General features: G+C 57.7%; 42 protein-coding genes, 5 tRNA genes and 3 riboswitches (1 of these 50 running past the window's edge). Of the genes, 32 read left to right on the forward strand and 15 right to left on the reverse strand.

Translation table 11 applies throughout. From position 1 onward, the window contains the following. The first annotated feature begins 197 nt into the window (after positions 1-197). The 7 genes from tssI to AB5Y83_RS17270 all read left to right on the forward strand — a co-directional run bounded on the left by tssI (position 198) and on the right by AB5Y83_RS17270 (position 9,769). Positions 198-2,243, forward strand: a complete 2,046-nt coding sequence (tssI, locus tag AB5Y83_RS17240; RefSeq protein ID WP_368175622.1) for a type VI secretion system tip protein TssI/VgrG — start codon at positions 198-200, stop codon at positions 2,241-2,243. Between the two features lie 9 nt (positions 2,244-2,252). Beyond that, complete coding sequence (locus tag AB5Y83_RS17245) at positions 2,253-4,829, forward strand: N-acetylglucosaminidase (protein WP_368175623.1); 2,577 nt, start codon at positions 2,253-2,255, stop codon at positions 4,827-4,829. Next, entirely contained in the window at positions 4,826-5,611 is a 786-nt protein-coding gene (locus AB5Y83_RS17250; protein WP_368175624.1) for a hypothetical protein, read from the forward strand. Before AB5Y83_RS17245 ends, AB5Y83_RS17250 begins: the two co-directional genes overlap by 4 nt. Positions 5,612-5,983: 372 nt before the next feature. Beyond that, positions 5,984-6,427 (forward strand): hypothetical protein, encoded by a 444-nt coding sequence (locus tag AB5Y83_RS17255; protein ID WP_368175625.1) that lies wholly within the window; start codon positions 5,984-5,986, stop codon positions 6,425-6,427. A 231-nt stretch (positions 6,428-6,658) separates the two neighbouring features. After that, complete coding sequence (locus tag AB5Y83_RS17260; protein WP_368175626.1) at positions 6,659-7,021, forward strand: hypothetical protein; 363 nt, start codon at positions 6,659-6,661, stop codon at positions 7,019-7,021. Between the two features lie 375 nt (positions 7,022-7,396). Beyond that, entirely contained in the window at positions 7,397-8,197 is an 801-nt protein-coding gene (locus AB5Y83_RS17265; protein WP_368175627.1) for a lysozyme inhibitor LprI family protein, read from the forward strand. A gap of 414 nt (positions 8,198-8,611) precedes the next feature. Further along, entirely contained in the window at positions 8,612-9,769 is a 1,158-nt protein-coding gene (locus AB5Y83_RS17270; protein ID WP_368175628.1) for a 3-phenylpropionate MFS transporter, read from the forward strand. A 61-nt stretch (positions 9,770-9,830) separates the two neighbouring features. Here AB5Y83_RS17270 and AB5Y83_RS17275 read toward each other — a convergent pair whose 3' ends face one another. The 3 genes from AB5Y83_RS17275 to AB5Y83_RS17285 are packed head-to-tail and all read right to left on the reverse strand — an operon-like array spanning position 9,831 to position 11,821. Next, entirely contained in the window at positions 9,831-11,048 is a 1,218-nt protein-coding gene (locus tag AB5Y83_RS17275; RefSeq protein WP_368175629.1) for a hypothetical protein, read from the reverse strand. A 7-nt stretch (positions 11,049-11,055) separates the two neighbouring features. Then, a complete protein-coding gene (locus AB5Y83_RS17280; protein WP_005335250.1) occupies positions 11,056-11,265 on the reverse strand; it encodes a helix-turn-helix transcriptional regulator in 210 nt (69 codons plus the stop codon). 7 nt (positions 11,266-11,272) lie between these two features. Beyond that, positions 11,273-11,821, reverse strand: a complete 549-nt coding sequence (locus AB5Y83_RS17285; protein ID WP_368175630.1) for a DUF2975 domain-containing protein — start codon at positions 11,819-11,821, stop codon at positions 11,273-11,275. 215 nt (positions 11,822-12,036) lie between these two features. Here AB5Y83_RS17285 and AB5Y83_RS17290 point away from each other — a divergent pair, with 215 nt between their 5' ends. Then, entirely contained in the window at positions 12,037-15,492 is a 3,456-nt protein-coding gene (locus AB5Y83_RS17290; RefSeq protein ID WP_368175631.1) for a NahK/ErcS family hybrid sensor histidine kinase/response regulator, read from the forward strand. A gap of 234 nt (positions 15,493-15,726) precedes the next feature. Continuing rightward, a riboswitch (cyclic di-GMP riboswitch) is annotated at positions 15,727-15,814 on the forward strand. A 103-nt stretch (positions 15,815-15,917) separates the two neighbouring features. Then, the gene (locus AB5Y83_RS17295; protein WP_368175632.1) at positions 15,918-18,512 is read left to right on the forward strand and encodes a glycosyl hydrolase family 18 protein; all 2,595 of its coding nucleotides are present in this window, start codon (positions 15,918-15,920) and stop codon (positions 18,510-18,512) included. A 127-nt stretch (positions 18,513-18,639) separates the two neighbouring features. Here AB5Y83_RS17295 and AB5Y83_RS17300 read toward each other — a convergent pair whose 3' ends face one another. Then, positions 18,640-18,873 carry a hypothetical protein gene (locus AB5Y83_RS17300; RefSeq protein WP_368175633.1) on the reverse strand — a complete coding sequence of 78 codons (234 nt, stop codon included), beginning with the start codon at positions 18,871-18,873 and terminating at the stop codon, positions 18,640-18,642. Positions 18,874-18,877: 4 nt separating this feature from the next. Then, entirely contained in the window at positions 18,878-19,876 is a 999-nt protein-coding gene (locus AB5Y83_RS17305) for a diguanylate cyclase (protein WP_368175634.1), read from the reverse strand. A gap of 315 nt (positions 19,877-20,191) precedes the next feature. Continuing rightward, a riboswitch (cyclic di-GMP riboswitch) is annotated at positions 20,192-20,279 on the forward strand. Positions 20,280-20,383: 104 nt separating this feature from the next. Here AB5Y83_RS17305 and AB5Y83_RS17310 point away from each other — a divergent pair. From AB5Y83_RS17310 to AB5Y83_RS17320, 3 genes are all read left to right on the forward strand, one after another. Then, complete coding sequence (locus tag AB5Y83_RS17310) at positions 20,384-22,999, forward strand: glycosyl hydrolase family 18 protein (protein ID WP_368175635.1); 2,616 nt, start codon at positions 20,384-20,386, stop codon at positions 22,997-22,999. Positions 23,000-23,072: 73 nt separating this feature from the next. Further along, on the forward strand, positions 23,073-26,054 hold the full coding sequence (locus tag AB5Y83_RS17315; protein ID WP_368175636.1) for a M66 family metalloprotease: 2,982 nt from the start codon (positions 23,073-23,075) through the stop codon (positions 26,052-26,054). A gap of 79 nt (positions 26,055-26,133) precedes the next feature. After that, positions 26,134-28,047 (forward strand): glycoside hydrolase family 19 protein, encoded by a 1,914-nt coding sequence (locus tag AB5Y83_RS17320; protein ID WP_368175637.1) that lies wholly within the window; start codon positions 26,134-26,136, stop codon positions 28,045-28,047. 468 nt (positions 28,048-28,515) lie between these two features. Here the strand turns inward: AB5Y83_RS17320 and AB5Y83_RS17325 are convergent, their stop codons facing one another. Further along, entirely contained in the window at positions 28,516-28,776 is a 261-nt protein-coding gene (locus AB5Y83_RS17325; RefSeq protein ID WP_323915895.1) for a hypothetical protein, read from the reverse strand. A gap of 45 nt (positions 28,777-28,821) precedes the next feature. Here AB5Y83_RS17325 and AB5Y83_RS17330 point away from each other — a divergent pair. From AB5Y83_RS17330 to AB5Y83_RS17350, 5 genes are all read left to right on the forward strand, one after another. Then, positions 28,822-28,897 (forward strand) — tRNA-Ala (locus AB5Y83_RS17330). A 28-nt stretch (positions 28,898-28,925) separates the two neighbouring features. Beyond that, positions 28,926-29,001: transfer RNA gene (locus tag AB5Y83_RS17335), tRNA-Ala, on the forward strand. Positions 29,002-29,064: 63 nt separating this feature from the next. Continuing rightward, a tRNA-Ala gene (locus AB5Y83_RS17340) sits at positions 29,065-29,140 on the forward strand. A 48-nt stretch (positions 29,141-29,188) separates the two neighbouring features. Then, positions 29,189-29,264, forward strand: a tRNA-Ala gene (locus AB5Y83_RS17345). Between the two features lie 34 nt (positions 29,265-29,298). Beyond that, positions 29,299-29,374: transfer RNA gene (locus AB5Y83_RS17350), tRNA-Ala, on the forward strand. A gap of 169 nt (positions 29,375-29,543) precedes the next feature. On the opposite strand, the gene AB5Y83_RS17355 is transcribed toward AB5Y83_RS17350, so the two are convergent. After that, on the reverse strand, positions 29,544-31,733 hold the full coding sequence (locus AB5Y83_RS17355; protein ID WP_368175638.1) for an ExeM/NucH family extracellular endonuclease: 2,190 nt from the start codon (positions 31,731-31,733) through the stop codon (positions 29,544-29,546). A 293-nt stretch (positions 31,734-32,026) separates the two neighbouring features. Then, positions 32,027-32,109: riboswitch (cyclic di-GMP riboswitch) on the forward strand. A 148-nt stretch (positions 32,110-32,257) separates the two neighbouring features. Between AB5Y83_RS17355 and AB5Y83_RS17360 the strand changes: the two genes are divergently transcribed. Together AB5Y83_RS17360 and AB5Y83_RS17365 are read left to right on the forward strand one after the other, a co-directional pair. After that, positions 32,258-35,254, forward strand: a complete 2,997-nt coding sequence (locus tag AB5Y83_RS17360) for a glycosyl hydrolase family 18 protein (RefSeq protein WP_368175726.1) — start codon at positions 32,258-32,260, stop codon at positions 35,252-35,254. A gap of 139 nt (positions 35,255-35,393) precedes the next feature. Continuing rightward, the gene (locus tag AB5Y83_RS17365) at positions 35,394-36,338 is read left to right on the forward strand and encodes a chemotaxis protein CheV (RefSeq protein ID WP_005335238.1); all 945 of its coding nucleotides are present in this window, start codon (positions 35,394-35,396) and stop codon (positions 36,336-36,338) included. A gap of 182 nt (positions 36,339-36,520) precedes the next feature. Here AB5Y83_RS17365 and AB5Y83_RS17370 read toward each other — a convergent pair whose 3' ends face one another. Then, positions 36,521-37,132 carry an arylesterase gene (locus AB5Y83_RS17370; RefSeq protein WP_368175639.1) on the reverse strand — a complete coding sequence of 204 codons (612 nt, stop codon included), beginning with the start codon at positions 37,130-37,132 and terminating at the stop codon, positions 36,521-36,523. Positions 37,133-37,188: 56 nt separating this feature from the next. Between AB5Y83_RS17370 and AB5Y83_RS17375 the strand changes: the two genes are divergently transcribed. Beyond that, the gene (locus tag AB5Y83_RS17375) at positions 37,189-37,884 is read left to right on the forward strand and encodes an ABC transporter ATP-binding protein (RefSeq protein ID WP_368175640.1); all 696 of its coding nucleotides are present in this window, start codon (positions 37,189-37,191) and stop codon (positions 37,882-37,884) included. Between the two features lie 36 nt (positions 37,885-37,920). Beyond that, positions 37,921-40,368, forward strand: coding sequence for an ABC transporter permease (locus AB5Y83_RS17380; RefSeq protein WP_368175641.1), 2,448 nt, complete (start codon positions 37,921-37,923; stop codon positions 40,366-40,368). Between the two features lie 119 nt (positions 40,369-40,487). On the opposite strand, the gene AB5Y83_RS17385 is transcribed toward AB5Y83_RS17380, so the two are convergent. Then, positions 40,488-41,393: a TIGR01777 family oxidoreductase gene (locus AB5Y83_RS17385; protein ID WP_368175642.1), complete on the reverse strand. Its 906-nt coding sequence runs from the start codon at positions 41,391-41,393 to the stop codon at positions 40,488-40,490. A 253-nt stretch (positions 41,394-41,646) separates the two neighbouring features. Here AB5Y83_RS17385 and AB5Y83_RS17390 point away from each other — a divergent pair, with 253 nt between their 5' ends. Then, a complete protein-coding gene (locus tag AB5Y83_RS17390; protein WP_368175643.1) occupies positions 41,647-43,176 on the forward strand; it encodes an EAL domain-containing protein in 1,530 nt (509 codons plus the stop codon). Positions 43,177-43,250: 74 nt separating this feature from the next. Here AB5Y83_RS17390 and AB5Y83_RS17395 read toward each other — a convergent pair whose 3' ends face one another. Next, entirely contained in the window at positions 43,251-44,432 is a 1,182-nt protein-coding gene (locus AB5Y83_RS17395) for a PLP-dependent aminotransferase family protein (RefSeq protein ID WP_368175644.1), read from the reverse strand. Between the two features lie 349 nt (positions 44,433-44,781). Here AB5Y83_RS17395 and trmB point away from each other — a divergent pair, with 349 nt between their 5' ends. From trmB to AB5Y83_RS17425, 6 genes are all read left to right on the forward strand, one after another. After that, complete coding sequence (gene trmB / locus AB5Y83_RS17400; protein WP_124928700.1) at positions 44,782-45,495, forward strand: tRNA (guanosine(46)-N7)-methyltransferase TrmB; 714 nt, start codon at positions 44,782-44,784, stop codon at positions 45,493-45,495. Positions 45,496-45,543: 48 nt separating this feature from the next. Next, complete coding sequence (locus AB5Y83_RS17405) at positions 45,544-45,876, forward strand: YggL family protein (RefSeq protein WP_005348158.1); 333 nt, start codon at positions 45,544-45,546, stop codon at positions 45,874-45,876. Positions 45,877-45,998: 122 nt separating this feature from the next. Then, the gene (glsB, locus tag AB5Y83_RS17410) at positions 45,999-46,919 is read left to right on the forward strand and encodes a glutaminase B (RefSeq protein ID WP_005348151.1); all 921 of its coding nucleotides are present in this window, start codon (positions 45,999-46,001) and stop codon (positions 46,917-46,919) included. Positions 46,920-46,948: 29 nt separating this feature from the next. After that, positions 46,949-48,244 carry a sulfurtransferase gene (locus AB5Y83_RS17415; RefSeq protein WP_368175645.1) on the forward strand — a complete coding sequence of 432 codons (1,296 nt, stop codon included), beginning with the start codon at positions 46,949-46,951 and terminating at the stop codon, positions 48,242-48,244. Positions 48,245-48,447: 203 nt separating this feature from the next. Then, a complete protein-coding gene (locus AB5Y83_RS17420) occupies positions 48,448-48,657 on the forward strand; it encodes a YgdI/YgdR family lipoprotein (protein WP_005335219.1) in 210 nt (69 codons plus the stop codon). A 166-nt stretch (positions 48,658-48,823) separates the two neighbouring features. After that, positions 48,824-49,225 (forward strand): DUF2541 family protein, encoded by a 402-nt coding sequence (locus AB5Y83_RS17425; RefSeq protein WP_040066783.1) that lies wholly within the window; start codon positions 48,824-48,826, stop codon positions 49,223-49,225. An 83-nt stretch (positions 49,226-49,308) separates the two neighbouring features. On the opposite strand, the gene mog is transcribed toward AB5Y83_RS17425, so the two are convergent. Next, complete coding sequence (mog, locus tag AB5Y83_RS17430) at positions 49,309-49,839, reverse strand: molybdopterin adenylyltransferase (RefSeq protein WP_021229718.1); 531 nt, start codon at positions 49,837-49,839, stop codon at positions 49,309-49,311. 393 nt (positions 49,840-50,232) lie between these two features. Here mog and AB5Y83_RS17435 point away from each other — a divergent pair, with 393 nt between their 5' ends. From AB5Y83_RS17435 to folA, 4 genes are all read left to right on the forward strand, one after another. Next, the gene (locus tag AB5Y83_RS17435; RefSeq protein ID WP_110302626.1) at positions 50,233-50,568 is read left to right on the forward strand and encodes a DUF3135 domain-containing protein; all 336 of its coding nucleotides are present in this window, start codon (positions 50,233-50,235) and stop codon (positions 50,566-50,568) included. A gap of 235 nt (positions 50,569-50,803) precedes the next feature. Beyond that, positions 50,804-51,601 carry a threonine/serine exporter family protein gene (locus AB5Y83_RS17440; RefSeq protein ID WP_005348133.1) on the forward strand — a complete coding sequence of 266 codons (798 nt, stop codon included), beginning with the start codon at positions 50,804-50,806 and terminating at the stop codon, positions 51,599-51,601. Then, positions 51,598-52,065, forward strand: coding sequence for a threonine/serine exporter family protein (locus tag AB5Y83_RS17445; protein WP_026035076.1), 468 nt, complete (start codon positions 51,598-51,600; stop codon positions 52,063-52,065). The genes AB5Y83_RS17440 and AB5Y83_RS17445 overlap by 4 nt, the downstream gene beginning before the upstream one ends. An 18-nt stretch (positions 52,066-52,083) precedes the next feature. Next, positions 52,084-52,575 carry a type 3 dihydrofolate reductase gene (folA, locus tag AB5Y83_RS17450; protein WP_368175646.1) on the forward strand — a complete coding sequence of 164 codons (492 nt, stop codon included), beginning with the start codon at positions 52,084-52,086 and terminating at the stop codon, positions 52,573-52,575. A 79-nt stretch (positions 52,576-52,654) separates the two neighbouring features. Here folA and AB5Y83_RS17455 read toward each other — a convergent pair whose 3' ends face one another. The 4 genes from AB5Y83_RS17455 to lysS form a co-directional block, all read right to left on the reverse strand. Next, positions 52,655-53,449, reverse strand: a complete 795-nt coding sequence (locus AB5Y83_RS17455; RefSeq protein WP_368175647.1) for a phosphoadenylyl-sulfate reductase — start codon at positions 53,447-53,449, stop codon at positions 52,655-52,657. Next, a complete protein-coding gene (gene cysI, locus AB5Y83_RS17460) occupies positions 53,439-55,151 on the reverse strand; it encodes an assimilatory sulfite reductase (NADPH) hemoprotein subunit (protein ID WP_368175648.1) in 1,713 nt (570 codons plus the stop codon). Before cysI ends, AB5Y83_RS17455 begins: the two co-directional genes overlap by 11 nt. Continuing rightward, a complete protein-coding gene (locus AB5Y83_RS17465) occupies positions 55,151-56,941 on the reverse strand; it encodes an assimilatory sulfite reductase (NADPH) flavoprotein subunit (protein ID WP_368175649.1) in 1,791 nt (596 codons plus the stop codon). The genes cysI and AB5Y83_RS17465 overlap by 1 nt, the downstream gene beginning before the upstream one ends. 197 nt (positions 56,942-57,138) lie before the next feature. Then, on the reverse strand, positions 57,139-57,671 hold the 3' end of the coding sequence (lysS, locus tag AB5Y83_RS17470; RefSeq protein WP_005335201.1) for a lysine--tRNA ligase. Its footprint extends 1,003 nt past the window's final position; only the last 533 of its 1,536 coding nucleotides appear in the window; its start codon lies beyond the right edge, outside the window — the gene reads right to left on this strand; the stop codon is at positions 57,139-57,141.

Genomic DNA, 57,671 nt, shown 5'->3' on the forward strand with positions numbered 1-57,671 from the left:
TGCGGAGGGATGGCAAAGCACTAAAGGGTGTCCTGTGATGCAGACCCGAACCGCTCGTAACCTGTTAACCCCTTTATCTTTGGTGGCCCTTGCGGTACCGGAGAGGGCGGTAGCGTGGCTGCGCGGCGAGGGCGTGTATGGGCGCGAGAGTTGGCAAGGGCTCAGGCATTGCTTGGCCGTGACAAGAGGGGAAAGCCATGGCTAATCAAACCGGATTGCAATTTACCGTCAAGGTGGGGGCGTTGCCCGAGAGCACCTTTGTGGTGGCCAGTTTTCAGCTGGATGAGGGGTTGAACCGGCCGTTCAATCTGCAGCTGGAGGTGGCCAGTAGCCAGCCTGATGTCGACTTTGGCGCCGTGCTGGACCAGCCATGCGAGCTGATGGTGTGGTACAACGGCGAGCTGCAACGCCGGGTCTGCGGGGTAGTGAGCGAGTTTGCCCAAGGGGACAGCGGCTTTCGCCGTACCCGTTACAGCCTTGAGGTGAAACCCGCCCTGTGGCGGCTGGGGCTGCGCCAGAATTCGCGCATCTTCCAGGCGCAAAAGCCCGACGAAATCCTCAGTATCCTGCTGCAAGAGCATGGCATCACCGACTACGCCTTTGCGCTCAAGAACGAGCACGCCCAGCGGGAATACTGCGTGCAGTATCGGGAGACCGACCTCGATTTCCTCAATCGTCTCGCTGCCGAAGAGGGCTTGTTCTACTTCCACGAATTTGAAGCAGGCAAGCACCGCATCGTCTTTGCTGACGATGCCGCCGCACTGACCGCTGGCCCCGAGCTCTTCTTCAACCTTGGCAACCGCAGCCTTGAGCAGGGCGCCTATGTGCGCCAGTTCCACTACCGCGAGGCGGTACGACCAAGCGATGTAGAGCTCAAGGACTACAGCTTCAAGACCCCGGCTTATGGTCTCTCCCACAAAAAGCAGGGCGCAGAGCTCGAGCACCAACGGGATACCTACCAGCACTTTGACTACCCGGGCCGCTACAAGCAGGACTCGAGCGGCAAGGCATTTGCCCAACACCGGCTCGATGCCCTGCGCAATGACGCGGTGGCGGGCAGTGGCAAATCCAACAGCGCAGCTCTGCTGCCCGGCCAAAGCTTCTCGCTGACCGAACACCCCAACGGCAGTCTCAACACCGACTGGCAAATCGTCCATATTCGCCACACCGGCGAGCAGCCACAAGCGTTGGAAGAAGAGGGCGGCAGCGGTCCGACCGTCTACCACAACGAATTTGGCGTGGTGAAGGCAAGCACCACCTGGCGGGCCCGCATCGGCAGCCCCGAGGCGCCCTACAAGCCGATGGTGGATGGCCCGCAAATCGCCATCGTGGTGGGTCCCGACGGGGAGGAGATTTACTGCGACGAACATGGCCGGGTGAAGCTGCAGTTCCCGTGGGACCGCTATGGCAGCTCCAACGACCAGAGCTCCTGCTGGGTGCGGGTCAGCCAGGGCTGGGCCGGTGGCCAATACGGCATGATGGCCATCCCGCGCATCGGCCACGAGGTTATCGTCTCATTCCTCGAAGGTGACCCCGACCAGCCCATCGTCACCGGCCGTACCTTCCATGCCACCAACCGGCCGCCGTATGAGCTGCCAGCCAACAAGACCCGCACCGTGCTGCGCACCGAAACCCACCAGGGCGAGGGCTTCAACGAGTTGCGTTTTGAAGACCAGGCTGGGCAGGAAGAGATTTATATCCACGGTCAGAAAGACCTGAACGTGCTGATTGAAAACGATGCTGCGTGGCACATCAAGCATGACCAGCACACCGACATCGACAACGAGCGGGTGACCCGCATCAAGGCCAATGACCACCTGACGGTAGAAGGCGAGAAGCGCGACCAGATCAAGGCTGACTATTCGCTGACGGTGGATACCTCCCTGCACCAGAAACTGGGCCAATCCCTGTTGGTGGATGCGGGTGAAGAGGTGCATATCAAGGTGGGTGACAAGTTGGTGCTGGAGGCTGGCTCCGAGATCACCCTCAAGGGGGGAGGCAGCTTTGTCAAAGTTGACCCGAGTGGCATCAAGCTGGTCGGCCCCGCCATCAAACTCAATGCCGGCGGCAGCCCGGGAGCAGGCTCTGGTTGGGCTGGTCAGGCTCCCATTACTCCCAAAGGGGTTGAGGTGGTCAAAGCCCCAGAACTGGTTGAACTGGTCCAGGCCATTCCTACCGAGAAGGCGATGGAGGCGCTCTTGAAAGAAGAGAAGCCCGCTGCGTTCTACCTCTTTTCTGAGTAAGGAGAAAGCATGAAGTTTGCATTTCCCATCCTCACTGCCAAAGGTGAAGAATTCAAGGATGTCAAAGCGCTGACTGCACTTATTAATGGCGAAAAATCCGGTCATTATCTCCTTGGCAATCACAACAAATGGCATGGTGGTATTCATATCAGCGACCAGAGCGCCCCCTGGTGCAAGGATAAATATCCTGTCCGAGCCATTGCTGACGGCAAAGTCGTGGCTTTTCGGATGATGAAGGATTATCTGACCTCTGAATTTCAGGGAGAGTCACTGCGTTATTCCAACTGCTTCTGCCTAGTCCAACACGAATATTGTGAAATCAATGCAGAAACAAAAGCTAAAAACGAGTTCACCTTTTATTCGCTCTATATGCACCTGTTGCCTTGGGATAAGTACCAAAGTACCGAGAAGCTGGTGTTGAAAAAGGGTTGGAATGCTCGCAATTCTGTCCCCCATAGGAATCCCAATGCAGAGCAGCAGCGTGCCGATGCTGCCTTGCCCCGTTTCACGTTGCCTAAGGATACCGAACTGGAGATGGATAGCAGCATTCCCCCCAAAAAGGGGAGTGTTGGGGGCAAGGAGTATGATTTCATCAAGGTAAAGATCAAGAGCAAGCTATCCAATGCCCAGATAAAAGAGGCTGAAAAGGCTGGCGTATTAGTCAGTGAAGGGAGTTCAGTCTGGATCGCCAATAGCCCGGATGCCGTGACCTTTATCAAGCCCAATGTGCCAACCTGGCTATTTGACCAAATAGAAGCTGAGCTGCTGACTAATATGATTGGCCGTTCGGATCCTGTTCTCAATGGGCCTACAGGTCGTCTAATGGCGGGAGACAAAAGTGTTTCTCTGCCTGCCGGCACCAAGTTGCAGTATGATGCCCACCAACTCGAATTTCATTGGATTGGTGACAAGGCTCGCAAGATGGCCAGATGTGAATATGTGACACCAAGTGCAGGTGGTGCTGCTGGTAGTTGTGGCATGGCTTGGGTGTGCGTCGAAGATGAATTTATCAAGGTCAATACCCGTACACCCTCCCATCTTGGCGAATTATATGTGTTGCCATCTCCCGTGCCGATCGCGGCGGGTGAGACCATTGGCTACCTCGGTCTGGTTGAAACGCCAAACTCCCTGATTGGGGGCAAGCAAAGCAAGCATCAGGTACATCTTGAGGTGTTCACCCAGGATCCCCGTCTGGACGATGTTCTAGCCAACAAGGCGGGAACGAAAGGTGGCGCTACCTATGCCAAAGTGCCTGCCGATTTGATCCTTCATGAGAAGAAGAGTGAGGGGGGTAAATCCAAGTGGGTAGCAACCAAGGACAAAAGTCAGGAAGTGCTGGTTGAATCACCCAAACAGGAAAAGGATGAAGCCAAGCAGGAGTGGGTCTGCGTGTCAGCAGATAAATATGTCAAGAAAGAGCAAGTTGAGTTATTGAGTCAACATGACTGGTTGAAGATCGGTTTTAAAAAGGTCGATGGTTCAGGCTCTGATGGCTATCTGGATCCCGATGCGCCACCCACCTTCTTTACCGAATTAGTAACGAGTTTTGATACCGACAAAAATGGTGAACTAAGTAGTAAAGAGATACAGGCCGCTCTACAAAATAGTGATAATGCCAGACAAATTCAAAAGTTAATTGTCAAGCATCCCAGTGAGTGGTATGAAAAATCATCAGCCAGTAGTTATCTATGGCTAGATAAACTTATGACCAAGATTGGTCTGCCTGACTTTGACTTATTGGTTGATCATGAGAAACAACGTATAGATAAGTTGGAGTGGATGCAGAGTGCAGCACAACTAAAGTTAGGGCCATCGTTGTGGCATATTCATCCATTAGAATTTCCTGGATATATAAAGTTAATTAATCGTATCACTTATATTTATACTCATTATGAGTGTACATTAGATGAAGCACTAAGTAAGCAAATGGCGTTAACTGGTGGTAATCGTCCGGTTTACGGTAATACTGGTGCGGTTACAAGATCCAAAGTTCGTAATTATATGAATCCGGAGCAGCATATGGAGGGTACTGATATATATCAATTCGTTGATCTTTCAGCTCCTTCAGGTTTAACAGAAAAAGATCTTGCGAAAATTCTAGAAGGCAAAGGCGTTCTATCAGGAAAAGCTTCTATATATTTGGCTGCAGCAGAGAAATATCACGTAAGTGAAGTATATCTCGTATCTCATTCTTTACTTGAAACAAATAATGGTAGAGCATCGTTTGCGAATGGTAGCAAACAACATAATGGACGCACTGTATATAACATGTATGGTATTGGTGTTTTCAATAGTAACCCTCAAAATGGTGTAACATTAGCATATAATAAAGGTTGGTTTTCTGTTGATGAGGCCATTGAGGGAGGGGCAAAATGGATATCTGAAAATTTCATTAACAAACGAGGAACTCCCAAAAATACTCTGTATAAAATGAGATGGAATCCAGCTGCCCCAGCGACAGGTCAATATGCTACGGATATCAACTGGGCATTGGCCCAAAAAAATGATATGAAAAAAATGTTTGATTTATTCCCTGATGCAAAAATTACCTTTGACATACCAGTATATAAGGACTCTTCATTGTGAGATTCATATCTTTAATGTTTATTGTTTTTTTTTCAGGTCTTGCAATTGCTAATTGCAACGAAAACTGGGAATATGCACCTCATATACAATTTGTTAACAAGAACATCGTTCAGAATAAATCTTTTTTTTATTCGTCGCCATTCGAAAAATATAAATCCTCAGACCTGTTTTTGATTAAAGGTGATAACTTTTACTCCTATATTAAAAGCAACGACTATATTTTTGGTAATTACATCAGGAAAAATGGCTCTGTTGTAAGTGGTTGGCTAAAAGCTGAAACATTAGTTGGGTCATTATCCAAATCGCATTACTCTCCTCCAGAAGTATCGAAATCTGATTTTGTTATTATTTCACCCTATAAAAACATCGAGTTAGGAAGTTCATATGAGCAGTTTTATAAAACATGGGGTAAATGTGAGATAAATAAGCAGCCTGATATTGGTATTTCAGGTAATTTTATTACTAAGGGTGATGAAACATATAAATACTTCGATAACTTTTGGAAAGGTTTTACAATTAGATCATCAAACATAAATTATCAATTAATAGGGATGGATTATAACTATTATAGAATAACAACCATAACAATTAACAGTAATAAATATATGACCAGCAGGGGTATTACAATAGGAGATACTACGGATAATATATTCGCTTCCTATGGTAAGCCATTAAATTCAGACAAAGTACAAGTAATATATAAATTTAAAAACAATACGCTGTCATTCGATATTAATAATGGTGTGGTCGAAAGTATTGTTATGGATGAACAAGCAGAGTGAAAGTTTAAAACCCACACCTATTCTCTACTATCTGTATAGATCCAGTTATCACCTGACACCGACCTCAAGCAGGTGACTTGTTTGCGCTTCTTTAGTGCGCACTACCTCCAGTATGAATATTTGGATGTTTTTGAACAGGCGGTAGGGAGCTTGACTACTCTAGCTTGCAAAGAGACGAGATATCTATCTTTAATGAATAATAAAAGAAGTTGTTGAATATGATTCTAGTTATGAATTGGCAACTATCCCTCCTAGTTGACATGGAAAATTGATTGAGAAATATATGGATTTTTGAGGTGCGTACAAAATATGAAGAGTGTTTTTTCCAAAAAATGCCATTTATAAATCATGGTCTTTTGGAGTTATTAAATAATGATAAGTAGAGTTTTATTTATATTGTTAGTTATTATTTCTTGTGTGGCCAATGCTAAATTTAGTTCGTATGTTGGTTATTGGTCTGTCAATTGTGGTGGGTTTGGTGGCAATCTAGTTGTATCTGATTGGGGGGCGGTGAGAGTAAATGTTAATGACAATAATTTATTAATTTCTGCGAAGTTGAGGGAGTTAACGACAAATTCTTCTGATCTGCTTTTTGTCGACATATTGGAGTCACGAAATGATAAGATAAATTGGTCATCTATTTCTTTAAATAAACCAGTTGCTAAATTGACTGTGAATGGTGGAATTCTTGTCGTTAAGTGGTATGGTTTTTTTGATATGAAAAAGAAAGAGTATGTGTGGAATACACAGCCTGATTTTATAGTAGGAACAAAGAGTAATGAAGCCATGATTATGAAGAAGTGTATTTTTGATTGAGTTCTGGAGCTTTATAATTTTACATATCTAGTTATCGCTTGGCTCCAGATTACACATTTTTCAATGTGCTTTGCTTTTTGTTGTACTATCTAAATATTTAAGAGGTATACAGGTTAATAATTCGGCTTTAAGTTTCATGTGTGTTGGTGTTGACTGTGGTGTTTATAATATAGAGTTAGAAATATTTTCATCCAAGACTAGATGTGACTGTGTGATATTCGGGTTGTGAAAATGAGGCATATTTTATTTGTTCTTTTCTTTGCGCATAATGCAATCGCTGGCAATAACTTGCAATGTTATGACTATTTGGCGGATGCGGTCCGCAATAGTAATTATGATTTTATATATGTTGCGGCTAAGGATGTAAATGTTATTGTAGATTCTGATGATGGCCAAGAAGTTAGTATGAAATTGACTTATGACACTGATGGCAATGGTAGTATTGGATGGGCATCATACATTTATTCTGATGCATCATTATGGAATACATCTGCTTACCTTGAAGATAAAATAAAACTGCAATACGGTGAATCAATAAAGAGTAAGTTGAAAAATTGTTTTGATTCCCAATATTCTTTGTCAAAGAAAAACTGACTATTAAAATATTATGATTAATATAGTAAGCTTTACATTCAGTTTGCATGAGTATGTTGGGTTATAGGATGAATACAAGTGTCTTGTTTACACTACTTTAGTGTGTGCACTTCTGTTGATGTTAATTCAAGGTCGTTTTGCAGCTAAGTGAACTCCCTCGGTGTCTTTCCCTGCTGAAAAACTGGGAGATATTTAGGTGCCAATCAGTTTTCTTTAGTGCCCAATTAACATTGAAAATATTTTAATTGTTGGGTCTTTTGTTTTCAGTGTTTTTTATAATTATAATGCTTTATATGTGAAAGGAGATATCCATTACTAATTGATGAGGCTTGATACTATTGTAATTGTTTTTTAATGTTAAGGATTGAATTGGATATGAATTTTAAATCTCTTGTTTTAATCTCAATGTTGAGTTTGTCGAGTGCTGTCAATGCTGGTATTTTTGACTCAAAAGAGGAAAAACAGCCTTTCAAATGTGGTCGTGAGGATGCGGTAAACGCATTAACAGAGGCTCTGCGTGATAATGCCTTGTCGAGGATGTCAGTATCACCAGAAAAACTCGATTTCTTTCAAAGTCAAGTCGAAAAGATTCCCGTTAGCATCTCTGATGTTTCGACTACAAGTGATTCATCACAAGAGTTACGATGTGTAGCGACTGTATCAATGACTGTTCCTGTTGAAGTCAGGGAGTTAGCACAGAAAGCCCCGGACGTGTTCTCTGAGTTTATTAGAGAAAGTCATGGGTTGTATAAAAATGGCAATGTTACGTGGAATGGTGTTTCTTATAAAGCAAGGCTGGCAGATAATGAAAAAGACATTTCGGTCGCTTTAGGGGAGACTTATTATGCCCCAATGTCATTAGCCAAGGCATCATACCTTGCGATCACTAAAGATGATATTGTTAAACGAAATGACCCATCTCGAGTTGCCATCGCCAAGCAAGCTTATGAAGCTGAGGATGCCCGCTTGAATAAAATTTGGAAAACTATTCCAGCATCTTTCAGAGCATCGATGAAAAATGAACAGGTTTCTTGGGTATGGCAGAAGGAGAATAATTGCGGCAATATTGAATCTGTAAATAATGCGAACTTGTCAATATCTGGTAAAGTGGAACTGTATGAGTGCCAAACCGAGATGACCAAGGCTAGAATAAAATATTTGAGTGGCCAGAAATAAGAGCCTCTATTTATACATCACTAAATTCTTGGCACTATATAGTGAGTTGATATTACATGACACCGGCTTAACGCCGGTGTTTTTTTATCGCTACAAATAGTTTTGGTGCAGGATAGCTCGAAGATTTGTTGTATCCAGATGATTTTTCGTTGTGAGGATGGATTTAAATTTGAATCCGAGATGCAGATCCTGGTGATGAGAAAAAGTGATTAGGGGACAAAAAAGAAACCCGCCGTGGGCGGGTGGAAGGATTGCAACACTAACCAGGAGGAGGTGTTACCAGGTAGACCCCACCTCTTCGGTAATAGTTCAATTTTATTGAAGTTTTTTCGTTTTCTGCGCAGGGTTTCCATCGGGATCTGCGGGGGCGGATGGGTTATCATTCTGCTCCCGTCATCCGGTTGCAGAGGATCTATGCCCGCGTTTTCCTGGTTAGCGCTCTTTTTCGGCGCCTTCTATTTTGTCTACGGTGCTTACTTGCCGTTCTGGTCGCTCTGGCTGGAAGGGGTGGGCGTCAGCGCCGAGATGATTGGTCTGCTGCTGGGGGGGGGGATGGCGATCCGCTTTGCCGGCAACCTGATGGTGATGGGGCAGATCAAGGGGGCGGGCCATCTGCTGCCGGTTACCCGGTTGCTCTCCCTGCTCAGTCTGCTGGCGTTTCTCGGCTTCTATCTCAGTCATAACCTCTGGTGGCTGGTGGGCTTGACCCTGCTGGCGAACTTTATCTATCCGACTCTGATGCCGGTGGGGGAGGCGCTGGCGACCCGCATGGTGGTGCAGGCGCACCTCGATTACGGCAAGGTGCGGCTGTGCGGCTCCTTTGCCTTTATCGTTGCCTCTACCCTGGTGGGGGCGCTGGTGGGCAACTTCGGTAGTGACTGGATTTTGCACACCATGGTGGCGGGGCTGGCGCTGATGCTGCTGCTAAGCTGGCTGCCGCTCTATCCGGCGCCACAGGATAGTCAGGGCGAGCGGGCCAAGGCGTCCTTGCTGGCAACCCTGCGCAGCGCGTCGGTGCGCCGCTTCCTGCTGCTGACCGCTCTGCTGCAGGGAAGCCACGCCGCCTATTACGGTTTCAGTGCCATCTACTGGAAGGCGCAAGGGTATAGCGGCACCATCATCGGTTACCTATGGGCGATCGGGGTGGTGGCCGAGATCTGCATGTTCGCCGCCGACAAGCGCTTCCTGCAACGCTTCGGGGCGCAGAGCCTCTTTATCGCCGGAGCCATCGGTTGCGTGGTGCGCTGGGTATTGCTGGGGGCTTCGACCGAGCTGTGGGTACTGGTGCTGGGGCAGCTGCTCCACTCGGTGACGTTCGGTATGAGCCATCTCGGGGCGGTGCGCTTCATGACCCGCCAGCTACCGGCCGAACAGTTGATCCCGACCCAGGCGCTCTATGCGGCCCTTGGCCTCGGCATGACGGTGGCGGCCCTGATGGCACTTTGTGGCGTGCTGTTCGAGCCTCTCGGCGGCGGCATCTTCTTCCTGATGGTGCTGGTGGTCTTGCCGGTCTTCTTCCTGCGGCTGCGCCCCTTTGCGCGTCTGCGCAGGAGAGGGCTCCGGCCTGATTGAATCATCACCTAACAAAAGGGAGAGCCACTGATCTCCCTTTTTCGTTGTCGCGGTTGCGCTGTTACTGCTGCTCGCCCAGATAGAGGCGGCTGAGGCGGCGCCAGGTATCCGAGCCGATGGTGCCGGCAAGCAGCTCATTGGATGCAGCATCAAAGCGGCCATCCGGCAGCCAGCCCAGTTGGGGCAGCAGTTGCGCCAGCGTCACGTCATTGTGTTGCAACTCCCGCTCCAGCGCTTCCCAGAAGGCGCTCCCCTTGACGTAAAAGAGCGGGTAGTAGGAGCGATCGCCCGCCAGCACCTCGCGAGCTGCCCGATAGAGGCCGCTCTCGCTATGGGGCAGCTGTTTGCCCCGCTCGGCCAGCTCGTTGACCGCCGTGACTTGATGCAGCCGAAAGCGGCGCAGCGCTTTGATGGCAAGGTACTCGGCGAGGCTCTCGTTGACCCAGGTGGGTTGTGGAGCAGAGTGGCGAGCGCTGAGGATATGCACCGCCTCGTGGGCCGAGGTGCGCAGCAGGCGCAAGGGGGCCTGTGGCGTCGGTTTGCCAGCCTGGGTGGGGTAGTTGGCGACAAACACCTGATCTCCGGCGGCACCGCCGAGGGAGCGGGTTGCCACATCCCGCCCCAGCCACACCAGTTGCCATGGATGAGTGGGCGGATCTACATCGAGCTGGAAGGCCAGATAGTCGATGATCTCATTCAGTTGCTGCTGCAAGGCCGGCAGATCGAGCTGGTTAGCGGTCTCGTCATGGCTCAGCACCAGCCGCGGATCCGGCTTGGTGACGGGCACAGTGTCCAGACCAAATGGCAGGATCAGCGGCGGCCGGTTGACATCCGGCAGCCGTTGGCAGCTGCCATCCGGCAGACATACCTTTCCTTGGCGGCTCCCCATCTGGCGCACAAAGTTACCCCACTCGGTCAATAGCCACTGGTTGGGAGCAAACAGCAGCGACTGTTGGGCCGAGGCATCCGTACCCTCTGTCGGAGCCGGTGTGAGTGTGATCTGCCAGCCGATCTCCTTGCAAGAGAAGGGCTGGTTGAGGGCAACCGGCTGGTTGTCTGCAAGGCAGACCAGCGCGGGGGAAACCGGCGCTGCACTGCCCGGCAACTGACGAGAGGGGAGCAGGGTAAAGGGAGATTTGCCCTGCATGGATAGGCGCACTTGCAGCACATTGGCGCTGGCGCCCTGCTCGATAAGGTAGCGGGGGCCGTTCGCGTCATTGCCAGCGCAGGCCCACAGCGGCAGCAGCCACAGGGCAAACAGGGTGATATGACGACTCATAAGGGGGTTAGCGCTCCTGCTCGTAGCCCAGCAGATCGCCGGGTTGGCATTTGAGTTCACGGCAGATGGCCTCCAGAGTGGAGAAGCGCACCGCCTTGGCGTGGCCATTCTTGAGGATCGAGAGGTTGGCCTCGGTGATGTCGATGCGCTGGGCCAGCTCGCGGGCGGTCATTTTGCGCTCGGCCAGCAGGGCATCGAGCCGGATGATAATGGGCATACGTTCCTCACACCGTCAGTTGCTGTTCATCGGCCAGCAGTTTGGCCTCGCGCATGACCAGTGCCAGCGCCAGTACGATCAGTCCCGCCAGCAGTACCCGGAAATCGGAGGTACTCAGCGCTATGGTACCGAGTACTTCCGGGCCTCTCATGGTGAGCACCGTATCCAGCAAGGGGGTCAGGATCAATTCGACCAGGAAGGTTGTACAGAGCAGCAGTCCGATCTGCCGGTAGCGGCGGATCTGCTCGAAGGTGAAGAGCAGACCGGCGCGGTAGCCGCGAAACAGCTGACGCAGTTGCCAGAGCATCATCATAAAGACCAGATCCGGCAACAGCTGCACCAGGGTGCCGAGCAGCCGGGTGGAGAAGTGAAGGGGATAGTCGGCAGGATTGATGCCGGGACGGCTCAAGATGGTGTTGAGCTTCTCCTGCAGAAAATCGGCGCCACCGAAGGGGGTCCACACCTCCAGCAAAGTGATCAAAGGGGTCGCCAGCAGTGCCAACTGTAGCAGCCATTCGATCAGCATGCTCGAGCGTTCGAGTTTGTTGGAGATCATCTCATTCCTCACTGTGATGGTTTTATCTGAAAGGTAAAGTTTATCGTTTATCAATATTTACATCGGCAATGTTTATTGTTTTACGATATACAGTCAAGATGAAACTTATTGAAAAACGATAATTTCAATCTGTCCGAAGGGGATGACTTTTGGCTGCAGCCTCTCTAGACTGGCGAGGCTGTATACAAAAACTCAACATGGACAAGGAGTTATCGATGCACCAGGGATGGCTGCTGATCGGATTGTCGCTCACCTATCTGGGGCTGCTGTTTCTGATCGCCTTCGTGGCAGACAAGCACAAACGGCACCGTCTCAAGGGGCAACCGCTGCTCTACAGCCTGTCGCTGGCAGTCTACTGCACCTCCTGGACCTTCTTCGGCACCGTGGGGCAGGCGAGTGAATCCCCCTGGTCGCCGGTGCCCATCTACCTTGGCCCCATGCTGGTCTTCCTGTTTGGCTGGCGGCTGCTGGCCCGCCTTATTTTGGTGGCCAAGCGCGAGCACATCACCTCCATCGCCGACTTTATCGCCGCCCGTTACGGCAAATCCCAGCGGCTCGCCATGGTGATCGCCCTCATCGCCATCATGGGGATCCTCCCCTATCTGGTATTGCAGCTCAAAGCCATCGTCACCGGGCTGGATCTGCTGATGGTCAACAGCGGCGGCATCAGCCCGACCAGCAATACCAGCGAGTTGGCGCTCGGGGTCACTCTGCTGCTGGCGCTGTTCAGCATCCTGTTCGGTACCCGCCATCTCGATGCCACCGAGCACCACAGGGGGATGGTGGTGGCCATCGCCTTCGAGTCGGTGGTCAAGTTGCTGGCCTTTATCGCGGTGGGGGGCTTTGCCCTCTGGCTGATCCTGAGCAAACCGGGCGAGGCTCACGAGCAGGTGACCCGCGACTTCTTTGCGCAGGTGGTGGCGGTGAGCCCCGGCAACCTGCTGGAGCTTGCCATCTACACGGTGCTGGCGATGTGCGCTGTTATCTGCCTGCCGCGCCAGTTTCATGTGACTGTGGTGGAGAACAATCAGGGGCAGGATCTTCACTGGGCGCGCTGGATCTTCCCGTTCTACCTGTTCGTGATGGGGCTCTTTATCTGGCCGCTGGCGCTGGCGGGCAAGCAGTGGGTCGGGGCTGACATGGCCTCCGACACCTATGTGATCAGTCTGCCGATGGCCCTCGGTTTCGATGGCATGGCGATGCTGGCGTTTCTCGGCGGCACCTCGGCGGCCACCGGCATGGTGATCGTCTGCACCATCGCACTGGCGATCATGGTGAGCAACGATCTGGTGCTGCCGGTGCTGTTACGCCGCTTCTGGCGGCAGGGGCGCGACGAGCGGCTGGTGCGGCTGCTGTTGCAGGTGCGCCGTGGCGCCATCCTGCTGATCTTGCTGGCGGCCTGGGGGCTCTACCTCTGGCTCGGCGATCTCACCAGCCTTTCCCGCATCGGCTATCTCTCCTTTGGCGCGGTGGCCCAGTTTGCGCCGGCCCTGCTGCTCGGTCTCTACTGGCGTCACGGCAATCGCAAGGGGGTCTATCTTGGGTTGAGCCTCGGGGTGAGCCTCTGGTTCGTCACCCTGCTGGTGGAGAGCGGGCTGCTGGCCGGTTCACCGCTCGCTGAACTGCTGGCGCCGCCGGACTGGCCTGCGTTTCGCGAGCTGAGTCTCGGGGCCTGGTGCATCTTCCTGAGCTTGCTCTTCAACCTGCTCGGCTATGTGGCTGGTTCCTTGCTATCGCGCCCTGCGGTGAGCGAGCGGCTGCAGGCGGCCAACTTTGTCGGCAAGCCGAGCCGCGATACCGCCGCCCTCTATCAGGCGCGGGTCTCGGTCAAGGAGCTGGAGATGCTGGCGGCCCGTTTCGTCGGCTCAAGCCGGGTCAGGCGTGCCTTTGGTCGCTTCGCCGGTGAGCGCGGCGGCACCTTGGCGCCCCAGATGCAGGCCTCGGCCGAACTGATTGCCCACACCGAGCGGCTGCTAGCGGGGGTGTTTGGTACCTCGTCGGCTCGGCTGGTGCTTGCCTCTGCCCTGCAGGGGCGCAACATGCAGCTCGAGGAGATCGCCACCATAGTCGATGAGGCCTCCGACGTGTTTCGCTTCAACCGCGGCCTGCTGCAGGGGGCGATCGAGCATATCGGGCAGGGGATCTCGGTGGTGGACAGGGAGCTTCGGCTGGTGGCCTGGAACCGCCGCTACATCGAGCTGTTCCACTATCCGCCGGGGCTTATTCAGGCTGGGCGTCCCATCGAGGAGATCATCCGCTACAACGCCCAGCAGGGGCTCTGTGGCCCCGGTGATATCGAGGATCACGTGGCGCGGCGGGTTGCCTTTATGAAGCGCGGCAGCGCCCATATCTCGGCGCGGGAGCGCCCGGACGGGCGGGTGATCGAGATGCAGGGCAACCCCATGCCCGCCGGTGGTTTCGTCATGACCTTTACCGACATCACGCCGTTTCGCGATGCGGAACGGGTGCTGCGCGAAGCGAACGAACATCTGGAGGCACGGGTGGCCGAGCGCACCCGTGAGCTCTCCGAACTCAACTGCCAACTATTGCTGGTGAACCAGCAGGTGGAGCGGGCCAATCAATCCAAGAGCCGTTTTCTGGCGGCGGTCAGCCACGATCTGACCCAGCCCCTCAATGCCGCCAAGCTGTTTACCTCCTCCCTGCTGGAGATGTTGCCCGATGCTGGCGAGCAGGCCCGCATCGCCCGCCATATCGACGATGCGCTGGGGGCGACCGAGGATCTCATCACCGATTTGCTCGATATCTCGCGGCTCGAAGCAGGCAAGTTCAAGGCCAAGAAGCTCGACTTCGCCCTGCGCGATCTGCTCGACAACCTCAAGGCGGAGTTTGGCGTGCTGGCCCAGGCGGGGGGGATCCACTTCTCGGTGGTGGAGAGCAAGCACGCGGTGCACAGCGATGTGCGGCTGCTGCGCCGGGTGCTGCAGAACTTCCTCACCAATGCGTTTCGCTACAACCCGGGCGGCCGGGTGCTGCTCGGTTGCCGCCGGATGGGGGAGAAGATCCGCATCGAGGTATGGGACAACGGCCCCGGCATCCCGCAAGACAAACAGGAGGCGATCTTCGACGAATTCTCCCGCCTCGATCACTCCCGCACCGCCAAGGAGCAGGGGCTGGGTCTGGGGCTTGCCATCGCCCGCGGCATCTCGCAGGTGCTCGGCCATCAGCTCACATTGCAGAGCTGGCCGGGCAAGGGATCGGTCTTTGCGGTGACCCTCAATCTGGCGACCCGGCCGGTCACGGCCCATCAGCTGGCGGCGCCGGTGGTGCGTGACAGCCAGCTGGAAGGTGTAACCGTGATCTGTATCGACAACGAGCGGGACATTCTGACCGCCATGAGCACCCTGCTCGGCCGTTGGGGCTGTGAGGTGCGCTGCGCCGTCGATCTGGCCGAAGCCGAGGCGCTGGTGGCAGACGGGTTTGTGCCGAGACTGGTGCTCTCCGACTACCACCTCGATGACGGCAAGACCGGGTTGGAGGCGCTCGCTGTCCTGCAACGGGTGTGTGGCGACGAGCTGGGAGGCATCATCATCAGTGCCGATCGCAAGAGCGAGTTGCAGGCGCAGATCCGCGAGCGGGGGTATGGCTACATCAGCAAGCCGGTCAAACCACTCAAACTGCGGGCCCTGATGAACAGCCTGCTGATGCGCTAGCCGCAGCCGGGGCGGCTAGCCGTGAACCGGCTCACAAAACCGCGCAATGATCCTGTGGCCCGTGGTCATGGATGAATGCCGAAAACAGAGGTTTATTGGCGAAGATCTCTTCATCTTCCTGCGTAATGGCTGCCAGTTACTCTTTTGGCTTGCCACTGTCGGTGAACGCCGACAGTGGCAGACCGGATTGGCTCACTCTATAGTCGGGATGCGATTTTTTGCATCGCAAATGAAGTAACCGAAGGGCAAACCGATCGCAAGATCGGGACGCAAAGCTTCCGGTCCAGGGATGAGCCGTACTTGAGATAGCGGGGCCACCACAGGTTGTTGTGCACCTTTGCCAAGAGGCCGCACTGCCGTCTGCGTTACCTGTCAGGGCGTAGCCCTTTTCGTTGCCAACATAACGAAATAGGGAAATATAAAAAATGCTAAGTCCAAAGCCTACCATGCTGGCCCTTGCGGTCGGTCTGTGCTGCGCCTCGTCCGTTTATGCAGCGGCGCCCGGCAAGCCGACCATCGGATGGGGCCCCACCAAGTTTTCCATCGTTGAAGTCGATCAGGCGGCCACTGCCTACAACAATCTGGTCAAGGTAAAGGATGCCGCTGATGTGGAGGTGAACTGGAACCTCTGGAGCGGTGACCTGGGCCAGAGTGCCAAGGTGCTGCTCAATGGTCAGGAGGTGTGGTCCGGCCCCTCGGCCGCGGCGGGCAGCGCCAAATTCAAGGTGAAGAAAGGGGGGCGCTACCAGATGCAGGTGGCGCTGTGCAACGCCGATGGTTGCACCCTCTCTGATGCCAAGGAGATCGTGGTCGCCGATACCGACGGCAGCCATCTGGCGCCACTCAAGGCGCCGCTGCAGGAGAACAACAAGCCCTACGCCAACAAGTCCGGCAAGGTGGTGGGGACTTATTATGTGGAGTGGGGAGTCTATGGCCGCAAGTTTACGGTGGACAAGATCCCGGCCCAAAACCTGACCCATATCCTCTATGGTTTCACTCCCATCTGCGGCGGGGATGGCCTCAACGACAGCCTCAAGGAGATCGAAGGGAGCTTCCTGGCGCTGCAGCGGGCGTGCGCCGGCCGCGCCGACTTCAAGGTGGCGATGCACGATCCCTGGGCCGCCATCCAGATGCCGCAAGGCAGCCTCACTGCTCATGACGAGCCCTACAAGGGCAACTTTGGCGCCCTGATGGCGCTCAAGCAGGCCTATCCGAACCTCAAGATCCTCCCCTCGGTCGGTGGCTGGACCCTCTCCGACCCCTTCTATTTCCTCGGTGACAAAACCAAGCGTGACGTGTTTGTCGGCTCGGTGAAAGAGTTCCTGCAGACCTGGAAGTTCTTCGATGGTGTGGATATCGACTGGGAGTACCCGGGCGGACAGGGTGCCAACCCGAAACTGGGCAGCCCGAGTGATGGTGCCACCTATGTGGCCCTGATGAAGGAGCTGCGCGCCATGCTCGACGAGCTGGAGGCAGAGACCGGTCGCCAGTATGAGCTCACCTCGGCCATCGGGGCGGGGGGCGACAAGATCCAGGATGTGGACTACAAGGCGGCCCAGCCCTACATGGACCACATCTTCATGATGACCTACGACTACAACGGCGCATGGAGCAACACCGAGCTGGGCCACCAGACCAACCTCTATGCGGCGAGCTGGGATCCCGATACCAAGTACACCACCGACAAGGCGGTCAATCAGCTGCTGGCGCAGGGGGTTGAACCGGGCAAGCTGGTGGTCGGGGCCGCCATGTATGGCCGTGGCTGGACCGGGGTGAACGGTTATCAGGGCAACAACCCCTTCACCGGCAAGGCGACCGGCAAGGTGAAAGGCACCTGGGAGGACGGGGTGGTGGATTACCGCGACATCGTCAACAACCGGATGGGGGCTGGCTGGGAGAAGGGCTACGACGAGGTGGCCGAGGCGCCCTATCTGTTCAAGGCGGCGACCGGCGATCTCATCACCTATGACAACGAGCGCTCGGTCAAGGCCAAGGGGCAGTATGTGCTGGCCAACAAGCTCGGTGGCCTCTTCTCCTGGGAGATCGATGCCGACAACGGCGACATCCTCAACGCCATGCACGAGGGGTTGGGTCACGGCAGTGGCGTCACGCCACCGGCCAACAAGCCGCCGCTGGCCAATGCAGGCAGTGACCTCAAGGTGACCGGCCCGACCGAGGTGACGCTGGATGGGTCGGCCTCCCACGATCCGGAAAACAGTGCGCTCAGCTACAGCTGGAAGCAGATCTCCGGCCCGCAGGTTGTCCTGCTCGATGCCACTCAGGCCAAGGCCCGGGTTGTACTCGATGCCGTGTCCGCCGACATCAATCTGGTGTTCGAGCTGACGGTGACCGATGACCAGCAGTTGAGTGCCAAGGATCAGGTGGTGGTGACCAACAAGGTGCCGCAGGCCAATCTGGCGCCGGTGGTGAGTCTACCTGCCACGGCCTCTGTGGAGGCGGGCAAGCAGGTGACCATCAAGGCGACCGCCTCTGATCCGAACGGTGATCCGTTGACTTATCAGTGGAGTGTGCCGGCAGGCATCACCGCAACGGGTCAGAACAGCGCCACTCTGGTGGTCACCGGCCCGAACGTCACCAGCGACACCGGCTATGACCTGAGCGTCACCGTCTCCGACGGCGGGCTGGATGCCAGCGCGGCAACCCGTCTGACGGTCAAACCGGCCAGCAGCGGCGGTGGTTGCACGGCGACCGATCCGGATGCGGCCAACTGGCCAGCCTGGAAAGCGGCAAGCACCTATAACAGCGGCGACAAGGTGAGCCACAACCAGCTGGTGTGGCAGGCCAAGTACTGGACCCAGGGCAACGAGCCGAGCCGCACCGCGGATCAGTGGCTGCTGGTGAGCAAGGTGCAACTGGGTTGGGATGCCAATGTGGCCTACAACGGTGGCGAGCTCACCACCCATAACGGCCGTCAGTGGAAGGCGCAGTACTGGACCAAGGGCAATGAGCCCGGCAAACACGACGTCTGGCAGGATGTGGGAGCCGCCAGCTGTAAATAAGCATTGAATGGTGGCGGGGCATGCCAGTCATGCCCCGTTTTTTCTCCCCGCTTAGCCACATTCTGGCGGGTCTGCCAACCGGTTTCCCCCAGCTTCTCTCTTGTGCTTGCAAAGCGGCCCTTCCGGGCTAGTGATTAATGCTCTCCCCGCTTGCTGGCATCTGTGCCGCACGCTGCTCTTTGTGGTGCCACTTGTGTTGATACATGTCGGCATCGGCTCTGGCAAACGCGGCGGCAAAGTCGCCGCGATAGGGGGCCATCCCCATACTGCACGAGATAGTGGGGGAGGCGCTGGCCAGCATGGTGGTCAGCCTGATCATCGCCTGTTGCAGTTCGGTCGGTGTCAGAGTGGTGAGCAGCACAAACTCATCCCCGCCGAAGCGGGCGGCAATCCCCCCCCTGACCAAAGTGCTGGCGTATCCCTGCAGCGATAAGGCGCAGGGCCTGATCACCGGCCAAATGGCCACAGCTGTCATTGAGCTGCTTGAGATTATCCATGTCGATCAGCAGCAGGGTACCTTCCGGCTGTGCTTGCAGAGCGAGTTCGAATTGCTGGCGATTGGCGAGCCCGGTCAGCTGGTCGGTATTGGCCAGCTGATAGATGCGGCGGGACTGCTGATAGATGGTGATGGCGTGGCGAATATCCAGCGCCAAGATCGCCATCAGGTGGCTGTCGTAGCGGGTAAAGGCATTACGTTTGCTGCTGTCCATATTGATCATGCCGTAGAGCTGACCATCGATATGGATCGGGGTCGCCAGCGTGGCCTGGATGGGCAGGTCGGTGCAGTTGACCAGCAGCTCTCTGTCCTGTTCGGACAGGGGCATGGTGGCATTTATCTTCGACAGGTCGTTGATCAGCAAGGTTTTGTTGCAGCGCCCCTGAGTCAGCTTGTACTGAAAGGTGTGCTCCAGCGGCAGATTGATCCGCCGCAGTTTCACCAGATCCATGCCGATGGCGGCTTCATACCTCAACATGCCTGTGCCCGGCAGCAGCTTGATCAGGCAGCCCATCTCGGCTCCTGGGATCAACATCACTGCTCGTCTGAGCAGATCCTCCAGAAAGGCCTCTTCGGTCTGGTATTGCGCCGAGTTGCGGGCTAGTTCGGCGGTGGTTTCGTTGATCTTGAGCGCCTCACTCAGATGCTGCCACTGGCGGTGCAGATGGTAGCGGTAGTGGCGATAGAGCCAGAAGGTGCAGAGAAGGTAGCTCTGGACTAGCAAGGTGCTGGCAAGCGGCGCCCTTTGCCAGCCATTGAGGCTGTTGATAAGCCAGATCATCCCGGCCAGTGGCAAGGCATAAATCGTCAAACGAACAAATTTGTCGTATCTGGATAACCGGGTGCGTGAGGGCAATTCGCTGGGCATGAAGACACCTGCTGGCCATGCAAAGCGGCGATTATAAATTCATTAGTTGCGATACAGATGGGTCTTTTGTCGCATATTGTTCTTACTCATTGATTTTTCTCAATTTGGTGTGATGCAGATCAAAAAAATGGTGTGAGGTATCTGGTTGGAGGTGATGAGATTATGTCTGCATATCCGGCTGTTTTTTAAACATTAATTTCTTGAAAGTAGGTAATTGTCGGGGTTGGTAACTGGTGGGCTGGCAATGGTCCGATTTGCTTACTTATCAGAATTACCCTACAGTCAATCGGCGATTATTTATCGCCAGAAATAACGTTGTGACAAGGGCAAACCGATTGAAAAGTCGGGACGCAAAGCTTCCGGTCTAAGGGTCAAGACGACCTAGGATAGCGGGGCCACCACAGTAGTATGCAGGCTGCCTTTGCCAAGGGGTGGCCGTTTTTGTGTCACCTGTCGTGTTGCGTTGCCCTTTCGTTTTTCCCATAACGAAACGAAAAGGAAAGCAATATGCTAAGTCCAAAACCTGCACTGCTGGCCATGATGGTCGGCACCCTGCTCGCCTCCTCCGCCGCTTATGCGGCAGCTCCCGGAAAACCCGCCATCGGCTGGGGCCCCACCAAGTTCGCCATTGTCGAAGTCGATCAGGCGGCAACCTCCTACAACAATCTGGTCAAGGTGAAAGATGCCGCCGATGTGGAGGTAAGCTGGAACCTCTGGAGCGGTGACGTTGGCCAGACTGCCAAAGTGCTGCTCGATGGCAAGGAGGTGTGGTCAGGCCCCTCCGCCGCCGCAGGCACCGCCAAATTCAAGGTGAACAAGGGGGGCCGCTACCAGATGCAGGTGGCCCTCTGCAATGCCGACGGCTGCACCCTCTCCGACAAGAAGGAGATCGTGGTCGCCGATACCGATGGCAGCCACCTTGCACCGCTCAAGGCTGCGCTGCAGGAGAACAACAAGCCCTACGCCAACAAGTCCGGCAAGGTGGTCGGCACCTACTACGTGGAGTGGGGCGTCTACGGGCGCAAGTTCACCGTTGACAAGATCCCGGCCCAGAACCTGACCCACATCCTCTACGGCTTTACCCCCATCTGTGGCGGGGATGGCATCAATGACAGCCTCAAGGAGATCGAGAACGGCAACAGCTTCCAGGCCCTGCAGCGTGCCTGTGCAGGCCGGGCTGACTTCAAGGTGGCGATCCACGATCCCTGGGCTGCCGTCCAGATGCCGCAAAGCGGCCTGACCGCCTATGACGAGCCCTACAAGGGTAACTTCGGCGCCCTGATGGCGCTCAAGCAGGCCTACCCCGATCTCAAGATCCTCCCCTCCGTCGGCGGCTGGACCCTCTCCGATCCCTTCTACTTCCTCGGCGACAAGAGCAAGCGCGATACCTTCGTCGCCTCGGTCAAAGAGTTCCTGCAGACCTGGAAATTCTTCGATGGCGTGGACATCGACTGGGAATATCCGGGCGGACAGGGGGCCAACCCGAAACTGGGCAGCCCGAGCGATGGCGCAACCTATGTGACCCTGATGAAGGAGCTGCGCGCCATGCTCGACGAGCTGGAGGCCGAGACCGGTCGCACCTATCAGCTCACCTCCGCCATCGGTGCCGGTTACGACAAGATTGAGGATGTGGATTACAAGGCTGCCCAGCAGTACATGGATCACCTCTTCGTGATGAGTTACGACTACAACGGTGCCTGGAGCAATACCTCCCTGGGTCATCAGGCCAACCTCTATCAGGCCACCAACGGCTCGGCCAACAAGCGCTACAACACTGATGCAGCGGTGCAGCAGTTGCTGGCGCAGGGGGTCGACTCCGAGAAGCTGGTGATCGGTGCCGCCGCCTACGGTCGCGGCTGGAAAGGGGTGAGCGGATATCAGGGCAACGATCCCTTCACCGGCACCGCCACCGGCAAGATCAAGGGCACCTGGGAAGATGGCGTGCTGGATTATCGCCACATCGTCAACAGCCACATGGGCGCAGGCTGGGAGTACAACTACGACGAGACTGCCGAAGCGGCCACCCTGTTCAAGCCCTCCACCGGCGAGCTGATCACCTATGACGACGAGCGCTCGGTCAAGGCGAAAGGCCAATACGTGCTGGCCAACAAGCTGGGCGGGCTCTTCTCCTGGGAGATCGATGCCGACAACGGCGACATCCTCAACGCCATGCATGAAGGTCTCGGTCACGGTGAAGGGATCACTCCGCCAGCCAACAAGCCGCCAGTGGCTAACGCGGGCAGCGATGTGGCGGTGACCGGCCCAGCTACCCTGACGCTGGATGGCTCAGCCTCCCACGATCCGGAAAAAGGCTCTCTGACCTACAGCTGGAAGCAGGTTTCCGGTCCGCAAGCCGTGCTGGGTGATACCACGCAGGCCAAGGTGCGGGTCGATGTGAATGCCGTCAGTGCTGATACCGCCCTGGTATTCGAGCTGACGGTAACCGATGACCATCAACTGACCGCCAGGGATCAGGTGGTGGTGACCAACAAGACGCCGCAGCCCAACCTGCCTCCGGTGGTGACTTTGCCTGCCAGCGTCAAGGTGGAAGAGGGCAAGCAGGTGACCATCACCGCCAAGGCATCCGATCCCAATGGCGACGAGCTGATCTACCAGTGGCAAGTGCCTGCCGGTATCACGGCGACCGGCCAGAACAGCGCCACCCTGGTGGTCACCGGCCCAGCGGTGGATGTCGAAACCGGTTATGACCTCTCTGTGACCGTCTCCGATGGCGCACTCGATGCCAACGCGGCCACCCGTCTCACCGTCACGCCAATCAACGAAGGTGGTGAGGGTGGCTCTTGCAACACCACAGATCCGGAAGCAGCCAACGTTCCCGCATGGCAGGCCAGCAAGGTCTACAACGGCGGTGACAAGGTGAGCCACAACCAGCTGGTATGGCAGGCCAAGTACTGGACTCAGGGGAATGAGCCGAGCCGCGCCGCCGATCAGTGGGCGCTGGTGAGTCAGGTTGATCTGGGCTGGAACGCAGCCGTTGCCTACAACGGCGGGGATCTCACCAACCACAACGGCCGTCAGTGGAAGGCCAAGTGGTGGACTCAAGGCAACGAGCCGGGCAAGCACGATGTCTGGCTGGATATCGGGGCAGCAAGCTGTAACTGAGGCCTCCTCACCGATGACGGGGCATGGCGACATGCCCCTCATTCCCGGTAGCAATATGAACGAGAACCCGACAATGACCACAAATGTGACCCGAATCGCTGCCCTCATCATGGCAACCCTGGCGGCTGGCCCCCTGTCTGCCGCCACCTCGCCCCTGATATTCAATGACACGACACCGCAAAGCGATCTGGCGGGCAGCCTGGCTGCCAGCGTGCAGTTTGCCCAGAGCCAGATCCTGCCGTCCCATCCCAAAGAGGGGGATCGCCAACCCATCCTGACCAGCCTGCGCAAGAGCCTGCTGCTGGTTAAACCGCTCCAGGCCGACGGGGTGACCCCCATGACGGTGGAGGCCCGTGACGGCAGCGGCGAGCTGCTGGGCACCTTGACCTTGTCGCCGCCATCGGCGCTGCCAGAGACTGTCTACCACCTCGCGGGGGCTCCAGAAGGGGGAGTGAGTTTCATCCCGGAGAGCGGCACCACTGCCGTCATCAGCAGCAGTGCTGATTTGGCCAAACTGAACGACAAGAGCGGCGCCTTCCTCAAGGATCGGCTGACTGGTCGCGCGCTGGTGGAGATCCAGACCGTCGATGGCCGCTGGGTTCGGGATATCTACCTGCCCGTGAGCCCGGAGCTGGAGGGCAAGATGGTGCGGATCCGCTCCAGTGCCGGTTATAACTCGATGGCCTTTTATGGTGAGCGACAGGTGACCGTCTCCCGTGGCCAGACCCTGCAGTTCAAGTTTGCCAATGGGCAGTGGTTCCGCGAGGGGGAGCTGGAGAACAACCGCATCACCTATGCAGCGGATACCTGGAGCGGCGAGCTGCCTGCCGAGTGGATCCAGCCCGGACTGAACCTCTCCGTTCGTCAGGGCAATCTCAGTAGTGAACTGCGTGACATCAAGGTCGGCGCCCCCGGCGAGCTGCTGCTGCACACCATCGACATCGGCATGCTCACCACACCACGGGATCGCTTTGCCTTTGCCAATGACAAGGAGGCCCATCGCGAATACTTCCAAACCATCCCGGCCAGCCGGTTGATTGTCAGTCAGTATGCACCGCTCTCCCTGCCTGAGGTGATGTTGCCCAACGGCACATTGCTGACCGATTTTGACCCGAGCGAAGGGGGCTGGCATGGCGGCACCATGCGTCAGCGCATCGGAAAGGAGCTTATCTCCCACGGTATCGACAATGCCAATTACGGCATCAACAGTAGTGCCGGTGAAGGGGAGGGAAGCCATCCCTTTGTGGTGGCCCAGCTGACGGCGCACAACAGTCGCGGCAAGTATGCCAATGGAGTTCAGGTGCACGGTGGTTCCGGTGGCGGTGGCATCGTCACGCTGGATGATTCGCTGGGCAACGAGTTCAGCCACGAGGTGGGCCACAACTTCGGCCTTGGCCACTATGTGGATGGTTTCCGCGGCTCGGTTCACCGCAGTGCCGATCAGCTCAACTCCAGCTGGGGCTGGGACAGTGACAAACACCGTTTCATCCCCAACTTCTCGCCGACCCGCACCAATGAGGATGCCTGTCTGGATGGCCAGTGCCAGCCACCGTTCGATGGCCGCAAGTTTGGCCACGATGCGATGGCGGGCGGCCGCCCTCTCTCCGGCGCCAACCGTTTCACCCTCTATACCCCCAATTCTGCTGCCATCATCCAGCGTTTTCTGGAGAGCAAGGCGGTGTTCGATGCCAACTCGGCCACCGGCTTTAGCAAGTGGAACAGTGCGACGGCCAGGATGGAGTCCTATCAGCACACAATCGAGGGGATCGAGAAGGTCGATGCCCCCATGGATGCCCTGAGCGAGGCAGGACTGAGTGCCCTGCTGGCGGATTACGACTTGGTCAGGGTTGCCATGTGGGATGGTCGCTGGACCCGTGATATCCGGGTGCCGGTTGCCTCTGCGGACAACCGTGGGCGCAGTCTGACTATCGATCACGGGGCCGGTTACAACAGTCGCCTCTTTATCAACGGCAAGGAAATTGTGGTGAACCGGGGCTTCAAGAAGAGCTTCACCTCGGATGGCCAGAGCTGGGTGGAGGTCTCCCCCATCGATACCAGGGTTGCGCGCAAGCCCGAGCAGTTCGGCGTGCCGGTGACCACCCTGGTGGGCTATTACGATCCGCAAGGAGCCCTGCGTAGCTACATCTATCCGGCTCTGCACGGCGCCTATGGCTTCACCTACCCGGATGACAGCAACACCCTGTCCGGCAATGACTGCCAGCTGCAGGTGGAGACCCGCGATGGTCTACAGCGCTTCAGGCTGGCCAATCACAGAGCGGCCAGCAGCGTCATGAACAAGTTCCACATCAACCTGCCCACCGCCAGCGAGCCCGGCCGCGCCACCATCCAGTGCCGTGGCCAGACACTGGTACAGCAGAGCTTGCTGCCACCGCAGCAGGCGCTCTCCTTTACCGTCAACGGGCGACCGCTGGAGCAGGGCGTGGTTGAGAACCGGCCTCCGGTGGTGACCGTACCGGCGCAGCTCGGCGGCATCGGCGGTGAGTGGCTGACCATCACCGCCGAGGCGAGCGATCCCGAGGGGGATGCGCTCAGCTACCGCTGGCACTTCCCGGCAGGCTGGCAGGCGGAGGGCGAGACCAGTGCCAACCTGCGTCTGCTACCGCCGGCTGTCACCACCAGCGAGCAGCATGAGCTGAGTGTGAGCGTCTCGGACGGGGTACATCAAAGCGAAGGGCGCGTCGTGCTGACGCTGGCGCCCGTGGTCGATGGTTCTTGCAACACCACCGATCCGGAAGCGGCGAATGTTCCCGCATGGCAGGCCGGCAAGGTCTACAACGGCGGTGACAAGGTGAGCCACAACCAGCTGGTATGGCAGGCCAAGTACTGGACTCAGGGCAATGAACCGAGCCGCGCCGCCGATCAGTGGGCACTGGCGAGTCAGGTTGATCTGGGCTGGAGCGCCGCTGTTGCCTACAACGGCGGGGAGCTGACCAACCACAACGGCCGTCAGTGGAAGGCCAAGTGGTGGACTCAAGGCAACGAGCCGGGCAAGCACGATGTCTGGCTGGATGTCGGGGCGGCAAGCTGCCCCTAGGTTGAGTCCATGATGAAGATGGCGGAGCCTGTTCAGGCGGGCTCCGCCTTTTGCCACAAAACCATAGAGAGCAACAATAATGAAAAAAAACCGTATCACCCTTCTGCTTGCCAGCATGATGCTGAGCGGCCACCTGTGGGCGGCCGAGGCATATGACATCAACAAATCCTATCCGGGCGGCAGCCAGGTCAATTACAACGGCCAGGTTTTTGAGGCCAAGTGGTGGGTCAACCCGGGTCAGACTCCCGGCATGGCGGCCGCCAATGCGTGGGATACCCCGTGGAAGCTTGTCGGCGAAGGGGAAGTGACCCCGCCGGATACCGGTGGCGATGACAAGCCCAATCCGCCGACGCCAACTCCGCCGGATGGCAGCACTACCCCCGTCTATATGAGCCAGGCCGAGTTGGATGCCAAAGAGAAGGCGCTGACCGACTTCCCGGCGATGGAAGCGGTCAAGGCCTCCATCGCTACCCGTGACAATCTGGTCGTAGAAGCTGTGCTGCCGGGCCGTGCCGACAACCCTGGCAACGTCAAGCGGGTCGAAAGCCTGCTGAGCGAGAGCCAGTTCAACTACCTGTTCCCGCTGCGCACCCCCGAGTACACCTATCGTGGCCTGTTGCAGGCGGCGGCCAAGTTCCCGGCCCTGTGCAGCGATTACAGCGATGGCCGCGATGCTGACGCCATCTGCCGCAAGACCCTGGCAACCATGTTCGCTCACTTCGCCCAGGAGACAGGCGGCCATGAAAACTGGCGCCCGGAAGCCGAGTGGCGTCAGGCACTGGTCTACGTGCGTGAGATGGGATGGAATGAGACCATGCGCGGCGGTTACAACGCCGAGTGTCGTCCCGATGTGTGGCAGGGTCAGCAGTGGCCGTGCGGTACGTTCGACAATGGCGAGTTCAAGAGCTACTTTGGCCGCGGCGCCAAGCAGCTCTCCTACAACTACAACTACGGCCCCTTCTCCGAGGCGATGTTCGGTACTGTACGCACCCTGCTAGACCGCCCCGATCTGGTGGCCGACACCTGGCTGAACCTCGCCAGTGCGGTGTTCTTCTATACCTATCCGCAGCCGCCCAAGCCTTCCATGCTCCATGTCATCGATGGCACCTGGCAGCCGAATGACCATGACAAGCAGAACGGTCTGGTGCCGGGCTTCGGGGTCACTACCCAGATCATCAACGGCGGCGTGGAGTGCGGCGGTCCGGTCGAGCACGCCCAGTCCCAGAATCGCATCAACTACTACCGCGAGTTTGCCAACTACCTCGGAGTGGCGGTGCCATCCGACGAGGTGCTGGGTTGCAAGAATATGAAGGTGTTTGATGACAATGGCGCCGGTGCCTTGCCCATCTATTGGGAGCAGGACTGGAGCTATGTGGCAGAGAACCCCAACGGCGGCAAGAGTTACGCTTGCAAGCTGGTGGGCTACCAGACCCGTTTCAGCGCCTTCAAGGCAGGGGATTACAGCCGCTGCGTTCAGCACTTCTATCCGGAGGTGGTGATCGAGGATAACGGCGGTGGCACCAACCTGCCGCCAGTGGCCAATATCACTGGCCCGGCGCAGGCCGAAGGTGGCAGCAAGGTGACTCTCTCCGGCCAGCACTCCAGCGATCCGGAAGGCAAGCCGCTCTCCTATGCCTGGACTATCCCGGCTGGAGCCGCCCCGGCACTGGATCAGGTCACTCTGGAGTTGACTCTGCCCAAGCCGGCCAGCGATACCAAGCTGGAGATCAAACTGACGGTCACAGATGAAGGTAATCTGAGCCGCAGCACCACCCATAGCCTGCTGGTGAAAGGGGAGGAGGGGGGCGTAACGCCGCCTGACTATCCCGTCTATAAAGAGGGGACTCCCTACAAGGCAGGCGAGCGGGTCAGTAACGGCGGTGCCAGCTACGAGTGCAAACCGCACCCCTACACCGGTTGGTGTGCCGGTGCTGCCTGGGCCTATGAGCCGGGCAAGGGCACGGCCTGGGACGATGCCTGGATCAAGCTCTGAGCCGTTTCAGGGTTACAAGGCTTGCCGACAAGCCAGCTGACAATCCGGAGCAATAAAAGATGGGGCCTGCAGGCCCCATTCTTGTTTGGTGGAGTTCAGGTTTGGCCGTGGAACATCTGGCCCGGACAGGACAGCGCCTCGAAAGGGCTGTGTGATGATGTGTGTTGTTTTTTTATTACATTTTCCGTGAAAGGCTTTCAGCAATTACTTGCCGTAGCGGAAGTAGTATTCACGGGTGGAGGGGGCATAGGCATCTTTCTCTACAACGCCGTTCTTGGTGGTTGCACCGCGCAGGTGGAACAGGACTGCCAGATTCTCAAACATGGTTTACCTCATCGCTCTGTCATTTATGGTTATGGTGTGTGACCTGGGTCACGGTTTGATCCTATGGTCATTTGTGAGCCAGATCAACTTTCTGTGTTGTAAATTTACAAAAATCATGGAAAGGGTTTTCAAATGCAATGCCCTTTATGGAAAGGCTTTCCCGAGGTGACGGGGGAGAAGCTGATTACCAGCCAGCATAAAGAGGTCTGAGAGCGGGGTGCGTTGCACGGGGAAAGAGGCTTGCTGCACGGCCTCTCCTGTATAGGTGCTTGAGCCGATTTGTGACATAAAACAGAGAGATAGCACGCGCCTTGCTGGTAAAAACAGCGAACTGCTGCAATTTTGACTAAACGAATCAGTCGCGGTTATTTTAGGGTTGACAGCAAAGCGGGTGATGCCTATCATGCGCCTCCGTTGCCGGAGATAACTTCGTCAGCGCCGAGGTGAGTTGGGGTTATAGCTCAGCTGGGAGAGCGCTTGCATGGCATGCAAGAGGTCCGCGGTTCGATCCCGCGTAGCTCCACCAAATTATCCTCGAACAATCTGGAATCAAAGGGGTTATAGCTCAGCTGGGAGAGCGCTTGCATGGCATGCAAGAGGTCCGCGGTTCGATCCCGCGTAGCTCCACCAGATTCTTGATTGACATGAAGTACCCAGGGCAGTGTGGTGTGTATCACCCAAGCCGACCTTTGTGGGGTTATAGCTCAGCTGGGAGAGCGCTTGCATGGCATGCAAGAGGTCCGCGGTTCGATCCCGCGTAGCTCCACCATTATTTAGGATGAATGGCCGCCAGAACCATTCATTCAGTACCGAATTTGGGGTTATAGCTCAGCTGGGAGAGCGCTTGCATGGCATGCAAGAGGTCCGCGGTTCGATCCCGCGTAGCTCCACCAAATTCAGAGTGACTGCAGGTCATTCACAAAAATCGGGGTTATAGCTCAGCTGGGAGAGCGCTTGCATGGCATGCAAGAGGTCCGCGGTTCGATCCCGCGTAGCTCCACCAAATTCTTGTTACAAGAAGCAAAAGGCCACCGCATCGCGGTGGCCTTTTGTTTTCTCCATCATTTATTTTCTCCATACGTCCGCCCCTTTCATTTTTAAATCCAATGACCTGAATGAAAAAGCCCGCGAGACTCGCGGGCTTTGCTTGCACTATTCAAATGCGCCTGTGGTTAACGGCGACGTCGCCAGGCCAGCGGCAACAGGGCCAGTAGGCCGAGTCCCAGAGCACCACCGCCTGAGGAGGTGTCCGGTTTGGTGGCATCGCTCTCCAGTCTCAGGTCGACGATGATGGGGTCATGGTCGGAGGCACTGAAGGGGTTGTCAGACTTGAGCAGGGTGCCGGTGTACTGGCTGCCGTACTCGAACAGGGAGCTCTCGAAGGAGTTGATGTGCCAGTCGGCGACACCAGCCACCTTGCTGGCCAGCGCCGGGTTGGCGAGGGCATAGTCCAGGGTGCCCAGCTCCCCGTCGTAGCTGTAAGAGATGGCTTTCTCCTTGTTGAATTTGACGTTGAGATCGATCAGGCCGTAGCTGCGAGTCACTTCGCGACCGAGCTGTTCATAGGACTGCTCACCGATAAAGGTGTGAGAGGCCGATACGATCTTCCGCTCGCTGGTGGCCGGGTTGTAGTCGGTCAGCACCCGGATCGGATCTTCCTTGGCGTAGGAGTTGAAGTCGCCAACCAGCAGCACCTGGCCCGGCAGTTTACTGACCGCTTCACCCAGCACCTTGGCGGCAGAGACCCGGAACTCGGTGCACTTGCCCTGCAGGTCGACCGGTTCTGTCTTGCCATCGCCATTTTCGTAGCAGCCTGACCCCTTGGATTTGAGGTGGTTGACCACCAGCGTCAACGGCTCCTTGCTCTTGGCGAGGGTGAAGGTTTGAACCAGAGAATCGCGCTGACCAGCTGTCTTGGCCACACCACCTGTGGTGTAGCGCTGCTCTGGCAGCTTGATGACGCTGGCATCTCCGCTGGGGGTGAGCAGGGCAGGACGGTAGATCATCGCCACCATGATGGCGTCTCCGCCGAAGAACTTGCCATCGGTAAGGGCAGTGACCGGCAGACGCACATAGGCGTAGTGTTTGCTCGCATCCTTCTGCTGTTCGTTGAGGCGGGTCACCAGATTGTGGAGGGCCGAGTTATCCTCGAAGCCGTTGTTCTCCATCTCCATCAGGCCGAGCAGATCGGCATCCATTGCTGTAATGGCATTGACGATCTTGGTGCGCTGTTTCTCGAACTCGGGCTGGCTCTTGGCACCCCGGTTGCAACCTTTGGCGTTGTCGGCATCCGCCTGATCCTTGCACAGGATATTGAGTGCGCCGCCGATGCTGGAGTGACTGGTGAAGTAGTTGAGCACGTTGAAGCTGCCGATCCGCAGATCGCTGCCAGCGAGGCGAGCCGGTGCGTCTTGACGATCCTCTTCAGGGCTGCGCAGCAGGGCGCCGGCAGTCAGGGTGACATCGCTCGGTACCACCAGACGGAACGCATCCTTGTTGTATACGATGACCCCCTCCAGCCCGGTCAGTTGATCACCGATGCGCAGATATCCCTGATCGGCATCCCAGCTCGGGAACCAGGGCACTACGCCATCCGGTGCTTTGTAATCAGACTCAACTACCAGACGGTTGCTGCCATTTTTGGTGGCCAGTGCGACAGCGTCCGCACTGCTGGCAACATGAAATTGGGTCGGTTTGATCAGCGGGGTTTTGTGGGCCAACTCTACGTTGTTGCGATAGACCTTGTAGTCGAAGCCGTAGTTGCGGGTCAGGTGCAGGTCACTGCTGCTGTCGAGACGTACCCGCATCCCTTCGTGGCGATTGAGCGCTTGAGCCAGCGTCTCCCCTTCATTGACCTGCAGTACGCTGGTCGGCACATTCAGCCCTTGTGCGGTGACTTGCAAGTGGGCTTTTTTGGTGGCCTTGTCGACTAACGGGGTCAGCTGGGTGCCGCCGTAAAATTCTTGCACCTGTGCTTCCAGACAGACTTCGCTCCCCGGTTTTACGTCTTTATATTTGGTCGCGAAGTCCTTGTCGTTCAGATAGACAAAGATGCCATCAGAGGTGGCCGGATTGCCATCGCCCACCGGGTCGGTCAGATAGAAACCCTTGGTCAGACTTTGGCCAAGCGTCGTCACGATACCGCGAACGTTGAAGGTGCCCGTGCTGATTTTGCCGGTCACGTTACCGTTCTTGTCGGTCACGGTCTGGGTAGCCAGCGCGCTGGCGGAGCCTGTACCCTGAATGGTCGGGATGGGGGTGAGTTGAGCCGGATCGGACGGGCAGACAAATGCCGCATGGGCGCCTGAGGATGCAAGTGCCAGCCCCACGGCCAGCGACAGCAGGGTACGAGTACCTTTCATAGGTGTTCCTTTTTTATTTTTGCCAGTGATTCCATAGCCTTGGCTCGTTGACCAAGGGCGCGCATTGTCACATTTCTGGCATGTCATACCAGTGAGCCAACGCACATTAAATGAATCTGGGAAGGTGCGGGAAAGCGTTTTTATGATCCCAGTAACGATATGATTTTTTTGATAATTCAATCAATTTTAACCCTGTGATCATGACGCTTTCGTGGCAGGGGATAATTCTCTTTGAGAATAAAGATTGAGGGGATCTTGTCGCCTTTCTATACTGGGTTCGTTCCTCACGGAACCCAGGTAAAGGGCAAACCGGCAGTGATGTCGGGGCGCAATGCTTCCGGTCTCGATCGTGGATCCAGATAGCGGGGTTTCCCTGGGTGAGGGGTGGTTTTTGTGGCAGGTCCATTGCCAGTTGTCTGCGCCCATCATGCAGGTTGCGATTGTTCTTTGCCTTGGTGACCAAGCCAAGACAAAACAAGGAAGATAACAATATGCAACAGCTCTTCAGACCCAGCAGGCTTGCCATGCTGGTCGCCCTTGCGGCTGCGCCCGCCTGGGCTCAGGCCGCTTATCCCGCCTATAAATCCGGTACTGCCTACAAGGCTGGCGATATTGTCAGCAACGTCGGCGCCCTCTACGAGTGCAAAGAATTTCCCTATTCAGGCTGGTGCGGGGCATCCCCCTATCACTATGAGCCGGGGGTGGGGGTGGTCTGGGCAGATGCCTGGAAGCCCTATGGTGGCGAGGTGCCCCCTCCTGCACTCGGTGTAGCCGTCAGCTCGCCAGCTGCTGGTGCCAGCTTCAACGAAGGAGCCAGCGTGGCGCTGGCAGTGACCCTGAGTGGCCCGGTAACGGCCTTGGCCAAGGTGGAATATTTTGTCGACGGCAAGCTGGTCGCCACGGCGAGCGCCTCGCCCTGGAGTGCCAGTTGGAGCGCCGCCGGAGTGGGAGGCCATACCCTCAAGGCTCGCGCGCTGGATAAAGATGGCAAGGTACTGAGCGAGGCGGATTCGAGCTTCAACGTCGCCGCAGTGGTGGCGCCGGAGGCGCCCAAGGCGAGCATCAGCAGCCCGGCCAATGGCGTCAAGGTGACGCTGGGTCGCAGTGTGGCGGTGAGCGGTAACGTCACCGATGCCAACAACGATGTGGCCAAAGTCGAGCTCTATGTCGACGGCAAGAAGGTGGGCGAAGATACCACTGCCCCCTGGCAGGTGAACTGGACGCCGGATGTCAAAGGGAGTGCCGCCCTCAAGCTGGTGGCCACTGACAAGAGCAATCTGAGCGGCGAGTCGGCGGCTGTGACCGTCAATGTCGAGGAGGCCGCGCTGCCGCCCACCGGTGGCAACCTCTCTTGTGACATTCGCCAGATCTATCGTCCGGATGGTTACGAGTGCATGGGGGATGACCATGCTCGCCGGGTCATCGGCTACTTCACCTCCTGGCGCACTGGCAAGAACGGCCTGCCCGCCTATCTGGTGAGCGATATTCCATGGAACAAGATCACCCATATCAACTATGCCTTCGCGGCGGTGGATGAGCAGAGCCACACCATCAAGGTGGACGATGCAGCCACCAAGATGACCTGGGATGGCGTGCCGGGTGCCGAGATGGATCCTGAATTCGCCTACAAGGGCCACTTCAACCTGCTGTCGAAGTACAAGAAGCAGTATCCGGACGTGAAGACCCTCATCTCGGTCGGGGGCTGGGCCGATACCCGCGGTTTCTACACTGCCACTACCAAGGGTGACTGCTCGGTCAATACTGCAGGTATCAACACCCTGGCTGACTCGGCGGTGAGCTTTATCCGCCAGTACGGTTTTGACGGGGTCGATATCGACTACGAATACCCCACCTCGATGAAGGATGCGGGCAATCCCAACGACTTCCCGCTCTCCAACCAGTGCCGGGCCAAGCTGTTTGCCAATTACGAGGTGCTGATGAAGACCTTGCGGGCGCGGCTCGACAACGCCGGTAACGAAGATGGCCGCAAGTATATGCTGACCATCGCCTCACCGGCTTCTGCCTATCTGCTGCGCGGGATGGAGAACTTCCAGGTCACCCAGTACCTCGATTACGTCAACCTGATGACCTATGACTTCCACGGTGCCTGGAACCACTTTGTCGGTCACAACGCTGCCCTGTTCGACAACAATGCCGACCCCGAGCTCTCCCATTGGGGCGTCTATACCCAGACCCAGTTTGGCGGTATCGGTTACCTCAACGCGGCCTGGTCTGCCCACTACTTCCGCGGTGCGCTGGCGGCTGGCAAGATCAACGTTGGCGTGCCCTATTACACCCGCGGTTGGCAGGGGGTGAGCGGTGGCAGTCATGGGCTGGGTGGCAAGGCAGCCCTGCCGAGCCAGAACGAGTGCCAGCCGGGCACCGGTGGTAGCACCATTCCGTGCGGCAACGGGGCGGTCGGCATCGACAACATCTGGCATGATCTCGACAAGAACGGCAAAGAGATCGGCGGTGGCGCCGTACCCATGTGGCATGCCAAGAACCTGGAGAATGCGGCCAGCCTCGGCATCACCACATTGCCAAGTTATGGCACTGCCTGGGGTCTGGATCCCAACAATCCGGCTCACGTGATGCAGGGCAAGTATGTGCGTTACTACGATGACAAGGCCCACGCGCCCTGGCTGTGGAACGAAGAGAAGAAGGTGTTCCTCTCAACCGAAGATGAAGAGTCCATGGGCCACAAGCTCGACTACATCATCAAGCGCGGTCTGGGTGGCGTGATGTTCTGGGAGATGGCGGGTGACTACGCCTTCGATCCGGCCAAGAACGAGTACGGCATGGGCAGTACCCTGACCACCCTGGCTTATGAGAAGTTTGCCAAGGCAACTCCGTACAACACCAAGCAAAACGATCTGGCCGCGCCGAGCGCCCAGCTCGACATCCAGGTCAGCCTCTCCGGCTTCAAGGAAGGGGACTCCAACTATCCGATCAACCCGAAACTCAAGCTGATCAACAAGTCGACCCAGACCATTCCGGGCGGCGCGCGCATCGAGTTTCTGGTACCCACCTCCACCTCTGACACCATCACGGATCAGAGTGGCATGGGCCTGAAAGTGGTGGAGAGCGGTGGCAACGACAACTCGGAAGGCATTGCGGGCGAGAAGGACTTCCACAAGGTCGCCATGAACCTGCCGGGCTGGCAGACTCTGGCACCGGGGGCCGAGATTGAAGTCGCCATGACCTACTACCTGCCCGCTGCTGGCGTGCCAAGCGGCATGCGCATCATCAGTGGCAGCCAGACCATTGGTCTCAAGGCCGAGTTCCCGACCCTGCCGGAGGCCGTGCTGGGCTCGGGTGGTGGCGAGAATCCGGGTACCAGCTGCAGCAGCCAGAACGTCAATCCGGCGGCCTACAAGGCCTATCCGAGCTGGCCGCAGGGGGATCATGCCAATGGCGGCGATCGCATTACCCATAACAAGGTAGTGTGGCAAGCAAACTGGTGGACCAGCAGCGAGCCCAAGGCAACCGATGGCAGCTGGAAGTCTGTCTGTAGCTATTGATTTTAAAATCAATGAGATAAGTGAGGCTTCGGCCTCACTTTTTTTGTCTGGTTGGTCGCTCTGGTTGAAAATGCGCCTGCCTTTCCTGGCGGGCAGCCTCTATAATAGAGTCGATTAATAATCAGATGGATATCAGCGTATGGCGAGTATATTGGATTCCGTTGATCAACGAACTCAACTGGTGGGTGAAAACCGCCTCGAGTTGTTGATGTTTCGTCTCGGCACCCGTCAGATGTTCGCCATCAACGTCTTCAAGGTACGGGAAGTGGTCAAATTGCCCCATCTGAGCAAGATGCCGGGCTCTCATCACAATATCAGCGGGGTGGCCAATATCCGTGGTACCTCGATCCCGGTGATCAACCTGCGTAGCGCCATCGGCATGCGTCCCATGCCCATCGACAGTGAATCCAACCTCATTATCACCGAGTACAACCGCACCATTCAGGGTTTTCTGGTGGGGCAGGTGGCTAACATCGTCAACATGACCTGGAAGGATATCCTGCCGCCGCCGCGCTCTGCCGGGCGCGCCAACTACCTCACCGCCATCACCCGCATTCCCGAAGATGGGGTGGATCAGATCGTCGAGATCATCGACGTGGAGAAGGTGCTGGCGGAGATCATCACCTATGACATCCGCATATCCGAAGAGGTGCTGGATCGGGAGATCCTGCCCGAGATGCATGGCCGCAAAGTGCTGATCGTCGATGACTCCAGCACCGCCCGCAATCTGGTGCGCGAGACCCTGGGCCAGCTTGGGCTTGAGGTGATCGAGTGCCAAGATGGTTTGCAGGCGCTGACCCTGCTCAAGGGGTGGTGCGATGCTGGCAAGAAGGTGACCGACGAGATCCTGCTGATGATCACCGATGCCGAAATGCCGGAGATGGACGGCTACCGCCTGACCCACGAGGTGCGCAGCGATCCGCGTATGTCCGATCTCTTTATCACCCTCAACACCTCCCTGAGCGGCAACTTCAACGAAGCCATGGTCAAGAAGGTGGGGTGCGACCGCTTTATCTCCAAATTCCAGCCCGACTTGCTGGTCGGCGTGGCCCAGGAGCGGCTGCGCCAGGTGCTGGAAAGCTGAGAAGCTGCCTGCCGGTTATGCTAAATCAGTAACAAAACATCCCGCTTCGGCGGGATGTGTTGTTACTGGGTATTGGCGATGGATTGGTTGAATCAAGGTGCCATGCCGAGATCGTCGACCATTCAAAACATCCGATTTTGGCGGGATATTTTGTTATGGGGTATTGGTGATAGACGGCGGGCTTATTGGCTGAGCAGCGGCTCCATAAAGCGGGCAACCTTATCACGGATTTGGGGCTGGGCCGCCGGGGTGGGATGAATACCATCGTTCATCATAAGTTCAGGGCGCAGCGCAATATCATCCATAAAGAAGGGCAGCAGGGGCAGATCGTTAGCTTGGGCCAACTCGGGAAAGATCTGTTCGAACTGGCGCAGATAGCGGGCACCGTAGTTGCGGGGCAGCTGGATTTGGGTCAACACCACACGGGTCTGCTGCTCCTTGGCGAGCGCGATCATGCTGGCCAGATTTTGGCGGGTAATGGTCGGTGCGAAGCCACGCAGGCCATCGTTGCCCCCCAGTTCGATCAGCAGCCAATCCGGCTTGTGCTCCTTCAGCAGAGCGGGCAGACGGGCCAGCGCCCCCTGGGTCGTTTCACCGCTGATGCTGGCATTGAGCAGAGTGTGTTTGCCCCCCTCCTCCTGCCATTGCTGGTTGAGCAGGGCGGGCCAGCTCTGCTCAACCTGCATTTGATAGCCGGCGCTCAGGCTGTCTCCCAGCACCAGCAGGGTCTGGGCCTGAGCCGACGAGAGCAGGCTGCCGAGGCCAACCAACAAGGCAAACAGAATACGCACCATCAATTCAACTCCCGCTATGGATTGTCATCAAGGGATTGGAACAAAGGATACAGAGCATGAGTTCACCCCCCATTATTGTCGTCAAGGGCCTCGGCAAATCGGTTCGCCTCGGCCAGGAAAGCCTCACCATCCTTGAAGGGATCGATCTGCAAGTCAATAGCGGCGAGACGGTGGCCCTGGTCGGTGCCTCCGGCTCCGGCAAGTCCACCCTGCTGGGGCTGCTGGCCGGGCTCGATCTGCCGAGTCAGGGAGATATCGAGATCCTCGGCAAATCCCTTGGCGAGCTGGATGAGGAGGGGAGGGCCCGATTGCGCGCCGAGCAGATCGGCTTTGTGTTCCAGTCGTTCCTGCTGCTCCCGACCATGACGGCGCTGGAGAATGTGATGCTGCCCGCCGAGCTGCGCGGCGAGCGTGATTGCGAACCAAGAGCCCGCGAGCTGTTGGCGGCGGTCGGGCTTGGCGAGCGGTTGCACCATCTGCCGCCACGGCTCTCCGGCGGTGAGCAGCAGCGGGTGGCCATCGCCCGTGCTTTTATGACCCGCCCCAGTCTGCTGCTGGCGGACGAGCCGACCGGTAACCTCGACAGCAAGACCGGCGAGAAGGTGATCGAGCTGCTGTTTGAGCTCAATCGCAAGCACGGCACCACGCTAGTGGTCGTGACCCATGACCATCAGCTGGCCGAACGCTGCCAGCGGCAACTGGTCATGACGGCGGGTCGGCTGGATCGCGAGGTGGCCCATGATGTGGTGTAACGGGGTGAGCTGCGGGTCAGGCGGGAGATGCAAGGGATGATGCAGTGGCGATTGGGATGGCGACTGCTGCGCCGGGAAGGTTTCAGCGGCGAGCTGCGCTGGTTTGTGCTGGCGCTAGCGCTTAGCGTGGCGTGCGTCTTGAGTGTGGCATTGGTGGCGGATCGGCTCGATGCCGGACTCAAGGCGTCGGGCCGCGACTTTATCGGGGCGGATCGGGTGCTGCGTACTGCCGCTGCTCTGCCGGATGGTTGGCTGGAACGAGCTAAACAGGATGGCTTGGCGGTGCAGACCACCGTCAGCTTCAACAGCATGCTGTTTCACGGTGATGCGTTGCAGCTTGCCTCCATTCGGGCGGTGCCCGATGGTTTTCCCTTCTATGGCAAACTCACTCTGGAACCTGCCCGTGCCCCTGCTCCCGGCGAGATCTGGCTCTCCGCCCGGGTGATGCAGCTGCTCAAGGCCAAAACGGGGGATGAGCTGGAGGTGGGCAATACGGTGCTCAAGGTGGCAGGCCTGCTTGGCGAGGAGCCGGATCAGGGCTTCAGCCCCTTCCTGCTGGCGCCGCGTGCGCTGATCCACACAGCCGATATCGAGGCAACCGGTGCCCTGCTCCCCGGCAGCCGCCAGCAGTGGCGCTATTTGTTCAAGGGGGCGCGAGAGTCGCTGGCCCGTTACGAGCAATGGCTGCTGCCGAAATTGCAGGCCGGACAGAAGTGGATCAAACCGGATGACAGCGAATCCCAAGTGGGCCGCTCGCTGGCCAATGCCGAACGTTTCTTCCGGCTCGCCTCGCTAAGCGGGGTGTTGCTGGGGGCGTTGGCGATGGGGATTGCGGTGCGCCACTTTGCCGAGCGCCAGACCAATATGGTGGCGCTGCTCAAGACGCTGGGGGCATCTCGTCGTTCGCTCTGGCAACTGATGGGAACCCTGCTGCTGTCGCTGACGCTGATTGGTGCGTTGCTGGGTCTGGTGGCGGGCACAGCCATGCAGTGGATCACCTTGCAACTGCTGGGGGACCTGCTGCCGCCGGATCTGCCGCCCCCCTCCTGGCGCCCCTTTGCGCTGGGGGTGGCGGTGGCGCTCTTTATCACCCTGCTGCTCGCTTTTGTGCCCTTCTTGCGGCTGCTGAAAGTGCCGCCGCTGCGGGTATTGCGCCGGGAGCTGGAGGCGGGTATTCCCCCCTGGCTGGCCCTGCCGGTCGGCCTGTTCGGGCTGTTTGCGCTGGTCTGGGGCTTTACCGCCGATGTGCGGCTGGCGCTGGGTCTGGTGGGGGGCATGGGTTTGCTGATGGGGCTGTTGGCCCTGCTGGCAGCCCTGATGTTGCGGCTGGGGACGAAAGTGAGCGGGCCTCATGCCTTGCGGCTGGCGCTGGCCCACCTGTCGCGCGAGCGCAGCAGCGGTCTGTTCCAGCTGGCGGGCTTTGCGCTGGCATTGATGCTCTTTGGCTTGCTCTGGGCGGCCAGGGTCGATCTGCTGGATGAGTTTTCGGCCCGTCTTCCCGTCGATGCACCCAACCGTTTTCTGGTCAATGTGGCCGAGAACGAGCGGGAGGAGATCCTGAGCGAGCTGGCGGCAGCCGGGGCCACCACCTCCGACTTCTACCCCATGGTGCGCGGCAGGCTGACCCATATCGCCGGTGAGGCGGTGGGCGAGGGGGCCAGCAGTGGCCGCGAGGGGGTCGATCGGGAGCTCAACTTCACTACCACCGCAACTCTGCCAATCGACAACAAGCTGGTGGCCGGGAAGTGGCTTGCCGGACCCGGCGAGGTGTCGGTGGATAGCGAACTGGCCAAGCGGCTCGATATCAAGCTGGGGGACATGCTCGCCTTTACCATCGAGGGGCGCAGCTTTGGCGCCAGGGTCACCAGTCTGCGCAGCATCAAGTGGGACAACATGCGCCCCAACTTCTACATGATCTTCTCCGAGGATCTGCTGGCACCCTTCTCCCGAACCTGGCTTGGCAGCTACCGGCTGCCCGAGGCGGGGCGCACTGCCGAGGTGGAGTTGATCCGCCGCCACCCCACGGTGAGTCTTATCGATGTGGATGACCTGATTGCGCGGCTCACTCAGGTATCGGAGCAGGTGAGTCGGGCGCTGGCGCTGATGCTGGGGCTGGTGACAGTGGCGGCGCTCTTGGTGCTGCTGACCCAGACTCAGGCCAGCATGGCTCAGCGTCGGCGCGAGCTGTTGCTGATGCGCACCGTGGGTGCCAGCAGCGACCTGCTGAAAAAGATGCTGCGCTGGGAGCTGGTGGCCAGTGGTGCGCTGGCGGGGCTCTGTGCCGCCATGGTGGTGGAGCTCTGCTCTTTTGGCCTGCAGTGGTGGTGGTTCGAGGGGCAGTGGCAGTTCCACTGGGCCATCTGGCTCGGCCTGCCGACGCTGGGGGCCTTGCTGGTGACGCTGGCGGGGCAGGGGATGCAGCACCAGCTGCTGGCTGGCACCCTGAGCGATCGGCTGCGGGGGCTGGGTCAGGGACTGTTGTAATCCCGCCAGCGCGAGCCGATGCACACAAGGTGCAATAGCGCAGCCACAATAAACAAGCAGCCCGGCCATTGGCCTGGCTGCTTGCTATGCGAGGAGCTGACGCCGCGAGCGGGTGTGAGTTAGCGGGGCTCGCGCAGCAGATTGGTGAGGGCGCTCGACAGCTCGGGATAGCTGAAGTGGAAACCGGCCTGTTGCAGCCGTGCTGGTATCACCTTTTGTCCGGTCAGCAGCAGATCTGCCGCCTCCCCCATCACCAGTTGCAACAGCGGCGCCGGGACGAAGAAGAGGTGTGGACGGTGCAGCGTGGTGGCAAGGGTCTGGCTGAACTCCCGGTTGCTGACCGGATGGGGCGCAGTGCCGTTGAAAATGCCGCTGCACTCTTCGTGTTCCAGCAGGAACAGCATGGCGCGCACCAGATCCTGCACATGGATCCAGCTCATCATCTGGCTGCCTGACCCCATGGGGCCGCCGAGCCCGAGTCGGTAGGGGGGGAGCATTTTGGGCAGGGCGCCGCCATCCATGCCAAGCACCAGTCCGATCCGCACGATACAGACCCGGGTTTGGCGGCTCTGGGCCTCCTGCGCCAGGGTCTCCCACTGCTGGCAGAGCTGGTGGGTAAACTCGTCGTTGGGGGAGCGGCACTGCTCATCGAGGGTTTCGGTACCCTGTCTGCCATACCAGCCAATGGCGGAGGCGTTGATCAGCACCTTGGGCGGTGTGCTGGATAGCTTGATGAGATCCACCAGCTGCTCGGTCAACAGCCAGCGGCTATCGCAGAGCAGCTGTTTGCGCGACTCGCTCCAGCGTCCGGCGGCGATGGGTTCACCGGCCAGATTGATCACCGCGTCCACGTCATTGAGGTCATCGAGCCGGTCGAGGTTATCCAATACCTTGATATCGTGGCCGAGCAGGGAGTAAGCGCGGCTCCCCTGCCTGCTCAATACCACGACCTCGTGATTGACCTTGAGATGGGCAACCAGCTTGCGGCCGATAAAGCCGGTCCCTCCGGTAATAAGAATCTTCATCGCTGCACGCTCCTGCTGCCGTTTGCTCTACTCTAATGGCGTCGTCCTCCTGCAACAAGTGGACGAGTTTGGCATGTGTTGTTCACTAGACTGGTTCTAACTCTATCTTTTTCTTACCAGATATTGTTCAACAATAGTTTGAATTGATTGATTTTTGTTGGGTGGAGATTTGTTGAACAATCGCTATTATGGCGACCCTTTTCGCCTGTCCAACGAGGCTGTCACCCATCATCCGAGCATCAAAGAGGCCGCTATGCCATTTCGTCGTTTGAAACTTCGCCAGCTTTACTCGAGGATTCTGTTGGCGCTGCTGATGGGGGGCGGGATCCTGCTGCTGGGGGTTGTTGCCGTTATCTGGCAGACGGTGACGGAGATAGAGCGTGATGCCGATTCACGGTTGCATCATGCCCGTATGATGTTTGATCGCTCCATCGGCCATGCCCGGCAGGCGGCCATCAATGTGGAGAGGATGCTTGGTCACTCCTGCAAGGAGGCGGCACAACTGCTGCGCGAACAGGTGGCCACGGTGCCCGATGTCCGTTCCGCCAATCTAGCTGTCGGCAGCCACATCTACTGCACCTCGCTCTATGGTGACTACGATGGCCCCTTCAATCCTGACAGTTATGTGGATGGCAGGCTGCAACTGCTGCCAGGCAATGAGGTCACACCGGATCGCCCCTTGATCGTGCTGCGTCATGAAACGGACAAGGGGAGTGTGCTGATCGGTGTAGATGGCTACTACCTGCGCAATACCCTGGAGATCTCCAGCAAGAACTCCCCGATGGCTCTGGTGGTGGGGCAGAGGGCTCTGTTTGGTTCAGGCCAGGTCGGGGCGGCGCCCTCTCCGAAAGAAGAAGGTTATATTGCCCTCGCTTCGGCCGATTTCCCCTATCAGGTCGTCACCCGGGTCACGGTGCATGACTACTGGAGTCACGCATGGCGCTACTCCAGATATACCTTGTTCCTCTCTCCGCTGCTGGCGCTGCTGATTGGATTCGGCACCTTCAGGCTAATGGGGCGTAGCAGCTCACCAGCGGAAGAGCTCAAGCGGGCGTTGATCGAGGAGGAGTTTATCCCCTATCTGCAGCCGGTGGTCTCCGGTGAGGATGAGCAGTGGCGTGGCTGTGAGGTGCTGATGCGCTGGCAGCATCCCAAGCAGGGGATGATCTCGCCGGATCGCTTTATTCCGCTGGCGGAAGATAGCGGGTTGATCGTGCCCATGACCAGCCTGTTGATGGCCCAGGTGCGCGACCACTTCTCCCCTTATGCCCGCAAGTTGCCGGCCAAATTCCATTTTTGCTTCAATATCAGCGCCAAACACTTTCAAGATCTCGACCTGTTGACTGACTGCAAGGCGTTTCTCGACGCGTTTAAGGACAATCCCGTTGATTTGGGGCTGGAGCTGACTGAGCGTGAACTGCTGGTGGCTGATGAGACAACCGCTCAGATGTTTGCCGAATTGCGTAAACTGGGCGTGTTGATCTCTATCGATGATTTTGGCACCGGTCACTCCAGTCTCACCTATCTGCAACAGTTTCAGGTCGATGCACTCAAGATTGACCGGAGCTTTGTGGAGATGATCGGCACAGATGCACTCTCCAGCCATATCGTTGAAAACGTGATTGATCTGGCGAAGCGACTTGAATTGATCCTGATCGCGGAGGGGGTCGAGAAGCAGTCGCAGGCGGACTACCTGCGGGCGCGCCACGTTGACTATCTGCAAGGGTATCGTTACAGCCGCCCCATCCCGATGAAGCAGTTTTGCAAGACCCTGTTTGGCTGAACGGTTAAATGGGGAGCATAAAAAAACCAGCGATCGCTCGCTGGTTTTTTGTTGGTACGGTTTGGCTTGGGCGATCAGAGCATGCGCTGGAGGGCGCGGGCCAAGCGTTTGACCCCCTCCTCGATGGTCGCTTCATCGACGCAGGAGAAGCTCAGGCGCAGGGTGTTCTGGATCTCGGGGCGCACGTAGAAGGGGGCCCCGGGTACGAAGGCCACCTTCTCCTTGATCGCCTCGTCAAACAGCGCCATGGCACTGATGTGGGAAGGCAGGGTCAGCCAGAGGAACATACCCCCTTCCGGTCTGGTGTAGCTGACACCGGGCGGGCAGTGACGGGCCAACGCGGCCTCCATGGCAGCGCGCTGGCGGCCATAGACCTCCTTGATCTTCTCCAAGTGAGCGTCGAGGGAGTTGTCGGTCAGGAAGCGGTGCAGCACCTGCTGGCTGAAGGCGTTGCTGTGCAGATCGGTGGCCTGCTTGGCGATGGTCACCTTCTTGCGCAGCCACTCCGGCATCACCATCCAGCCCAGCCGGAAGGCGGGCACCACGGTCTTGGAGAAGGAGCCGAGCAGCACGGTATTGTTTGGCGCCAGCTTGGCAATGGGGGGCAGATGCTCGCCCTCGAAGCGCAGCTCGCCGTAGGGATCATCTTCCACCATCAACAGCTCGTGGCGAACCAGTCGCTCGGCCAGTGCCTCGCGGTTGGCACGGCTATAGGAGACACCGCTCGGGTTCTGGAAGTTGGGCACGCCGTAGAGCAGCTTGGCATTGGAGCCGCTTGCCAGCAGCGCATCCAGTGCCGCCAGGTCCAGTCCCTCTTCTTCAAGGGTGATCGGCTTGAAGGTGGGCTGGTAGACAGAAAAAGCCTGAATGGCGCCAAGGTAACCCGGCTCTTCGATGATGAGATCCTGACCCTCGTCGATCAGCACCTTGCCCAGCAGATCCAGCGCCTGCTGGGAGCCGCTGGTGATGAGGATGTTGTCCGGATTGATCTGCATGCCGTGGCGGGCCAGATAGCGGTCGGCAATATATTGGCGCAGCGGGGCGAAGCCCTCGGTCGCCGCATATTGCAGGGCGGCAGCCCCCTGTTCGCGCAGTACATCCTGACAGGCCTGATCGATCGCCTTGACCGGAAACAGGTGGGGATTGGGCAGGCCACCGGCGAAGGAGATGATCTCCGGATTGGCGGCAACTTTGAGGATTTCACGGATAAAGGAAGGTTCAACCTTCTCGAAGCGCTGGGCAAAAAACGGCTGCATAGACAATTCTCTCGGCATGTGGGCGGTCGCTCCATTCGACCGCCAGGTTATCCGTTTGTATCAGATTTCAGAAATGAGGCAATGATTGTCACAAAAATCGCCAAAAAAGGGCTGGAACGACTCTACTGCGGATTATATTGGACGGTTAGTCGGTATGGTGATGCCAGTGAGGGAGCAGGGAAGTGGATGGCCGGAATATTTGTTGCGCGAAACACTTGCGCCTTGGGCCTATCTTGGGATAATTCGCTCCCCTGTTTTCGCGGGTCGATGAAATGCCGAGCCGCGAGCGGTCCCGCTCGGGATCGAACACAAGATGTATTACCCGGATTGATGAAATAACGAGACCATTATGCCTGTGACCCAAGATGTATTTAACGAAGACGGCAAGTTCATGCGCAAGATCCGCAGCTTTGTCCGTCGCGAAGGCCGCCTGACCAAAGGGCAGGAGAAGGCCCTGGAAGAGCTCTGGCCGGTCATGGGCATCGATTTCGAGCCAAAGCAGCTCGATCTGGTCGCACTGTTTGGCCGTGAAGCACCTGTGGTGCTGGAGATCGGCTTTGGCATGGGCGCCTCTCTGGTGGAGATGGCCAAGAATGCCCCCGAGAAGAACTTCATCGGCATTGAAGTACACTCCCCGGGCGTGGGTGCCTGTCTGGGTACCGCTCAGGAAGCGGGGGTCACCAATCTGAAGGTGATCTGCCACGATGCGGTCGAGGTGCTGGAGCACATGATCCCGAATGGTTCACTCTCCTGCCTGCAGCTCTTTTTCCCGGATCCCTGGCACAAGAGCCGTCACCACAAGCGCCGCATCGTACAGCCTGCGTTTGCCCAGGATATTCGTCAGAAGCTGGCCATCGGTGGCGTGTTCCACATGGCGACCGACTGGGAAAACTATGCCGAGCACATGCTGGAAGTGATGAGCGCCGCCGAGGGTTACGAGAACACCTCTTCCACCGGCAACTGGGTGCCTCGTCCGGACTGGCGTCCGCTGACCAAATTTGAACAACGTGGCCACCGTCTCGGCCACGGGGTTTGGGATCTGATTTTCAAGCGTGTCAGCTAAGCTGGCACGTCAACACACCTAGCGTATCAACTAACTTGAGGAGCTATCATGGCCAATCGTAGCCGCCGCCTGCGCAAGAAACTGCGCGTCGATGAATTCCAGGAAATGGGTTTCGACATCAGTTTCAACTTCCCGGTCGGCACTGCCGAAGAGACCATCGATGCGGTAGTCGATGCGATGATCGATGAGGTTGTTGAACCCCGTAAACTGGCTTTTGCCGGCTCCGGTCACCTGGCCTGGGAAGGGATGATCTGCACCCAGCAACTGGGCAAGTGTACCGAAGAAGACCGCGCTGCCGTCAAATCCTGGCTGGAAGGCAAGGGGATGGAAGCCGTGGTCGTTACCGAGCTGTTCGACCTCTGGTACGGTGAACCGGCCTGATACAAGGCTGCCGCATCTGGCGCCTTGTTGTGGGTAACTGAAAAATCCCGCCGCTGGCGGGATTTTTGTCAGTGGGGATGGGATCTCCACCGCTGTTTTAGTCATGGAATCGCTTATTGCTTATGGTGTTGTCATCCGAATTACTGGCCAGCATCCTTGAAGAGGTGCGCCCGTTGCTGGGACAAGGCAAGGTGGCCGACTACATTCCGGCACTGGCTCAGGTACCGGCCGATCGGCTGGGTATCGCAGTCTGTACCGTCGAGGGGGAGCTGTTCACCGCCGGTGACGCTTTTGAACCCTTCTCCATCCAGAGTATCTCCAAGGCCCTGAGCCTGACCCTGGCACTCACCCTCTATCAGGAGGAGGAGATCTGGGCCCGTGTCGGCAAGGAGCCCTCCGGCCAGCCCTTCAACTCGCTGGTTCAGCTCGAGTTCGAGCAGGGGATCCCCCGCAACCCCTTTATCAATGCCGGGGCGCTGGTGGTGAGCGATCTGCTGGAGACCCGCCTCACTGCGCCGCGTCAACGTACCCTTGAGCTTGTGCGCCGCCTTTCCGGCAATCCGGCCATCATGGCGGATCAGGTGGTCGCCCGCTCCGAATATCAGCACTCTGCCCGCAACGCCGCCATCGCCTATCTGATGAAGGCCTATGGCAACTTCGAAAACGAAGTGGACAAGGTGCTGCAAAGCTACTTCAATGCCTGTGCCATTCGCATGAGCTGCGTTGATCTGGCGCGGGCATTCATCTATCTGGCCAACCGTGGTGTGCCACTGGGCGAGAGCGTGCCGCTGCTGCCCGCCCGCACCACCAAGCAGGTCAACGCCCTGCTCGCCACCTGCGGCCTCTATGATGAGGCGGGCGATTTTGCCTATCGGGTCGGCATGCCGGGCAAATCGGGGGTCGGCGGCGGTATCATCGCCCTGATCCCGGGCGAGCTCTGCGTCTGTGTCTGGTCGCCCGAGCTCAACAAAGCCGGCAACTCGCTGGCGGGTACGGCGGCGCTGGAGCTGCTGGCCGAGCGGCTGGGTCGCTCCATTTTTTAACCTTGTTCACTATGAATCGAGAAATCACCATGAAACGACATCTTCGCTTCCTGCAGGCCGCGCTGGCGACCTTACTGCTCTGGTGTGTCCTGCCCGCCGTGGCTGGGGAGTTGCCACCGCTCTCGCTGGCCGATGCCAAGGCCAAACAGGCTGTCATCCTGGATACCCGCGCCAGCTACTTCTATCAGGGGTGGCCGATGGAAGGGGAGAAGCAGGGCGGCCATGTGGCGGGCGCCGAGAACCTCTCAGCCGAGTGGAAATACAGCGATGAAGAGTGGCCAAAGGCGCTCGAGATCAAGGGGCTGAAAGCCGATCGTCCGGTTGCCCTCTACGGTGCATCCCGCGAAGTGGCCGAGGTGGCCCGTCTGCTGCGCAAGCAGGGGATCAAGCAGCTGTTCGAGCTGCAAGGGTGGCAAGCCGCACCGCGCGAGTCGCTGGCACGCTGGCAGCAGCTGGTCTACCCGCGCTGGTTGGCGGATCTGCAAGAGGGCAAGCCGGTTGCCGCGGCGCCCAAGGGGGACTGGAAGCTGTTTGAAGTGGATTGGGGTTCACCCAAGGCATATCTCATCAGCCACATCCCGGGGGCCGGTTATATCGATACCAACAGCCTCGAAGAGGAGCCGCTGTGGAACAAGGTCTCTGACGAAGCGCTCAAGAAGCTGCTGCTGGACAACGGCATCCGTCACGACACCACCGTCATCCTCTATGGTCGCAACACCATGGCGGCTGCCCGAGCCGCGCATCTGATGATGTACGCGGGGGTGGAAGATGTGCGCCTGCTGGACGGTGGCCTGGATGCCTGGTTTATCCAGCACCTGCGCACCGAAACCGGTCTGCCCAACAAATATGAGCCGGTGAAGGCGTTTGGCGTGGCCATTCCCGCTCACCCCGAGTACTACACCACGCTAAGCCAGGCGAAAGAGCTGCTCAAGCAGCCCGATAGCGCACTGGTCAGCGTGCGTACCTGGGACGAGTTTGTCGGCAACACCTCTGGCTACAGCTACATCAAGCCGAAGGGCGATATCCCGGGGGCCAAGTGGGGTCATGGCGGGGTGGATGCCAACAGTATGAGCGATTTCCACAACCCGGACGGCACCATGAAGCCGGCCCGCGAGATCCTCGCCATGTGGGACCAGTGGAACATCGAGCCAACCCAGCAGGCGGCGTTCTACTGCGGTACCGGCTGGCGCGCCTCCGAGGCCTTCTTCTACGCCTGGCTGATGGACTGGAAACGGATCAGCGTCTACGACGGCGGTTGGTATGAGTGGAGTTCCGATCCCAAGAACCCGACCGTGACCGGTGAGCGCCAGCCCGCCAAGTCATGATTGCGCTCTTGCGCTTGAAAGAAGAGGCCGGACAGAGATGTCCGGTCTTTTTCATTGCGCTCGCCACCCGGCCAGATAGAGAGGCTAAGTCGCTGATTATTGACGGCGATCCCGCTTTGCTCATCCCGTCATCCCGTGCCGTGCGATTGAACTAGGCTTCAAGAAACATCCTCGTGGTGAGGATGATCGCAGAAGAGGCCGCAATGAAAAAACTGATGATGATCCTGGTGTGTGCCCTGGGGCTGGTGGCATGCAGCTCCCAATACATCATGAGCACCAAGGATGGCAAGATGATCACCACAGAGAGCAAACCCAAGCTGGATGAGAGCACCGGCATGTATCGCTATTACGATCATGAAGGGCGCGAAGTGATGATCAAGAAAGATGACGTGACCCAAATCATGGAGCGCTAAGCGCTCTCTTGCCGCGAGGGCCGCTATCTGCGGCTCTTCTCTTTTTGCCGAAAAGTCGCGCTGTTTCTCTGTTGATCCCCGCACATTCGCAGCAAATTCAGCCGTGATACAGCTTCCGTTATGGTTTAACCCTTATCATCACACTCCATTTTTTATTGGAGGTGTTATGTCCTTGATGTCTATCTGGAATTCCCGTTTTTCTGCACGCAGCTTGCTGGGTGGTGTCTTGCTGGTGGTGGCGTCAGCCAGCCATGCCGGTGACGATCAGTTCACGCTGGGGCGGACTATTTTGCTGGGAGCCGGTGATCATGGTGCGACAATTCCTTTGGTGGTTTGCCGTCAGACCAAATATATCAAGGTGAAGGCGGAGCGTGATTTGACCCTGGATCGGGTGGTGGTGACCTATGGTGGTGATCGTACCAAAACCATTCGCTTCGATCGGGAAATGAGCAGTGATAAAGAGACCGAGTGGAAATCACTGGGCTCGCGCCGTTGTGTGAAAAAAATCGAAGTGTACGGTAATTCAGAGCGCAGCAAAGCGGGCGTGAAAGTATTCGGCCGTAAATAATTGATGTGGTGTGTCTGCGCACACAGATGAGTTAAAAATAATGGCGAGCCGTGGCTCGCCATTATTTTTTATGGTCGGGTTCGCTATTTTTTCGGCCGAAACGGCTTGATGACAGTTTCATCGCACTCGAGATACGGCCCTTCCATCAAATCGATGCAGTAGGGGATGGCAGGGAAAACTGCATCCAGACATTCGCGGATTGATTTGGGCTTGCCCGGCAGATTGACGATCAGGGTATCGTCGCGCAGTCCGGCAGTCTGGCGCGACAGAATGGCGGTCGGCACAAATTTGAGGGATTCGGCCCGCATCAGCTCGCCAAAGCCAGGCATCATGCGATCACATACCGCCTCGGTCGCTTCCGGCGTGACATCCCGCTTGGCCGGACCGGTGCCGCCTGTGGTGACGATGAGACAACACTGCTCCTCATCCGCCAGCTGGATCAGGGTCGCTTCAATCAGCTCCTGCTCATCGGGGATCACCTGATAGACAGGTTCCCACTCCGAGGTCAGATAGGCGTTCAGGGTGTCGATGATGGCCTTGCCGGAGAGGTCTTCATAGATGCCCGCGCTGGCGCGATCGCTGACGGTGACGATACCGATTTTTGCCTTGCTCATGGTCTGCTCTTGAATGTCCGATAAAAGTGGCAATTAAAATAACATAATCAGTGAGATATGTTAAACCGTCAGGAGATGACGCGGGTCGGTGAGGGAAGAATAAAGTGTCGAATGAAGCAAAATAAGGCCACCCGGATTTTTATTTGCAATAAAAAACAGAAAATCACAGCCTAAAATGTATAAGTGTTTTATCTCGCATGAATTAAAAACAATCGCTTGTTTCCAAACACAATTAAAATAGATAGACACCCTCGTAGTGACCATTGTCCGGTTTAGTCGCCAGTGGATGGATTGAACCCTTTTTCGCCGCGTCGTATATACAGATTTATATGGCTGGGACGTGATGGTGTGGTACCGCAGTGTGTTGCCAGCAATAGTCGCCAAGGAGGGCATATGGAGTTGCCTGATTTTGACACCCTGAAGGAGTTGGCTGCGAGTGAGCCCTCCCGGCTGGATGCGATTCTGGAGCAGCAGATCGACCAGTTGATGGCCCGAGCGAGCCCCGATCAGCAGCGCCGTCTGCGCGGGTTGCAGTTCAAGATTGATGGTCAGCGCCGTCTGGCGAAAAACAATCTTGATAGCTGTATCCGGATTACCAACATGATGCGGGAATCTTTTTATTTGATGCGCAGTGAAATGAGCCAGTTCAGAGAAGAGGGGGACCCTCCGCCTGAAAGCGATGGCAGTGGTAAAATAATCCATCTGGCGGACTATCAACGTCGCAAATAATCTGCAATAACCCCCTTGGTTGATATTTCAGCCAAATCAGTGAGGCCATAATAAAGGGAATTGCTGGCGACCTGATTGTTATGGTTTTTAATGTTAGTCGTAATGTATTTGTGATGTAACCTCTTTTCTCCTTCTTGTAATAACTAATTAGTCAGGTTGTGATAGGGGTGGATGAATAACAATAAAAGTTAGGCTAATATGGCCGAAATTTTTATTGCTACGACTCGAAGGGATTATGAGAAGTATCACACCAAGACGGGTGTTGTCGCGGGAGCAACAGACAGAGATCACCCGCATTATCGTCAAGGTGGGTCAGATGTTGGCCCAGTTCGGGGCGGAAAGCCGGATCATCGAGCAGACCACGGTGCGGCTGGGGATGGCGCTGGGGCTGGAGAGTGTCGAAATGGCCATCTCTTCCAGTGCCATCGTGCTCACCAGTCTCTATCAGGGGGGTTGCGTCACCACTACCCGGCGGGTGCGCGAACATGGCATCAATATGCAGGTGGTGTGCGAGATCCAGCGGATCTGCATCATGGCGGAAAAAGAGCTGATCGGTGCCCGTGAAGTGCGCCAGCGCCTCGAAGCCATCGTCCCTTTCCACTATCACCCTTGGTTGGTGGTCCCCATGGTGGGGCTCTCCTGTGGTGCCTTTAGCCTGCTGTTTGGCGGTGACTGGCCCATCTTCCTTGTGACCTGCTTCTCATCTGCCGTGGCGATGCGGGTGCGCCAGCTGATGGCCCGCCATCACCATAGCCCGCTCATCAATTTTGCCGCCACCGGCTTTATCGCTACTTTGCTCTCCTCCAGCGCCACCTTCTTCAACTGGGGTGACCAGCCTTATCTCGCCATGGCGGCCAGCGTGCTGCTGCTGGTGCCGGGCTTTCCGCTGATCAATGCGGTCTCCGACATGGTGAAGGGCTACTTCAACATGGGGCTGGCCCGCTGGGGGACAGCGACCCTGCTGACCATCAGCGCTGCGATCGGCATCATTCTCGCCATGTCGGTCACGGGGATCTGGGGGTGGAAAGTATGATGGATTTGCTCTGGCTACTGGCCAAGGATGCCTTCTGGTCCTCCATTCCGGCGGTGGGGTTTGCCATGCTGTTCAACGTGCCACCACGGATGCTGAAGTATTGCGCCATGGGCGGTGCGCTGGCCCACAGCCTGCGTACCCTGCTGATCCACTATGGTATGCCCATCGAGTGGGCGACGCTGGCGGCGGCGACCACGGTCGGCTTTGTCTGCGTCTACTGGTCGCGCCGTCTGCTGGCGCCGCGTCCGGTGTTCAGCGTTGCCTCCATTATTCCGATGATCCCGGGCAGCTATGCGTTCAAGACCATGATTGCGGTGGTGGAGCTCAACATCAACGGCGTGACCATGGAGTTGATCCAGAGTGCGGTGGAGAACGGCCTCAAGGCGCTCTTTATCGTCGGTGCCCTCAGTTTCGGTTTGGCGATCCCCTCTCTGGTCGTGTACCGTAACCGCCCCATAATCTGACAGACGGTGAGAGGCCCCATGAAGATTTCCATGATTGCCGCCATGGCCCACGACAGGGTGATCGGCAAGGACAACCAGATGCCCTGGCATCTGCCTGCCGATCTGGCTCACTTCAAGCGTGTCACCCTCGGTAAACCGGTATTGATGGGGCGCAAAACCTTCGAATCCATCGGTCGACCGCTGCCCGGACGGCGCAATCTGGTGATCAGCCGCAATCCCGACTATCAGGCTGAGGGCATTGAGGTGGTGGGCTCCGTCGAGGCGGCGCTGGCGCTGTTGGCAGGCAGCTCGGTGGAGGAGTTGATGGTGATCGGTGGTGGTCATCTCTATGCCGAGATGTTGCCGAGCGCGGATTGCCTCTATCTGACCCGCATCGATCTGGCGGTGGAGGGGGATACCCGTTTCCCTGCTTTTGATGATGGCCAGTGGCAACGGATTGAGTGCGAGAGCCGCCCTGCCGATGAGAAAAACCCGCATCCCTATAGCTTCGAGACCTGGCAGCGCCGCTGACGGACGAATGCTAATGGGCAAATAACAACAAGGGCATCTTCGGATGCCCTTGTTGTTCTGTTGGGTTTTCAAGACGGGATTAGATGCCTGAGCCGTCGTTCTCGCCATTTTCCTCGTGCAAACCGCACTCGCGCTTGAGGCCGAAGAAGCGGGTCTGCTCCTCGCTCATGCCCGGCTCCCACTTGGCGGTGGTGTGGACATCGCCCACCGAGAGATAACCCTGCTCCCACAGCGGGTGGTAGGGGAGGTCGAACTCCTTGAAGTAGTAGAAGACATCCTTGTTGCTCCAGTCGATCACCGGCAGGAACTTGAAGCGGCCGCGCTGGATGCCCAGCACCGGCAGCTTGCCACGGCTGCCGGACTGCTCCCTGCGCAGGCCGGAGAACCAAGTCTGTGCCCCCAGCTCACGCAGGGCGCGGTCCATCGGCTCTACCTTGTTGAGCTGGTTGTAGCGGGTGATCCCCTCCACCCCCTGCTCCCACAGGAGGCCAAATCGCGCCTCCTGCCAGGCTGGGCTGAGCTCGGCCCGATAGATCTTCAGGTTGAGCGCGAGGCGCTCGGTCAGCTCGTCGATGAAACGGTAGGTCTCCGGGAACAGATAACCGGTATCGGTCAGCACCACTGGCACGTCGGCCCGCTCGCGGCTCACCAGATGGAGCATCAGTGCCGCCTGAATACCGAAACTGGAGGAGAGCACATGCTCCCCCGGCAGATTTGCCAGGGCCCAGCGCACCCGCTCGGGGGCACTCATGGTATCCAGCTCCCGGTTGAGGGGCGCGAGTGCCTCGACTTGCTCTTCACGGCCGAGGGCCAGCAGCGCCTGCAGGTCAAGGTGGCCATCTTCAGTGACATTAAGCGGCAGATTAAGCGGCATAGAAGTCCCTCGCAGAATCGATAACGGGGGCAATTACCCCAACCCGGATCACGAAGTCGCCGAAGCACTCACCCTGATTGCGCTCGGTGGCCCAGCGGCCGATCAGCGCGTCCAGTTCGGCCAGGATCTGCGGCTCGGTAATGTTCTCCAGGTGCAGGCGCGGAATGCGGGTGCCCTCCAGGTTGCCTCCCAGATGGAGGTTGTAGCGGCCGGGCGCCTTGCCCACCAGACCCACTTCCGCCAGCATGGCGCGGCCGCAGCCGTTGGGGCAGCCGGTGACCCGGAAGATGATGGCGTCATCCGCCAGCCCATGTTTGGTTAGCAAGCCCTCGATGTCGGTGACAAAGGCGGGCAGCATGCGCTCGGCCTCGGCCATCGCCAGCGGGCAGGTGGGCAGGGCCACACAAGCCATGGACTGCTTGCGCTGCTCGCTTACGCCGTCATCCAGCAGGCCGTATTGGCGTGCCAGCCCTTCGATGCGGGCTTTTTCGCTGCCAGGTACCCCGGCGATGATCAGGTTCTGGTTGGCGGTCAGGCGAAAATCCCCCTGATGCACCTTGGCGATCTCCAGCATGCCGGTTTTGAGCGGCTTGCCCGGGAAGTCCAGCAGGCGGCCATTCTCGATAAACAGGGTGAGGTGATGCTTGCCGTCGATCCCCTCGACCCAACCGAAGCGATCGCCACGGCTGGTGAACTCATAGGGGCGAACCGGTCCGAACTGGATGCCGGCGCGGCTCTCCACCTCGGCCTTGAAGGCTTCGACACCAACCCGTTCAAGGGTGTACTTGGTCTTGGCGTTCTTGCGGTTGACCCGGTTGCCCCAGTCGCGCTGGGTGCTGACCACGGCGGCCGCCACCTCCAGCACGTGGGAGAGCGGAATAAAGCCAAAATCGCTCGCCTTGCGCGGATAGGTGCTGGTGTCGCCGTGGGTCATGGCCAGACCCCCGCCCACCAGCACGTTGAAGCCCACCAGCTTGCCATGCTCGGCAATCGCCACGAAGTTGAGATCGTTGGCGTGGATATCCACGTCGTTGTGGGGCGGGATCACCACTGTGGTCTTGAATTTGCGCGGCAGGTAGTTGGAACCCAGGATCGGCTCCTCGTCCCCACCCAGCTTCTCGCCATCCAGCCAGATCTCGACATAGGCTCGGGTCTTGGGCAGCAGGTGCTCGGAAATTTTTGTGGCCCACTCGTAGGCTTCCTGATGCAGCTCGGACTCCACCGGGTTGCTGGTGCAGAGCACGTTGCGGTTCACGTCGCCGGCGGTGGCGATGGAATCTATGCCGGTGCTGTTGAGGGTCTGGTGCATCAGCTTGATGTCGCGCTTCAATACTCCGTGGAACTGGAAGGTCTGACGGGTAGTGAGGCGGATGCTGCCATACAGGCTGTGCTCCTCGGCGAACTTGTCGATGATCTGCCACTGGGCCGGGGTGATGATCCCACCAGGCAGGCGGGCACGCAGCATGACGTTGTGCAGCGGCTCCAGCTTCTGGGCGGCGCGCTCCGGGCGGATGTCGCGGTCATCCTGCTGATACATGCCGTGAAAGCGGATCAGCTGGAAGTTGTCGCCGTTAAAGCCGCCGGTGAGCGGGTCTTGCAGATCCTGCTCTATGGTGCCGCGCAGAAAGTTGCTCTCGCGCTTGAGGCGCTCGTTGTCGGCCAGCGGTCCTTCGACCGGTCCCGGAATCACTTGTTTGCTCATCAATAGACATCCCTTTGATAACGTTTGGCACGACGCAATTCGCTCAAATACTCTTCTGCTTCCTCACGGCTCTTGTGACCGTGTTCTGCAATCACATCCAGCAGGGCTTCCTGCACATCTTTCGCCATGTGGTTGGCATCGCCGCACACATAGAAGTGAGCACCTGCTTCCAGCCACTGGTAGAGCTCAAGACCCGCTTCACGCAGTCTGTCCTGCACATAAATCTTGTTGGCCTGATCCCGGCTGAAGGCCAGCGAGATCTTCGACAGCAGGCCCGATTTCACATAGCGCTGCCACTCCAGCTGATAGAGAAAGTCCTGGGTGAAGTGGGGGTTGCCGAAGAAGAGCCAGTTCTTGCCCTCGGCCCCTTGAGTCTCGCGCTCCTGCATAAAGGCGCGGAACGGGGCTATGCCGGTGCCCGGTCCCACCATGATGACGGGGGTATCGGGATTGGCCGGCAGGCGAAAGTTGTCGTTGTGCTCCACAAACACCCGTACCTCGGCATCTTCGGCCAGCCTGTCCGCCAGATAGGAGGAGGCGGCGCCACTGCGCACAGTGCCATCTTCCTGCGGGTAGCGCACCACGCCAACGGTGAGATGCACCTCCTCTTCCACTTCGCTCTGGGCGGAGGCGATGGAGTAGAGGCGAGGGGTCAGCGGGCGCAGCAGGCCAGTCAACTGCTCCGGGCTGAGTTCGGTCGGGAAGCGTTTGAGCACATCCACCACCTGGGCACAGGCGACCAGGGCATTGACCTGGGCCTTGTCACCGGCCAGGTCTTTGAGCGCTGCGTTATCCGAGATCTCTGCCAACCCCGTGATAAAGCCGCCGTGCAGCCGGGTCAGTTCGAAGTGACCGGTCAGTGCGGTGCGCAAGGTGCCGTGGGCTGTGGCTTCATCACCAGAGAGGCCGGTCAGGGCCAGCACTTCGCCCACCAGTTCGGCGTCATTGTCGAACCAGACCCCGAGGGCATCCCCCGGCTGATAGGTGAGGCCAGAGTCGGCCAGATTGATTTCGATATGGCGGATATCCTTGGTGGAATCCCGGCCGGTGATCTTCTGATTGACCGACAGGCGGGCAGGGAAGGGGTTCTCCTTGCTGTACTGGCTGTGGCCAACCGCCTGCTGCACCGCGCTGACTACGCTGCTGCTGGCCGCTCCGGTAGAGAGGGTCGCGGTGATGGCGTTGAGCGCCTGTTCGCCCCAGCTCTTGGCTGCATCCTGATAATCCACATCGAGGCTGGCGAGCTCATAAATGCGCTCGGCCCCTGCTTTGGCGAGGAAGTCGTCAAAATCTTTGCCGGTCTGGCAGAAAAATTCGTAGGAGCTGTCACCCAGCCCCAGTACCGCGAACTTGAGCCCGTCCAGCTTGCCAAGCTTGCCTTTTTTAAGCTGCTCGAACAGATCGACGGCGCTCTCCGGCGGTTCACCCTCCCCGTAAGTGCTCACTACCACCAGCAGGTGGCTTTCTTTCTTGAGCTGCTTGGGTTTGTAGTCGGCCATCGACGCGAGGGTGACGGGTAGGTCACGGGCCTCGGCCTGCGCCTTGATGGCACTGGCGACACCTTTGGCGTTGCCAGTCTGGGAGCCGTAGAGAATGGTCAGGCTGCCGCTGGGCGCAGCCACGGCGGCGCTGGCTGCAACGCTCTGCTGACCGGTCTGGGAGAGGCCGTAGAGATATCCGCTCACCCAGGCCAGTTGCTGGGTATTGAGGGTCGAGAGTACCTGACCCAGCTGACGTTGCTGCTCGTCAGAGAGGGGGGAGAGGTTGAATGGGGAATCCTTCAATTGCATCACACGCGTCTTCCATGGTCTGATTTTTGGCCAGATTAAAGGGCGTGTTGGATAACAACAAAGAATAAAAATATCTTCTTTATTCCATTATTGAATTTATAAAGTGATTTGGCGGTAAAGGAGATAGAAAAACGCCCCGCTGTTGCGGGGCGTTTTCAAGCTATCGCGCTCGGGATGGATCCCGGCGGGCATGAACCTTACTTCTGCGGACGCAGGGCAGGGAACAGAATGACGTCACGGATGGTGTGGCTGTTGGTGAACAGCATGACCAGACGGTCGATACCGATACCCTGACCGGCAGTCGGCGGCAGGCCGTGTTCCAGTGCGGTGACGAAGTCGGCGTCGTAGAACATGGCTTCGTCGTCGCCAGCTTCTTTCTGATCAACCTGATCCTGGAAGCGCTTGGCCTGGTCTTCTGCATCGTTCAGCTCGGAGAAGCCGTTGGCCAGCTCGCGGCCACCGATGAAGAATTCGAAGCGGTCGGTCACGTCCGGGTTCACGTCGTTGCGGCGGGCCAGCGGAGAAACGGCGGCCGGGTACTCGGTGATGAAGGTCGGTTGCAGCAGCATGTGCTCCACGGTCTCTTCGAAGATCGCGGTGATCACGTGGCCCAGCTCCCAGCCCTTCATCAGCTCGATGTGCAGACGCTTGGCAACAGCCTTGGCGCTCTCGAGGGTAGCCAGATCGTCCAGAGTTACATCCGGGTTGAACTTCAGGATGGACTCGACCA

Source organism: Aeromonas sp. R5-4 (assembly GCF_040908215.1).
GTDB classification, from domain to species: Bacteria; Pseudomonadota; Gammaproteobacteria; order Enterobacterales; family Aeromonadaceae; genus Aeromonas; species Aeromonas veronii.

Excerpts from the sequence above, each read along its gene's own strand:
- tssI (WP_368175622.1), top strand. The coding sequence starts at position 198 with ATGGCTAATCAAACCGGATTGCAATTTACCGTCAAGGTGGGGGCGTTG.
- AB5Y83_RS17245 (WP_368175623.1), top strand. The coding sequence starts at position 2,253 with ATGAAGTTTGCATTTCCCATCCTCACTGCCAAAGGTGAAGAATTCAAG.
- AB5Y83_RS17255 (WP_368175625.1), top strand. The coding sequence starts at position 5,984 with ATGATAAGTAGAGTTTTATTTATATTGTTAGTTATTATTTCTTGTGTG.
- AB5Y83_RS17260 (WP_368175626.1), top strand. The coding sequence starts at position 6,659 with ATGAGGCATATTTTATTTGTTCTTTTCTTTGCGCATAATGCAATCGCT.
- AB5Y83_RS17265 (WP_368175627.1), top strand. The coding sequence starts at position 7,397 with ATGAATTTTAAATCTCTTGTTTTAATCTCAATGTTGAGTTTGTCGAGT.
- AB5Y83_RS17270 (WP_368175628.1), top strand. The coding sequence starts at position 8,612 with ATGCCCGCGTTTTCCTGGTTAGCGCTCTTTTTCGGCGCCTTCTATTTT.
- AB5Y83_RS17275 (WP_368175629.1), bottom strand. The coding sequence starts at position 11,048 with ATGAGTCGTCATATCACCCTGTTTGCCCTGTGGCTGCTGCCGCTGTGG.
- AB5Y83_RS17280 (WP_005335250.1), bottom strand. The coding sequence starts at position 11,265 with ATGCCCATTATCATCCGGCTCGATGCCCTGCTGGCCGAGCGCAAAATG.
- AB5Y83_RS17285 (WP_368175630.1), bottom strand. The coding sequence starts at position 11,821 with ATGATCTCCAACAAACTCGAACGCTCGAGCATGCTGATCGAATGGCTG.
- AB5Y83_RS17290 (WP_368175631.1), top strand. The coding sequence starts at position 12,037 with ATGCACCAGGGATGGCTGCTGATCGGATTGTCGCTCACCTATCTGGGG.
- AB5Y83_RS17295 (WP_368175632.1), top strand. The coding sequence starts at position 15,918 with ATGCTAAGTCCAAAGCCTACCATGCTGGCCCTTGCGGTCGGTCTGTGC.
- AB5Y83_RS17305 (WP_368175634.1), bottom strand. The coding sequence starts at position 19,876 with ATGCCCAGCGAATTGCCCTCACGCACCCGGTTATCCAGATACGACAAA.
- AB5Y83_RS17310 (WP_368175635.1), top strand. The coding sequence starts at position 20,384 with ATGCTAAGTCCAAAACCTGCACTGCTGGCCATGATGGTCGGCACCCTG.
- AB5Y83_RS17315 (WP_368175636.1), top strand. The coding sequence starts at position 23,073 with ATGACCACAAATGTGACCCGAATCGCTGCCCTCATCATGGCAACCCTG.
- AB5Y83_RS17320 (WP_368175637.1), top strand. The coding sequence starts at position 26,134 with ATGAAAAAAAACCGTATCACCCTTCTGCTTGCCAGCATGATGCTGAGC.
- AB5Y83_RS17325 (WP_323915895.1), bottom strand. The coding sequence starts at position 28,776 with ATGATAGGCATCACCCGCTTTGCTGTCAACCCTAAAATAACCGCGACT.
- AB5Y83_RS17355 (WP_368175638.1), bottom strand. The coding sequence starts at position 31,733 with ATGAAAGGTACTCGTACCCTGCTGTCGCTGGCCGTGGGGCTGGCACTT.
- AB5Y83_RS17360 (WP_368175726.1), top strand. The coding sequence starts at position 32,258 with ATGCTGGTCGCCCTTGCGGCTGCGCCCGCCTGGGCTCAGGCCGCTTAT.
- AB5Y83_RS17365 (WP_005335238.1), top strand. The coding sequence starts at position 35,394 with ATGGCGAGTATATTGGATTCCGTTGATCAACGAACTCAACTGGTGGGT.
- AB5Y83_RS17370 (WP_368175639.1), bottom strand. The coding sequence starts at position 37,132 with ATGGTGCGTATTCTGTTTGCCTTGTTGGTTGGCCTCGGCAGCCTGCTC.
- AB5Y83_RS17375 (WP_368175640.1), top strand. The coding sequence starts at position 37,189 with ATGAGTTCACCCCCCATTATTGTCGTCAAGGGCCTCGGCAAATCGGTT.
- AB5Y83_RS17380 (WP_368175641.1), top strand. The coding sequence starts at position 37,921 with ATGATGCAGTGGCGATTGGGATGGCGACTGCTGCGCCGGGAAGGTTTC.
- AB5Y83_RS17385 (WP_368175642.1), bottom strand. The coding sequence starts at position 41,393 with ATGAAGATTCTTATTACCGGAGGGACCGGCTTTATCGGCCGCAAGCTG.
- AB5Y83_RS17390 (WP_368175643.1), top strand. The coding sequence starts at position 41,647 with ATGCCATTTCGTCGTTTGAAACTTCGCCAGCTTTACTCGAGGATTCTG.
- AB5Y83_RS17395 (WP_368175644.1), bottom strand. The coding sequence starts at position 44,432 with ATGCAGCCGTTTTTTGCCCAGCGCTTCGAGAAGGTTGAACCTTCCTTT.
- trmB (WP_124928700.1), top strand. The coding sequence starts at position 44,782 with ATGCCTGTGACCCAAGATGTATTTAACGAAGACGGCAAGTTCATGCGC.
- AB5Y83_RS17405 (WP_005348158.1), top strand. The coding sequence starts at position 45,544 with ATGGCCAATCGTAGCCGCCGCCTGCGCAAGAAACTGCGCGTCGATGAA.
- glsB (WP_005348151.1), top strand. The coding sequence starts at position 45,999 with ATGGTGTTGTCATCCGAATTACTGGCCAGCATCCTTGAAGAGGTGCGC.
- AB5Y83_RS17415 (WP_368175645.1), top strand. The coding sequence starts at position 46,949 with ATGAAACGACATCTTCGCTTCCTGCAGGCCGCGCTGGCGACCTTACTG.
- AB5Y83_RS17420 (WP_005335219.1), top strand. The coding sequence starts at position 48,448 with ATGAAAAAACTGATGATGATCCTGGTGTGTGCCCTGGGGCTGGTGGCA.
- AB5Y83_RS17425 (WP_040066783.1), top strand. The coding sequence starts at position 48,824 with ATGTCCTTGATGTCTATCTGGAATTCCCGTTTTTCTGCACGCAGCTTG.
- mog (WP_021229718.1), bottom strand. The coding sequence starts at position 49,839 with ATGAGCAAGGCAAAAATCGGTATCGTCACCGTCAGCGATCGCGCCAGC.
- AB5Y83_RS17435 (WP_110302626.1), top strand. The coding sequence starts at position 50,233 with ATGGAGTTGCCTGATTTTGACACCCTGAAGGAGTTGGCTGCGAGTGAG.
- AB5Y83_RS17440 (WP_005348133.1), top strand. The coding sequence starts at position 50,804 with ATGAGAAGTATCACACCAAGACGGGTGTTGTCGCGGGAGCAACAGACA.
- AB5Y83_RS17445 (WP_026035076.1), top strand. The coding sequence starts at position 51,598 with ATGATGGATTTGCTCTGGCTACTGGCCAAGGATGCCTTCTGGTCCTCC.
- folA (WP_368175646.1), top strand. The coding sequence starts at position 52,084 with ATGAAGATTTCCATGATTGCCGCCATGGCCCACGACAGGGTGATCGGC.
- AB5Y83_RS17455 (WP_368175647.1), bottom strand. The coding sequence starts at position 53,449 with ATGCCGCTTAATCTGCCGCTTAATGTCACTGAAGATGGCCACCTTGAC.
- cysI (WP_368175648.1), bottom strand. The coding sequence starts at position 55,151 with ATGAGCAAACAAGTGATTCCGGGACCGGTCGAAGGACCGCTGGCCGAC.
- AB5Y83_RS17465 (WP_368175649.1), bottom strand. The coding sequence starts at position 56,941 with ATGCAATTGAAGGATTCCCCATTCAACCTCTCCCCCCTCTCTGACGAG.